General features: G+C 60.8%; 53 protein-coding genes (1 of these 53 only partly in view). 20 read left to right on the forward strand and 33 right to left on the reverse strand.

All coding sequences use genetic code 11. The features are described 5' to 3' along the window. Positions 1–1,014: 1,014 nt before the first annotated feature. The 14 genes from ABWI03_RS30975 to ABWI03_RS31040 all read right to left on the reverse strand — a co-directional run bounded on the left by ABWI03_RS30975 (position 1,015) and on the right by ABWI03_RS31040 (position 12,858). Positions 1,015–1,641, reverse strand: coding sequence for a hypothetical protein (locus tag ABWI03_RS30975; RefSeq protein WP_003944273.1), 627 nt, complete (start codon positions 1,639–1,641; stop codon positions 1,015–1,017). A gap of 11 nt (positions 1,642–1,652) precedes the next feature. After that, a complete protein-coding gene (locus ABWI03_RS30980; protein WP_003944285.1) occupies positions 1,653–2,219 on the reverse strand; it encodes a hypothetical protein in 567 nt (188 codons plus the stop codon). Then, positions 2,216–5,386, reverse strand: coding sequence for a LysM peptidoglycan-binding domain-containing protein (locus ABWI03_RS30985; protein ID WP_209922970.1), 3,171 nt, complete (start codon positions 5,384–5,386; stop codon positions 2,216–2,218). The genes ABWI03_RS30980 and ABWI03_RS30985 overlap by 4 nt, the downstream gene beginning before the upstream one ends. Continuing rightward, entirely contained in the window at positions 5,383–5,838 is a 456-nt protein-coding gene (locus ABWI03_RS30990; RefSeq protein WP_003944242.1) for a TadE/TadG family type IV pilus assembly protein, read from the reverse strand. The genes ABWI03_RS30985 and ABWI03_RS30990 overlap by 4 nt, the downstream gene beginning before the upstream one ends. Further along, positions 5,835–6,287, reverse strand: a complete 453-nt coding sequence (locus tag ABWI03_RS30995; protein ID WP_003944245.1) for a pilus assembly protein TadG-related protein — start codon at positions 6,285–6,287, stop codon at positions 5,835–5,837. The genes ABWI03_RS30990 and ABWI03_RS30995 overlap by 4 nt, the downstream gene beginning before the upstream one ends. Beyond that, positions 6,284–6,697 (reverse strand): hypothetical protein, encoded by a 414-nt coding sequence (locus ABWI03_RS31000; RefSeq protein WP_003944251.1) that lies wholly within the window; start codon positions 6,695–6,697, stop codon positions 6,284–6,286. Before ABWI03_RS31000 ends, ABWI03_RS30995 begins: the two co-directional genes overlap by 4 nt. A gap of 38 nt (positions 6,698–6,735) precedes the next feature. Then, positions 6,736–7,050, reverse strand: coding sequence for a hypothetical protein (locus ABWI03_RS31005; RefSeq protein ID WP_209922972.1), 315 nt, complete (start codon positions 7,048–7,050; stop codon positions 6,736–6,738). 37 nt (positions 7,051–7,087) lie between these two features. Continuing rightward, positions 7,088–7,384: a hypothetical protein gene (locus tag ABWI03_RS31010; protein ID WP_003944231.1), complete on the reverse strand. Its 297-nt coding sequence runs from the start codon at positions 7,382–7,384 to the stop codon at positions 7,088–7,090. Between the two features lie 171 nt (positions 7,385–7,555). Next, entirely contained in the window at positions 7,556–7,810 is a 255-nt protein-coding gene (locus ABWI03_RS31015) for a hypothetical protein (RefSeq protein WP_003944212.1), read from the reverse strand. A 116-nt stretch (positions 7,811–7,926) separates the two neighbouring features. Continuing rightward, positions 7,927–8,826: a type II secretion system F family protein gene (locus ABWI03_RS31020; protein ID WP_003944267.1), complete on the reverse strand. Its 900-nt coding sequence runs from the start codon at positions 8,824–8,826 to the stop codon at positions 7,927–7,929. After that, entirely contained in the window at positions 8,823–9,701 is an 879-nt protein-coding gene (locus tag ABWI03_RS31025; protein ID WP_037131449.1) for a type II secretion system F family protein, read from the reverse strand. Before ABWI03_RS31025 ends, ABWI03_RS31020 begins: the two co-directional genes overlap by 4 nt. A 2-nt stretch (positions 9,702–9,703) precedes the next feature. Then, positions 9,704–11,353 (reverse strand): ATPase, T2SS/T4P/T4SS family, encoded by a 1,650-nt coding sequence (locus ABWI03_RS31030; protein ID WP_209922974.1) that lies wholly within the window; start codon positions 11,351–11,353, stop codon positions 9,704–9,706. Further along, positions 11,350–12,054, reverse strand: a complete 705-nt coding sequence (locus ABWI03_RS31035; protein WP_238704744.1) for a hypothetical protein — start codon at positions 12,052–12,054, stop codon at positions 11,350–11,352. Before ABWI03_RS31035 ends, ABWI03_RS31030 begins: the two co-directional genes overlap by 4 nt. Positions 12,055–12,153: 99 nt before the next feature. Continuing rightward, positions 12,154–12,858: an SAF domain-containing protein gene (locus tag ABWI03_RS31040; protein WP_003944215.1), complete on the reverse strand. Its 705-nt coding sequence runs from the start codon at positions 12,856–12,858 to the stop codon at positions 12,154–12,156. 236 nt (positions 12,859–13,094) lie between these two features. Here ABWI03_RS31040 and ABWI03_RS31045 point away from each other — a divergent pair, with 236 nt between their 5' ends. After that, a complete protein-coding gene (locus ABWI03_RS31045; protein ID WP_003944235.1) occupies positions 13,095–13,541 on the forward strand; it encodes a helix-turn-helix transcriptional regulator in 447 nt (148 codons plus the stop codon). Positions 13,542–13,807: 266 nt separating this feature from the next. Next, positions 13,808–14,590, forward strand: coding sequence for a helix-turn-helix domain-containing protein (locus tag ABWI03_RS31050; protein WP_003944262.1), 783 nt, complete (start codon positions 13,808–13,810; stop codon positions 14,588–14,590). A gap of 12 nt (positions 14,591–14,602) precedes the next feature. Here the strand turns inward: ABWI03_RS31050 and ABWI03_RS31055 are convergent, their stop codons facing one another. The 5 genes from ABWI03_RS31055 to ABWI03_RS31075 form a co-directional block, all read right to left on the reverse strand. Then, positions 14,603–15,406 carry an alpha/beta fold hydrolase gene (locus ABWI03_RS31055; protein ID WP_209922976.1) on the reverse strand — a complete coding sequence of 268 codons (804 nt, stop codon included), beginning with the start codon at positions 15,404–15,406 and terminating at the stop codon, positions 14,603–14,605. Positions 15,407–15,594: 188 nt separating this feature from the next. Then, positions 15,595–15,942: a hypothetical protein gene (locus tag ABWI03_RS31060; RefSeq protein ID WP_037131408.1), complete on the reverse strand. Its 348-nt coding sequence runs from the start codon at positions 15,940–15,942 to the stop codon at positions 15,595–15,597. Positions 15,943–16,035: 93 nt separating this feature from the next. After that, on the reverse strand, positions 16,036–16,704 hold the full coding sequence (locus ABWI03_RS31065; protein WP_050794059.1) for a TetR family transcriptional regulator: 669 nt from the start codon (positions 16,702–16,704) through the stop codon (positions 16,036–16,038). After that, complete coding sequence (locus ABWI03_RS31070) at positions 16,697–17,335, reverse strand: hypothetical protein (RefSeq protein ID WP_003944274.1); 639 nt, start codon at positions 17,333–17,335, stop codon at positions 16,697–16,699. The genes ABWI03_RS31065 and ABWI03_RS31070 overlap by 8 nt, the downstream gene beginning before the upstream one ends. A gap of 128 nt (positions 17,336–17,463) precedes the next feature. Next, complete coding sequence (locus tag ABWI03_RS31075) at positions 17,464–18,735, reverse strand: hypothetical protein (protein ID WP_232509006.1); 1,272 nt, start codon at positions 18,733–18,735, stop codon at positions 17,464–17,466. 443 nt (positions 18,736–19,178) lie between these two features. On the opposite strand from ABWI03_RS31075, the gene ABWI03_RS31080 reads away from it, so the two are divergent. After that, positions 19,179–19,643: a helix-turn-helix domain-containing protein gene (locus tag ABWI03_RS31080; RefSeq protein WP_003944268.1), complete on the forward strand. Its 465-nt coding sequence runs from the start codon at positions 19,179–19,181 to the stop codon at positions 19,641–19,643. A 66-nt stretch (positions 19,644–19,709) separates the two neighbouring features. On the opposite strand, the gene ABWI03_RS31085 is transcribed toward ABWI03_RS31080, so the two are convergent. After that, the gene (locus tag ABWI03_RS31085) at positions 19,710–19,988 is read right to left on the reverse strand and encodes a hypothetical protein (protein ID WP_232509007.1); all 279 of its coding nucleotides are present in this window, start codon (positions 19,986–19,988) and stop codon (positions 19,710–19,712) included. 333 nt (positions 19,989–20,321) lie between these two features. Between ABWI03_RS31085 and ABWI03_RS31090 the strand changes: the two genes are divergently transcribed. After that, entirely contained in the window at positions 20,322–21,116 is a 795-nt protein-coding gene (locus tag ABWI03_RS31090; RefSeq protein WP_003944244.1) for a type IV toxin-antitoxin system AbiEi family antitoxin domain-containing protein, read from the forward strand. Positions 21,117–21,203: 87 nt separating this feature from the next. On the opposite strand, the gene ABWI03_RS31095 is transcribed toward ABWI03_RS31090, so the two are convergent. From ABWI03_RS31095 to ABWI03_RS31105, 3 genes are all read right to left on the reverse strand, one after another. Further along, the gene (locus ABWI03_RS31095) at positions 21,204–22,859 is read right to left on the reverse strand and encodes a hypothetical protein (protein ID WP_003944271.1); all 1,656 of its coding nucleotides are present in this window, start codon (positions 22,857–22,859) and stop codon (positions 21,204–21,206) included. Positions 22,860–22,998: 139 nt separating this feature from the next. Continuing rightward, entirely contained in the window at positions 22,999–23,856 is an 858-nt protein-coding gene (locus tag ABWI03_RS31100; protein ID WP_003944282.1) for a hypothetical protein, read from the reverse strand. A 462-nt stretch (positions 23,857–24,318) separates the two neighbouring features. Further along, a complete protein-coding gene (locus ABWI03_RS31105) occupies positions 24,319–26,676 on the reverse strand; it encodes an FtsK/SpoIIIE domain-containing protein (RefSeq protein WP_198402576.1) in 2,358 nt (785 codons plus the stop codon). Between the two features lie 808 nt (positions 26,677–27,484). Here ABWI03_RS31105 and ABWI03_RS31110 point away from each other — a divergent pair. Both ABWI03_RS31110 and ABWI03_RS31115 read left to right on the forward strand, forming a co-directional pair. Continuing rightward, entirely contained in the window at positions 27,485–27,853 is a 369-nt protein-coding gene (locus ABWI03_RS31110) for a hypothetical protein (protein WP_003944208.1), read from the forward strand. A 72-nt stretch (positions 27,854–27,925) separates the two neighbouring features. Next, complete coding sequence (locus tag ABWI03_RS31115) at positions 27,926–28,369, forward strand: hypothetical protein (protein WP_003944270.1); 444 nt, start codon at positions 27,926–27,928, stop codon at positions 28,367–28,369. A gap of 242 nt (positions 28,370–28,611) precedes the next feature. Here the strand turns inward: ABWI03_RS31115 and ABWI03_RS31120 are convergent, their stop codons facing one another. The 8 genes from ABWI03_RS31120 to ABWI03_RS31155 all read right to left on the reverse strand — a co-directional run bounded on the left by ABWI03_RS31120 (position 28,612) and on the right by ABWI03_RS31155 (position 38,433). Beyond that, a complete protein-coding gene (locus ABWI03_RS31120) occupies positions 28,612–29,292 on the reverse strand; it encodes a hypothetical protein (RefSeq protein ID WP_003944203.1) in 681 nt (226 codons plus the stop codon). A 12-nt stretch (positions 29,293–29,304) separates the two neighbouring features. Next, positions 29,305–31,020: a peptidoglycan DD-metalloendopeptidase family protein gene (locus tag ABWI03_RS31125; RefSeq protein ID WP_003944272.1), complete on the reverse strand. Its 1,716-nt coding sequence runs from the start codon at positions 31,018–31,020 to the stop codon at positions 29,305–29,307. Then, on the reverse strand, positions 31,020–33,368 hold the full coding sequence (locus tag ABWI03_RS31130; RefSeq protein ID WP_003944264.1) for a hypothetical protein: 2,349 nt from the start codon (positions 33,366–33,368) through the stop codon (positions 31,020–31,022). The genes ABWI03_RS31125 and ABWI03_RS31130 overlap by 1 nt, the downstream gene beginning before the upstream one ends. Continuing rightward, positions 33,365–35,860, reverse strand: coding sequence for an ATP-binding protein (locus ABWI03_RS31135; protein ID WP_232509008.1), 2,496 nt, complete (start codon positions 35,858–35,860; stop codon positions 33,365–33,367). The genes ABWI03_RS31130 and ABWI03_RS31135 overlap by 4 nt, the downstream gene beginning before the upstream one ends. A gap of 37 nt (positions 35,861–35,897) precedes the next feature. Continuing rightward, on the reverse strand, positions 35,898–36,503 hold the full coding sequence (locus tag ABWI03_RS31140) for a hypothetical protein (protein WP_003944259.1): 606 nt from the start codon (positions 36,501–36,503) through the stop codon (positions 35,898–35,900). A gap of 138 nt (positions 36,504–36,641) precedes the next feature. After that, the gene (locus tag ABWI03_RS31145; protein ID WP_209922981.1) at positions 36,642–36,962 is read right to left on the reverse strand and encodes a hypothetical protein; all 321 of its coding nucleotides are present in this window, start codon (positions 36,960–36,962) and stop codon (positions 36,642–36,644) included. A 26-nt stretch (positions 36,963–36,988) separates the two neighbouring features. Then, positions 36,989–38,182, reverse strand: coding sequence for a conjugal transfer protein (locus ABWI03_RS31150; protein ID WP_209922983.1), 1,194 nt, complete (start codon positions 38,180–38,182; stop codon positions 36,989–36,991). Further along, a complete protein-coding gene (locus tag ABWI03_RS31155; RefSeq protein ID WP_182262178.1) occupies positions 38,179–38,433 on the reverse strand; it encodes a hypothetical protein in 255 nt (84 codons plus the stop codon). The genes ABWI03_RS31150 and ABWI03_RS31155 overlap by 4 nt, the downstream gene beginning before the upstream one ends. Before the next feature lie 340 nt (positions 38,434–38,773). Here ABWI03_RS31155 and ABWI03_RS31160 point away from each other — a divergent pair, with 340 nt between their 5' ends. The 5 genes from ABWI03_RS31160 (at position 38,774) to ABWI03_RS31180 (ending at position 43,302) form a co-directional block, all read left to right on the forward strand. Beyond that, positions 38,774–39,613 carry a sigma-70 family RNA polymerase sigma factor gene (locus ABWI03_RS31160; RefSeq protein WP_209922985.1) on the forward strand — a complete coding sequence of 280 codons (840 nt, stop codon included), beginning with the start codon at positions 38,774–38,776 and terminating at the stop codon, positions 39,611–39,613. Continuing rightward, positions 39,613–39,870, forward strand: coding sequence for a hypothetical protein (locus ABWI03_RS31165; RefSeq protein ID WP_182262180.1), 258 nt, complete (start codon positions 39,613–39,615; stop codon positions 39,868–39,870). The genes ABWI03_RS31160 and ABWI03_RS31165 overlap by 1 nt, the downstream gene beginning before the upstream one ends. A gap of 23 nt (positions 39,871–39,893) precedes the next feature. After that, complete coding sequence (locus ABWI03_RS31170) at positions 39,894–41,894, forward strand: cutinase family protein (protein ID WP_209922987.1); 2,001 nt, start codon at positions 39,894–39,896, stop codon at positions 41,892–41,894. Positions 41,895–42,199: 305 nt separating this feature from the next. Then, the gene (locus ABWI03_RS31175; RefSeq protein WP_298783079.1) at positions 42,200–42,703 is read left to right on the forward strand and encodes a hypothetical protein; all 504 of its coding nucleotides are present in this window, start codon (positions 42,200–42,202) and stop codon (positions 42,701–42,703) included. A gap of 77 nt (positions 42,704–42,780) precedes the next feature. Then, positions 42,781–43,302 (forward strand): hypothetical protein, encoded by a 522-nt coding sequence (locus ABWI03_RS31180; RefSeq protein ID WP_232508943.1) that lies wholly within the window; start codon positions 42,781–42,783, stop codon positions 43,300–43,302. 261 nt (positions 43,303–43,563) lie between these two features. On the opposite strand, the gene ABWI03_RS31185 is transcribed toward ABWI03_RS31180, so the two are convergent. After that, a complete protein-coding gene (locus ABWI03_RS31185) occupies positions 43,564–43,851 on the reverse strand; it encodes a hypothetical protein (protein ID WP_003942447.1) in 288 nt (95 codons plus the stop codon). A gap of 834 nt (positions 43,852–44,685) precedes the next feature. Here ABWI03_RS31185 and ABWI03_RS31190 point away from each other — a divergent pair. From ABWI03_RS31190 to ABWI03_RS31230, 9 genes are all read left to right on the forward strand, one after another. After that, on the forward strand, positions 44,686–45,360 hold the full coding sequence (locus ABWI03_RS31190) for a hypothetical protein (protein WP_003942436.1): 675 nt from the start codon (positions 44,686–44,688) through the stop codon (positions 45,358–45,360). A gap of 696 nt (positions 45,361–46,056) precedes the next feature. Then, positions 46,057–47,022, forward strand: coding sequence for a ParA family protein (locus ABWI03_RS31195; RefSeq protein WP_003942441.1), 966 nt, complete (start codon positions 46,057–46,059; stop codon positions 47,020–47,022). Next, entirely contained in the window at positions 47,019–47,759 is a 741-nt protein-coding gene (locus ABWI03_RS31200; RefSeq protein WP_037130214.1) for a hypothetical protein, read from the forward strand. The genes ABWI03_RS31195 and ABWI03_RS31200 overlap by 4 nt, the downstream gene beginning before the upstream one ends. 537 nt (positions 47,760–48,296) lie before the next feature. Beyond that, positions 48,297–48,572: a hypothetical protein gene (locus ABWI03_RS31205; RefSeq protein ID WP_037130212.1), complete on the forward strand. Its 276-nt coding sequence runs from the start codon at positions 48,297–48,299 to the stop codon at positions 48,570–48,572. A 198-nt stretch (positions 48,573–48,770) separates the two neighbouring features. Further along, on the forward strand, positions 48,771–54,083 hold the full coding sequence (locus tag ABWI03_RS31210) for a telomere-binding protein (RefSeq protein ID WP_037130209.1): 5,313 nt from the start codon (positions 48,771–48,773) through the stop codon (positions 54,081–54,083). Beyond that, complete coding sequence (locus ABWI03_RS31215; RefSeq protein ID WP_003942446.1) at positions 54,083–54,814, forward strand: hypothetical protein; 732 nt, start codon at positions 54,083–54,085, stop codon at positions 54,812–54,814. The genes ABWI03_RS31210 and ABWI03_RS31215 overlap by 1 nt, the downstream gene beginning before the upstream one ends. A gap of 6 nt (positions 54,815–54,820) precedes the next feature. Next, complete coding sequence (locus ABWI03_RS31220) at positions 54,821–55,453, forward strand: helix-turn-helix domain-containing protein (RefSeq protein ID WP_037130206.1); 633 nt, start codon at positions 54,821–54,823, stop codon at positions 55,451–55,453. 21 nt (positions 55,454–55,474) lie between these two features. After that, positions 55,475–55,609 carry a hypothetical protein gene (locus tag ABWI03_RS31225; protein ID WP_256931494.1) on the forward strand — a complete coding sequence of 45 codons (135 nt, stop codon included), beginning with the start codon at positions 55,475–55,477 and terminating at the stop codon, positions 55,607–55,609. Then, positions 55,606–56,181: a hypothetical protein gene (locus ABWI03_RS31230; RefSeq protein ID WP_003942445.1), complete on the forward strand. Its 576-nt coding sequence runs from the start codon at positions 55,606–55,608 to the stop codon at positions 56,179–56,181. Before ABWI03_RS31225 ends, ABWI03_RS31230 begins: the two co-directional genes overlap by 4 nt. A 514-nt stretch (positions 56,182–56,695) precedes the next feature. On the opposite strand, the gene ABWI03_RS31235 is transcribed toward ABWI03_RS31230, so the two are convergent. Then, positions 56,696–56,880: part of an integrase core domain-containing protein coding region (locus tag ABWI03_RS31235; RefSeq protein ID WP_353799033.1), annotated on the reverse strand (this coding region is incomplete at its 5' end). Its footprint extends 256 nt past the window's final position; the window shows 185 of its 441 annotated nt.

Below are 56,880 nucleotides of genomic sequence, written 5' to 3' on the forward strand. Positions count from 1 at the left end.
GGGGAAAAACAACTGGCCGCCACCGGGGAGAACCCGTGGCCACCAGCGGGGAGAACTACTGGCCGCCTACGGGGAGAACTTCGTGGCCATTGACATGCAACTCGCCAATTCGCTGCTGATAGGTAGATGTCAACGGTATTGGCATCACTCCACCTGTGCCACCACCTGGAAAGACCGCCGTCCATGTCACCACGAAATTGCTTGTCACGCTGAGATTGTGGACTCCGCCAGGCTCCGTCTCTGAGCTGCGCTCAATTCGATGTCCACAAGTCGGAGAGGGCATTCCACTTGGCGGGGTCATCGGACTCGCATCGACTGCGTCGGTGTAAGGAGTAAACGGCAAGAGCGCACCCGCACAAAAGGTGGGCGCGGAACGATCGCCCCAATTTACGAGCACTCCAGAATTTACTGCGTTCGCGGTGACTGTGACGACGCCGGCGGTTGCGACCCTGTTTACGGGCCCGATTTGAGCGGGTCTCGTCGATGCTCCGTTGGGGCAGAAATAGATCCACGCCTCGCGCCCTACGAGACCGGTTCGGCCGCCAGGAGAATTTGCAGGCTCGGGTGTCATGCACATCTCAGGCTTCTCCAACTGCATCGCGGTGACAGCCATCGACACGGTATTCATGATCTCCGCCATCGACGGTGGTGTCGGAGGAACATCAATCCCTGGTGCGGCTGGCGCAGCGTCACAGTTGTTTCGGAGATTGCTGCAGCTGCGACGTTCAAGTACAGCCGGTCCATTATTCGCTGCAGCGGCGGCACCACCGCCGCTCGTCCCTGCACCACCACCGCCACCACCGGCGTTGCCCGCGCCACCAGCATTACCGGCCCCGCCACCGCCGCCCGAGGGCGCGCTGATGTAACCACCACCGACAGTGACGTTCGCGCCACCAGGCGTTACGAACACATCGGAGCCGGCCCCTCCCACACCGGGCTGGGCGAATGAGGACTGACTACCGCCCGTAACCACCACTCCGCAAACGAGTGCCGCAGTGACGAATGCTCTCATTGCTAGCCGCATGATGACACCTTCTCAACTGTTTGACTTGTAACCCGCCAGCCATTCGCGTCTGGCCACTCAGGGTTTCGGACAGTGATCGCGGTGGACTCGAACTGCCCACGGTCGGGCTTCATTGCACTGGTTCCGTCCTGGTATTTGTTCTCCCAACCCGAGATATCCGTGCAAGCTTGCACATGTACCCACGCCGGCTCGGTCCTAGGCTTTCCGTTCTCGTCAACAGGAACCTCGAGATCCGAAACCGAGGAATTGACAACAGTTATCGCTCCAGTACTGGTGATTCCTTGCGAACGCCGGAGAGTGATGTTTCCGACCTGTCCCGACAGGACCGGATCTGCAGCAACAGTGCTGATCGCATCTGTCGATGCGGCGGGATCTGCTTCTACACTCCCCAACAGCGCGTAGTAGTCGTTCACCTTGGCGAGCGCCTGGGCACGTGCTTGTTCATCTGGTGTCTTGGCTGTGGCTGTGCCGTCTGGGCCACCGAATGCGGGGTCTGCGGTGGAGGTGAGGGTGACGTTGGGGTCGTCGGTTTTGTCGGAACAGGCTGCGACGGCGGCTAGTAGGGCTGCGGCGGCGAGGGCTGCTGCTGTGGTTCGTCGGATTGTGTTGTGGGTCATGTTGTTGTCTCCTAGAAGCTTCCGGCGCTGCAGGGGGTTCCGGGTTGTGTGTAGTCGGCTGTGACTCTCCATCCTGCTGGGTCGGGCCACGCGGTGTTGGTCAGGATCGGTTTTCCGAGTTCGAGTTTGTCGACAGGTTTGCTGATGCAGACGTCCATTTGGAGGGTGGCTGTTCCTGCGGTTGGGGCGCCGTTTTCGTCGATGGGGATGTCGTGTTTGGTGATCACGTTTTTGAGTACTTTGAGATCGTTTGGTGGCGTGGGGTTTCCGTTGCGGCTGGTTGTGATCTCTTTTTTGGTTCTGTCGAGGAAGCGTCCGGCTGCGACGGTATCGAGTTCGGAGAGTGGGGCGGTGGGGTCGGAGTTCAATCGTGCGAGCACGGTGTAGTACTCGCCGATCTTCGCGAGGGCGCCTTCTCCTGCTTGTTGTTCGGGTGATTTTCCCGATCCTGGGGGGCCGGTGAAGGTGGGGCCGTTGTTGGTGTCGAGGGTGCCGGGCTCGGGGCTGAGGATGCTGCAGCTTGCGGTCAGGCATGCCGCCGCGGCGAGGGTGAAGACGGCTGCGAGGCGGCGGTTCATGATGCGGCTCCGATTCGATAGTCGGTGGTGGTGTCGAGCTGTCTGAGGAGTTCGTTGGTTTCGGGGTGTGCGTCGACTTGCAGTTCGTCGAGTTCGCTTTTGAGGGTGTCGATGAGGGTTTGGGTGGTTTCGACGTCTCCGGAGAAGTGGGTGGCGATGATGGCCGCTCGCCAGCAGCCTTCGTGGGCACTGTCGACTGTGAGGCCGGTCTGGGCTGCTTTTCCTGCTGCGTCGAGGTCCTGGGTGACTTGTTCGCCGCGGATGTAGCGGCCGGCGAGTTCTTCTGCGACGTCGGTGATTGCGGAGATCATTTCTTGCTTTGTGTGATCTGCCCATCGGTATGCGGTGGGGTCGTCGCTGGTGAAGGGTTGACCGGTTACCAGTGTGAGTGCGGCTTGGAGGCGTTCGGTTGTCGTCGTGGCTGGGTGTGCGTCGACGAGGTGGTTCCAGTAGTCCCAGTCTGTGGTTACTGAGGGGTGCAGGCGGAGTGGTGTTCGGCCGGTTTTGTCTCCGGATTTGATGAGCGCTGCGTCTCCGGTGTCGGTGTCTCCCATCCAGCTGCGTAGTCGTGTGACTGCTTGGTTGCGGCGGCTGCGGAGCCGTACCTTTGCTGTTTTCGCTTCTGCTTCAGTGCTGGCCGTGTTGACGAGTTCGACGTCGTGGGGCCACATTTTTGCGGTGAGTTCAGTTGCGGGTACGCCGTCGTCGCTGAATGCGAGTAGGGCGGCGATTTCGGTGAGGCTTCGTGAGTTTTCGCGGTCCGTTGAGCCTGGGGTGAGTGGGGTGAGGGTGGGTTCTCCGAGGACGCGGATCCAGATGTGTGGGGTTGTGGGGACGTCAGGCTCGGACGCGGTGGTCTCGGTTTCGGTGTCACCGACTGTCTCGGAGTTGTTTTCCTCGAATACGTTGTCGTCGTTGCGAACTACCGTGAACGCCGCAGGGTCGGCGCTGGTGATGAGGTTTTCGGTCGTGATGTCGAAGTCGAGACGTGCCCCCTCCCAACCGAAGTCCCCGAAGTCTGCAGCCTGGGGTTCGGCAGCTGGGGAAGGATCATGTGTGGTGGTGGCGTACAGACTGACGATGCTGTCGTAGCTGGTTTCGTCGAGTGTTGTGACAGTGAGCTGTGCTGATGCGATACCTGGGCGGACCAGTGTTGCGGTGCCGTCGTCGGCGACGTCGAGTGTCCAGTCGGAGCGAGTGTTCGAGTTCTGTGTCGTGACTGCGGCGAACGCGATCCGCGGTGCGTTCTGGGCGATTGCGGCGAGGATTTCTGTTTGTTCAGCTGTCAGCGGGTCGGAGATGAGGACGATTTCCGGAGCGGTCAGCTCGCTGGTTTCGTACACGCTCCGTGCGTGTGCGATGGATTCGATGTCGTTCTCGTCGAGGATGTCGGCGTCGCGTTCGAGGTGGCGGGCCAAGCGCGTCAACACCTCGTCGGTGTTGTCTGAGTGCGTGATTCGGCCGGTGTTCACTGCGTCTGCGAGGTCGCTGCAGTATCCGACGACGTTGAGGTGGAGGGAATCGGCTAGGGGGGATACGGCGAGCTCGACGGCCATCGCGCGCAGCACGTTTGCGGTGGCGGTGGGTGTGCCGGTGATGGAGAGGTGCCCGATTTCCTCCAGATTGAGCATGAGTTCTCGTCCGTCGTCGCTGGTTCCCATTGCGGTTAGGGCTGGGTATGGGCTGACGTCGATGTCCGGGGTGGAGCGAGGGAACGTCCGTGGGTCGACCATCCACGTGTCGTCGTCTGATTGCATCCAGGGTTGGGGCAGGGAGATTTCCTCGAGTAGTCCGAGTTCGATGGTGTCGTCGCCGATGAAGACTGCGAGCAGTCTGGGGATGGGGGTTTCGTTTGTTCGGCAGTGCTGTGCGAGGTTCCGCAGTGCGGTGTCGACGTGAGCGGTGGTCAGTGGATCGACGGCGGCGGTCAGTGCTTGTTCGGCGAGGATTGCTTCTTTGGCGGGTAGGGCGATGCGTTCGCCGCGGCGGCGGCGGTGCTGTTGTTGTCGGCGGCGTAGTGCGAGGTGGCCGGTTAGGCCGGCGGCGGCGAGCGCGGAGATGCCGAGGGCGATGTAGACGATGTCGGATGAGTTGGTGGAGTCGTCTTCTGTGTCGGCGGTGATCGCGGGTGCAGGTGCATCAGGAGTCAGATTTGCGGGCATCTGAGGTTCGGCGGGGTCGAGTTGCCAGGTCGGTGTTGCGGCAACTTCTGGGAGGGGCTGCGGTGCAGGGTCGGGTGCCTGCGTCTGGGGGGTTTGTTCGGGTGCCACCGCCGGCGCAGGTACGGCCGCCGGCTGGGGTGCTGCCTCCGCTGCCGGCGCAGGTGTTTGGGCGGACGCGGACGGAATGATCAATTGCTGTCCGACTGTGATCAGGTCTCCGGCTGGCGCCCCGTCCGCAGTGGTGATCTCAGAGAAGCGCACAGGGTCGCCGAGCTCTCGGTCGGCGATGTCCCAGAGTGTGTCTCCAGCTTGGACGGTGTAGGCGCCTTGTACGACGTCCTGGGCTGTCGCGGGGAGTTGCAGCGTCATTCCCTCTGCGAGGAATCCTGCTTCGGGCACAACGTCTTTGTTCAGTTCGAGCAGTTCGGTGAACAACCTTCCGTCGCCGAGGTGAGTGTGGGCGAGTCCCCACAGGGTGTCTCCGCGGACGGTGGTCACGGTCGGGCCGGCGGGTTGGACTGCGGGCCGTGCAGCGCGGGGGTCCATCTGAGTGTGGGCGGGGCCGCTTGGGTCTTGTTGTGCGGAGATCGGTGCGTAGGGCGCGGGTGATGCGCTGTCCGCTGGTTGCGAGAGTGCGGGTGTTGCGGTTGCGGTGCCGGCTGTCAGCAGGAGAAGTGCACCACTGACGAGGAATGTCGCCGTTTTCTGTTGCGACCCGAGTAGCCGGATCTTCGGTGCCTTGACGCCCCGGAGTGTGGCTGCGAGTTCGACGAGGATCGGGAGGGTGAATGTCGCCCAGGCGGCCCAGCCGACGAGGGGCAGGAGTGCGACGAGGAGGCTGCCGTCGTCGGGGCTGGAGAGCAGACTTTCGAAATCCGAGAAGGGGATGTCGAGAGGATTTCCGCGCAATGCCCATAGTGCTGCGGGGATCCCTGCCACGAGCAGAAGCAGGATGAGGAGGTACCCGAGTCCTGCGAGGCGGGATCGGACTGTGCGAGTACTCATGGCCGGTACACCTCCCCTGCGTTGGTGCGGTTGAGGTTCACGGTTGCGCTGCCCGTGATCACTTTCGAACCAAGGGGTAAAAGCTTGTTGTCGTAGATGATGCGGGTGGTGATCAGCAATGTTCGAGGCCCGGTGGGGATGACCTCGCCCTCTACACCGGCGTCGGCGAGGTAGCGTTTCGCGGCCGCCACTGCGCGTACGGGGTCGACAACCGTATCGATGCCTCGCGCGCTGAGTGTTCCGACGATCTGCTGTCCGGACGCGCGGGCGGCGTCTTCGGCGACGTTGTCGGCGCGTTGAGCTGCGGTGTGCATTCCGCCGCCGTCGACGATGAGTCCCCACACGAAGAATATGAGGATGGGGGCGAGTATCACGGTCATCAGGGTCACGGAACCCTTGTCGCGTTCTTCGGGGAGCCTGGAGGTGAGTCGCTTACGCAGGGCGGTGATCATCTGGTGCGCTCCCGGAATGTGTCGATGGGTGAGATTGCCGTGACCTCGATGGTTCGTCCTCCGCTGACGCCGGGCCATCCGAGGGCGTCGTAGGAGACTTCACAACTGACGGTGACTTCGACGGTGGCGGATACTCCTGGGCGAGTGCGGAATCCGGAGGTGTCCGCGCTGACGTTCATCGTCGTGCATTTGAGTCCTTGACCATCCATCGAGTCCAGGGCCGCTTGGTATGCGAGGGGGTTGGCTTGAGCGGCGGTACGTGAGAGTGATGCTGCTCGGGCGGCTTCTCCCGCGGCGTGCTCGACCTTCTGATGTGCCTGGCGGTTGATGCCGTACGCGTACATCCAACCGAGTAGGACGAGGAGGACGACGATCGCGAGGCACAACTCGATGGTTGCATCTCCTCGATCGTTTGAGCGGGCGCGATTGATCCACTGGTTCAGCTTCATCCGACACCTCCGGGATTGGTCACGCGCTCAGTGGGTTTGGTGTGGTCGACGGTGATAGCGAATTCCAGCCCCGGTACGAGGGTCGGGGACTTTCCGGTGATCGTGACGGTGCTTTCGCGGAGTGTCTTGTTCACCGACACGACCGGTGCTTGAAGGTCACCAGATCCGGATTTCGCGATGCACGCGTTCGCTGCAGCGAGCCCGAGCGCCTGGTTCCCTTGCTGGGAACGTGTGGCTTGCAATGCTTTTTCGGCGCAGGTGTTGGCGACGTCCCGTGCGTGGAAGAACAGGGCGGTTTGCAGCATTACGGAGAACATCATCAGGAAAGCGACCATCGCGATGACGGTGACGAGCGTGGTGGGCCCTCGGTCGTCGTGGCGCCACCGGTCGATCAGCTGTTCCAGTGTCATGACTGTCCGTTTCTCTGCGGTCCGGTTGGTGGGTCGGGTTAGGTGGCGAGATCTCTTTGGGCTGCGATTCTGCGTTTGGTTTCCACACGGTTGCGGACGAACACGGCAGAACATGTCACTGCGGCTACAAAGGCTATGGAGAGGGGGAATGCTGCGGCAAAGGTGCCGAAACGTGCTGCACGGGAGGTGTTTTCGTCGGTAATCAGGTCGGTTGCCAGGAACGGCAGGACGATTATCATGATTGCCGCAGCCATGGGGGCGTAAATGAACGCCATGGAGTGGTCATCGATGATGGTTTCTATCGCCAGCAAGAGAGCCATCGTGACGAGCAGTACGCCGACTGTGATGATCATCGTCGTTTCCTTCACTTTTCTGTGGGTTGGCGCGCGGTTATCTGCGCCGCTTGATGTCAAACCAAATCGCTTCGCCGACGAAGCGGAAACCGTGAAGAGCCACTACTCCGAGTGCGGCGAGACCAAGCACGGTCAGAGATGTTTGCCACCGGCCGAACAACACAGCGGTCAGAAGCAGCACGTACTGCCCCCATAGGCACCAGAGGAACATGTTCTCCATCCGCAGGACCCAGTCTTTGAAGATGAGCCGAACACCGAGTATCAGGAGGCATGCAACTGCTATACCGACAAAAATCGCTTTCGTGGTTGACAACTCAAATGACAACGCGAACATTGATGACTCCTTCCCGCAGATTGGTTGCGCGAGGGGCAGAAGAAGGGGTTTCCGACCCTCAGGGTTGCCATCGATGAGCCGAGCGCTGGAACGCTACGTTGCACTCCAGCGCCCGGCGCGATCGATAGAGCCATGTGTTTTGCTCCTCCACCCGAACTGCGTTGTGCAGTGTCAGTCGGGGATGGAGTCGGCGCGGGACTGGATCTTCTGGACGACTACGGCGCCGGCAGCGATGGCCGCGACGGCGACGATTCCGGCCATGATGACGTATTCGAGGGTGGACGGGCCGCGGTCCGAGCCCTTACCGCCTGCACGCTGCAGGAGGCTTCCTGCGAGTGCGGCGACGAACATCATCGTGAGTGTGAGGTAGGAGGTGATGGCGGCGCGGGTTGCGCGGCGGGTGGTGGTGATGGCTTTGGTGGTCATGGTGTGCTCCTTGTTGGTGTGCTGGATGTGTAGCAGTTGTCCTGGACTGGATGAGTCCGGTCGATGAGTCCTTCTTCGTTTTGCCTGTTCAGAGGGATTTCCTTTCGTGGGTTTGGTTAGCCGCTGATGACGGAAACCGCCGGGATCAGGAGTAGTGCCATGAACAGGCCGGCGAGGCCGGCAAGGGGCATGGCGAGCTTCTCCGTCGCCTCGACGGCGGCGGACTGTTCAGCGGAGGTTTGTGCGGAGCGCAGGCTGGCGGCTTTGGCTCGCAGTGAGGTGTAGACGCTGGCGCCTTTGTCACCGGTCATCGTCATGATGTCTGCGAGGTCGCCGAGTTCTGCGAGTCCGAGCTGCTGCGAGACGCGTGTGAGAGCACTCCAGGGCGCTTCGCCGGAGCGGCCCGCTTCGTAGAGTTCCTCGTCGAGTCGGAGGAACACCCAGCTGTCGCCGACTTGGGCGGCGATCTCGAGGGATTGCGTGGATCCGACTCCGCCTCGTCGGCATAGCGCGACGAGGTCGATGTAGGAGCTGAGAGCCTGTGCGAATTCGGCGCGAGCGGCAGCTGCGCGTCGACGGATGTCGATGTCGGGAATCATGAAGAGGAAGACGGCGGTCGCGAGTGAGAGGATCGCCGGCATCGACCATGCCAATCCCAGTCCGAACGCTGTCAGGACCAGGTTGAGTATCGGGAAGATCAGCAGGCCGAAGAACGCTGCGACAAGTTTTTCGCCAAGTACGTGCGCCGGATCTTTGTGCAGCAGTGAGAGGTCCGCTGTGGGGAGGGTGAGGAATCGGCTGTCTTGTAGGTAGGGGTGTACGCGCAGGCCGAGCCTGTTGGCGAGCCCGTCGACGAGTGATGTCCCTGCGGTGTTTGCCTTTTCCGGCGCGGGTCCGGACATTCTGGACATCACGTCGGTGAGGGCGGGTTGGGCTCGCAGGAAGTACAGGGCCACGAGGTAGATGCCGATTGTGCCGACGCTGGTGTAGACGATGATCGTCATGGTGATGCTCATCGCTGCGCTCCTACGAGGTCAGTGCGTTCGACGCGGTCGTTGGTTCCGATGAACCGCGGGTAGACCGGCGGCTTGGTGGCTTGTTTCATCCAGTACAGGTCCGCCGCGAAGAGCGTCAGCAGGATCAGTAGGACGATCTGCATTCCGCCTGAACGGTAGGGCTCCATGAAGTTTGTGAAGGCGAACGCTGCGGCGAGGACGGCGATGGTGATGATGGTGACCCATTTGGCTTGTGTTCGAGTCGATTTGCGGTCCGCTTCGATGCGGCGGCGGCGGGCGACGGTGTCGCCTACGTCTTCGGCGAGGCCTTCGAGGACGTTGGCCAGGCCGACACCACGCAGTTGCATGGCGAGAAGGAGGGCGCCGCAGATCTTGTCACCGACGCTGTCGTTGAGGTCGGATGCGAATCGTGTGACCGCTTCGGCGGGTGGGACATTGTTGCGGAGCCTGTTGATGAAGGCGGTGATCTCGTCTTTCAGCGTTTCTGGGATGGGGGTCGAGATGATGGTGTGTTCGATTCCGGAGCCGGCTCGCATGCTGCTCGACAAGTTGCGTGTCCATTCGTCCATCGAGGACAAGCGACTGATCTGGTGTTCGGCTTCCGGTCGACTCAGGAGGTAGGGCAGACCCACGAGAAGGGCGGGGACGAGGAAGAGCGTGAAGAGCCATCCGCTCAGGTAGTAGACGGTGGCGCCTGCGCCTATTCCGACGGCCAGGAGAAGTTGGGTGGTGCCCGATAGTTTTGCTCGTTCGCCCTTTCGGCGGCGCTGGCGAGTGGGGGCTGTGGGGTCGCGGCGGTCCCTCCACCCCACGACGAGGCAGCCGACTCCTGCGCAGAGCAGCAGGACGAGGAAGACGCCGATTTGTTGGTACATGATCATGCAGCTCCTTCGTCGTCGAACAGATCGCGTTCTTCGTCGAAACTCCGAAGAGTGCCGGGAGGGAGGTCCACTTTCTTGAATCCGCCGGCGAGGAGCTTGCGTAGCATCGGCTGCGGGATGCTGCCGAATACGCCTGTGCCGTCGGAGTATCCGCGGTAGATGTTGGAAAAGCTGGGTAGCTTGTCGGTGTCGCCAGGTTCGACGTAGACGACTTCGGAGACGTATCGGACTGCGGTTGTGGTGCCTTCGCGGCTGACCCTGACCTTCGTCGCCAGCTGAACGATCACGTCGACGTGTTCGGCGAGTTGCCGCTCGATGTATTCCGCTGACGCGTTCATCGGCGGCTCTTGGGCGAGGTTGGCGAGTCGGTCGATGACACCGCGTGCGGTGTAAGCGTGGGTGGTGAAAATTCCGCCATTGGCCGTTTGGAGGGCCTTGACCAGAGCGAGGATCTCGAGGCCTGCGATTTCACCGACTACGAGGAAGTCGAGTCCCTGGCGGACGAACTCGTAGAGAATTGCGCTCAGACTGAAGCCGCCGGCGAGTTGTCCGTCTGCGCCGCGTTCACCGCCGCCCATGATCATTTCTGCATCGACGATGAAGTCTCGACGGCCTGGGAGTTCGTCGAGGAAGAGTTCTCGTTCGGTTTCGGCGACTCCGATTCGTGTCTGGATGGGGAGTGCGTTGGCCAGGGCGCGGGCGAATGTCGTTTTGCCGTAGCCCATTCCGCCGCCGACTCCGGTCGATGCTCTTCCTCGGATGGCGCACCCGAGCATGTGTGCAAGTTCTGGGGGCATCATGAGGTGGTCGAGTGAGAGTTGTTCGAGGGTGATGTTGGTCAGGCGGTGGATGCGGATTGCGACAGAGGGCCGGATGGTGGTGTATCCGAGGACCGAAAGTCGGTGGTTGCCTTGCATGTTGAGCCGGAGGGAGGGATTGATCCTGGAGAAGGGCCTGCCGCCGTTGTCGGCTCTGGATGCGAGCAGACTCATCCATTCGAGGAGTTCGTCGCTGCTGTCGACGACGGAGTCTCTGGATTCGTAGTGTCCGTCGGGGTATTTGACGTACACGGCGTCGCCGTTGAGGTAGATATCTGTTATGTCGGGTTCTTCGACGAGGTCTTGCAGGGGTCCGAGGCGGAACTGTGCGTCGAAGATCGCCTTGATGAGGGCGTGTTCCTGGTTGAGATCGAAGGTTTCGCCTCCGGACCGGATCGTTTGTTGGACGTGGTTTTTCACCAGCCGGGTGATTGTTTCTCGCCCGTATTCGCGTTCTTCGTCTGCGGTGAAGGGAGCGACGATTTTCGTGTTCTTCGGATCGTTGAGCTCTCGGTCACGCTTGGTGCGGTGTTCGCGCAGCAGCTCGGCCGCTTCTCGCTGCAGGGTGCGGACGAGTTTTCGGTCGACTGGGATCTTCGGGGCCGCACTCCGCTGCGACTGTACGACCTCACCAGGGGCATTGTGCCGCGGCGCTGGCGGTAGGTCGTGAAGGTTGTTGGTGCGGAAGAAATCAGCGGTCTCTGCCGGCACCGGCACCACTGGTTCGGGGGCAGTCTGGGGCTGATCGGCGATTGGAAGCGTCGAGGAGAAGAACGGGAGATCGGTGATGTTCTTGTGCGTAGTCTGCGCTGTCTCGTCTGTCGTCATCGTCGGTCTCCTGTCATGGCGAGGCTGGACTTCCAGTCGGCCTGGTGGGTGGCCGCGAATTTTTCGATCTTCGGCCAGGTCGTTCGGTGCAGTGCACGCAGATACAGCGACCGACGGCGGCGCCACTTGGTCAACACCTCACCGTCGGAGAAAACCCGCGCGTCCTTCGAATCCGGGATGACCGCGATGACATCGAGTCCCGCGACCTTGGCTACTTCGTCTGCGTTGTACGGGGATTCGCCGATGAGGATCAGTCCGAGGCTTGCCGTGGACTGTGTAGCGGACAGTTGTTGACGCAATCCGTTGATCGACGCTCGCAGTGCTGCCAGTGCCGGACGAGTAGTGCGGGTGACGATGGCAATAGTCGTGGCATTGACGATCATTTCCACCGGTGAGCCGTGTTGTCCGATCCGGCCGGCGTCCACGATGACGTTGGCATCGTCGACCCCGAGTCCTGCGAGGTGGATTCCGAGTGGGCTCCAGACGGCGCGCATTGCGTCGACTTGAGCGGAATGTAGAAGGCCGGGGAGAACCGAGACCGTGGTGTCGGGGAAGGTGATCACCTCGGCGGCCAGCGCTGATTTGAGGCGTCCGTGACGGTTGGCGTCGACGAGGTTGATCAACGATTTGTCGTGGTAGCGGCCTCCGAGCAGGTATCCGGCGAGCACCGGCGAGGAGCCGATGGGGTCAGCTTCAACCAAGAGCGTGTTGCTACTCGGTGAATTCAAGGCCAGAGCTAATGCTGTCGTGGAGACCCCTGGCGCCCCGGATGCAGAGATGAGTGCGAGATACATCGATAGTCACCGCACTCGGTTGTCGAGGACGATGGACACGCGCTTCGTCGCGGCACGCGCCGCGACCCAATTCGCTTCAGCTTCCGGGACCAGCAGATTGAGAGTGGTTTCGCCCGCTTCCGCGATAACGGTCATCGAGTAGACCTGCGCCTTCGTGTTGACGGGTCCTGTGACGGGCGGATCGTCGCCCTCGCGGGGTGTGTCTACGACGCGGATCATGTCTCCGGGGACAATCGCTTCCGACGGTAGGTGTGGGTATCCCACGGTGATGCCGACCATCGTCAGGCCTTCCCCGGGTACTACCTGGTCGGTGACAGCTGCAGGCATCAATACGGATCCGGCCGGCAGACGCGTGCCGGCGCTCATGCCGATGACACGGCCGCGTTCACCTGCTGAGAGCGCACCCAGGTCCGCGTCGACGTTGACGGTCTTCACCGTGAGGTCCTTCGACTCGATGACTTGACCCTGTTGGACGTCGCGGGCGAGCACGAGGACATCCGTGGTGGCGCGCATAGCACTCACAGCGGCGAGCATCCCGATCACAGCGACGACGACAAGGGCAATGCCCACGGCCAAGTAGATCGGGCGTCGACGAACACGCGCACGGGTAGTCAGATCAGGTGGGCCATCCGGGTCTGCGCCGTTATGTGCTGGTGGTTTGTCACCGGACGAGCGGATGGAATCGATCTTTTTGGTCAGTAGGGATGCCATGTGTGGTGGTCCTTCACAGTGGACGAGTGGACGAGGTGGGCAGGTCGTACGGGGACAGTAGGACGGGACCTGGACTGGCTGGCGTCAACTGCGCTGCGGAACGGTTTGCTGCGGCTTTTCGGTGGCCGTAGGTTCGCCACAATTATTGTCAATCTTGGTGACAAATCTAAAAGCCAATCTGGGTGGCATATTAGAAGGGTTGCGGCATGGTGTCTAGCGATGGACGGACCAACCCGATGAGCCGCAACGTCCTGCGCGGCTTCGATAAAAAAGCATTCGCAGTTGCTCGCAAGGCAGCTGGCATGTCTCGTGGCGATCTCGCCCGCCTGGCTGACACGACGGCCGCGACCATCCACAATTGGGAGATCGGAGCCACGTCTCCTCAGATCGATTTCCTGGCCAGGGCTGCGAAAGTGTTGAACATCGAGATCGGCGATGTCGTCGTCACGGATCCTGAGCAGCGTTATCTGAGCGACTATCGGTGCTTGGTCGGACTTACCCAACCCCAGCTCGGCAAAGTGTGCGGGCTGACGACCACGACGATCACGCGCATCGAACGCGGTGAGATCGCCCTCACCGACAAAATCGCGGCCGCATTGACCGCAGCGTTGGGGATTTCTGAGGCGCAGGTGAAACGCGCGTATCTGAAGGCCAAGCATCGCCCGCCTGGAACGCCTGCCTGAGTCTCGCCGTACACGTGGCATGGCTATCCCCCTCTGGAGCAAACTCCGAGGTTCTCCCCGCCCCGGTGCCAGCTCGTTCTCCCTGCTGTTTCACTCTCCTGCCTGCCACGCAGCTGAGAGTCTTCTGTGAAACAGGACAGCAGGTTTGTGTGGCCGATACGAGGGTTGCCGGTACCACTAAAGAGTGTTACCTGCGAGTATTGACTTTTCGCCGCACGTTACTGATGAGTATTTGTCCCGTTACAGATGCCCGCGAAAGGTCATGCATGGACAACGTCCGCCCGCCCAACCTGGGCGATTACCTTCGCGCGTTGCGCACCAGATCCACGCCGCAGCAGCCGGGCGGTCTGACCAGGACTGAATTTGCCGCGAAACTGTACTGGAGCGTGAGCCATATCACGCAGGTCGAACGTAACGAATCTGCGCATCCTTCGGTCAAATTCCTCGAAGACGTTTCCCGAGTACTCAGCCTCGATCCGGCCCAGCGCCGACACCTGTACAACCTTGCTCGCCGCACTCAAACCGAACGGGAAACATCGACCACCCCGTGGACGATCGACCAGTACCGATCACTCGTCACACCCGAGATGCGCACGGTGATCACAGCGCTCAATCCACATTTGGTGGCCTACCTGGACGAGCGATGGAATGTCATCGAATGCAACGCTGCCTACGATCGCGCCTTTCCAGGACTTCTCGACGACGGCAATGTTTTGCGCTGGCTCTTCTCCACACCACAGTCCAAGCACGTCATGGCGGAGTGGGAAGCCGAGACAGCCTTGACGGTGAACTGGTTCCGCGCGTTGATGGGACGCTATTACAACCCTGAATGGGCAATCGAAACCCTGCAAGAACTGAGCCAGTTCCCCGCCTTTCGGCGCCTGTGGGACAAAGAGGACGTCCGATTCGGCCGGCATCAGCCATTCATGCACCTGCGCGATGCCGACACCGGCGAGGAATACCGCGTTCACGTCCAAGTACACACGGAAATGCGCGGCGACTACCCCGTCCAGATGTACTTAGGGGTACGAATCCCAGGAACGCAATAGCTGCTCGAACCTCTACAGCCAGCCGGTTTCGACCATCGTCACGAAAGCTGCGATGGTCTCGTTCACGGGCTGCGGGTGAGTCCAATTGGCCGCGTGACCTGCGCCGGGAATGGTGAGGACTGGAACTGCGAGCGGCAAATGGTCGTACAACTGTTTCGCTTTGGCCGCAGGCGCGGACATGTCGTGTTCACCGCGGACAATCAAGGCCGGCACCGCGATGGCACTCAGCCGGTCGACGACATCGTCGCGTTCGATCAAGCACTCCGCGGCCGGCCGAATCGCTCGACGATCGCTCGACGTCCACTTCTCGATCCACGGCGCCCACGACTCTCGTGAGTCTCCACCGATCAATTGCGGCGCCAGAGCTTCGACAAGCGGTTCGATCGGCGCATCGCTGCACCACTGATCGAACATGGCCCTGTATCCAGCCTTTTCGTCATCGGTGCAGGCAGATGCTTCGGTATCGAGCAGCAGCAGCGCTTGGACTCTCTCCGGAGCAAGCAAAGCAGTCCGCAGCGCGGTGTAGCCGCCCTGCGACATTCCGCCGACGATTGCTGTCTCGACTCCGAGGTCGTCGAGGACCGCGAGGGAGTCGCGAGCCAAATCCCAGTACGTGAATGCGGCACCGGGATCGGTTGTACGGCCGTGCCTGCGAGAGTCCCAGGCCACCACCCTGACCTTGCCTGCGAGGGCATCGATCTGCGGGGCGAACATCGACGAATCCATGAAGAATCCATGACCGAGCAGCAGAACGGGACCCGCTCCCCCACTGTCGGTGTAATAAATATCGGCGTCGGGCGTTCTCACGTTCGGCACGAACCTGATACTAGGGGTGACGCATTCCTTCGCCACCAGTGGCCGAGGGCGAGGACGCTGAGCGAACTGAAAGGGACACGCCCGCCTCATGCGACCGGCCCGGTGCGGCGTCCCGATGGGGAACCCGACCAGCGAGAGACGGGCTGTACCTTGAATGACCTCGTGCACCACGGGTGCGGGGCGGCTGTTTAGAAGAGATAGGGAAGCAGGAACGACGCCACGATCAGGAAGGCTCCGAGGACGACGAGAGCCGTGAGATTGCGTCTCATGCCCGCAGCCTTATCTTCGTAATACCACTTCTGGGCTAAAGCGTCGCGGCGCTCGTATTCCTCGAGTAAGTAGGAATCGCGATCGCTTGAAGGGCCTCCGCCGCTGAGAATGCGCACCAAATCGTAGCGATCGGGGCCGACGAAGCCGAGATCTTGGACTTCCCTGTCGTGGAACGATGCTGACGAGTCCGAATGTGCCATTTCAATACCTGACGCTTCCTGGTGTTCCGCAAGGCGGATTGTGACCGCGGATTCGATCCTGCTCATGTGCGAACGTGGATACGACAGTTCCTTGAGTTCCTGATGCGTACCCTAGAAATACGTTGCATTGGAACGTCTTTCGTAGGTGATGCAGTTCGGCTAGTCCGGGTTGCCGGGCAGTCCTTCAAACACGTCCGCTACCCGTGTTTGCAAATTCGGGGAGCTGACGTCAATCGACTGGATTTGGGCGCCGCCGATGAACGTCGCGCACACCTGATCGGACAATCGGTGGCTTGCGCCGCCGGCCCTTATCTCGCCAGCCTCGATGGAGCGGACAACCAATTCATCAATACTGTTACGCCACTTCCGGTATGCGCTCTTCCCCTCAGCGAGGGAGGGTTCTACAGTGAGAAGCAACCCAGCACGCAGACCAGGGTCGGCATCGATGCGGTGCGCCACCTCGCTGCAGAACCGCACCAACTGGCGGCAGGGGGAACCATCGCCAGGTTCTCCGAGAGCCGCATACTCCTCATCCACCATAGCGGACCATCGTTCGATAACCTGTTGTGCCAGTTCTTCTTTGGAGGGAAAGTGAAAGTATAGTGCACCTTTGGTGACGTTCCCGTTTTCAATGATGGCGTTGATGCTTGCCGCGGCGAATCCGCAAGCATCGAATTGGCGGGCAGCAGCGTCGACGATTTTCTCGCGAGTAATCTCCGACCGTTTTTGCCGTAGCTTTCCTTTGCCCGCGCGCCCGACGTCGGACGGGCTGGGCGAATGAATATGACCTGGACTCAACGGCTCTGATTGGACGATGGTTTCACGCATTCCCTCTCACTTTCAGCAGTGGCTTCTCGCTGCATCCTGCAGAAACAACGGAGGCGTTGGCAATCTGCCTATTGTCAGCATTGGTGCACGATTGTGCCGATCGGAGGCCCGCCTGAGCTGACTCTGTCCTCGTAACCCATTCTCCGATTGCAGTCAAAATCCAACTTTTGGACACCTCGCGGTCGACGTCCACTGCCGATGTCAGTGCCTCGAATGCCAGCGTGACGGCGACAGAGAAATCGGGGTGCGAAGTGTCCGTCGCTTCCAGCGCGATGTCGTTGACGGCAGAAAGTGCGAGGTGCAGCGCGTCCGCTGAGACCACCGCCGGGTCTTCTACCAGCACTGCAGTGGATTGGTATGCCGATATCCAACCCTGGGGGTCTAACGGATGCTGAGCGGAGGCGCGGCACATGCGGGCAACCTGCTCCAGTTCGGAGATGATCTGCTCGGTCAGGATCGGGCCGAGTCTGCCGGTCAGCCCCCACTGCGAGTCGAGGAGGTCCGCGAACCATTGCCAGCGCATCGATTCCGGTGCGTCATCGAGAGCGAGCTCGACTGTTCCGGCAGCAAGACACATCACGGCGTCGCCGGGTGTCATGGTGTTGAGTGCGGAGGCGAATGTCGTGTTCATGAGCAAGGTCCCGTCTGGGCTCTCAGGTCGAGACCGGAGATACCTGTATATGTAAGGAACGATCTATTCGTAATGCACTGTCCTGGCATGCTTTTCAGTTTTCAACGGAAATATTGCCGAGAATCGCTTCAGCCGCTATCAGCGATGTCGATCGGGCGCACGTATCCCTGCGGTTGATTCCCTCCGTCCGCCTTTCGCTGCGGCGGACCGCCAGCGTGGCCGTGAACGAATTCCTTCGTGCCGGTCCCTGAAAGGGGTCGACCGCGCAGCCGCGATGCCTGTGCGGGCGAAGGCGACAGCGACTGCGAGCACTGCTTTGCATCGTTGAAATGTTGATCAACTCCGAACAATCGACCAGTAATATTGGGGCGCAACATGTCTCGAGTGGGTTGATGGCGAATGATTCGACCACCAGTTCCTACTCCGGGGCGCCGCTTACTCAGAGTGCGCGGCAGATGGCACGCAGGCCGGATCGGTGTCGCTCCATTCTTATGCCCTGACAGAGAATCAGGCAACAGAACTCGGCCGTTCCTCACGTCGAGCACGACCGTCGCGCGAGCGCTCGATGTCGCCTCTTCCGGCGATTCTTCGTCGAGCAAGATCGGCTCCAGCTGCTGGCCCGAGTGGGCCTCGACAGGAGGCAGTTCGTCAGATTCGTCACGAACAGCGAGGACTTCAGCGGTCGTTTCCTGCGGGCCACTCTCTTCTGTCGATGAATCGCTGTCGGCAGCTGCATCGCGCGCCAGTGCGCGCCGGTAGCGGCTCAATTCGGTGACTGCCGAGTCATATTTGATGGAAAGCGTTGCAGCGAGCTCGGCAGGAGACCAACCTTTCTCGAACGCAATGCGCACGATCTCGCGTCGCTCGCAGAAGCGCAGTGGCATCTGTTCTCCACCGAGCCGGCGAATCACGACTGCCTCGTCAACGGGAACAGCTCCCGCTCCCTGGCGTGGTTGAACTCGTTCCTGACTCCGTGCCTTGGGGTTGTCGATTTCGTCGTCATCCCATCCGAGTGGCGGTACGACGCCGGCGGCGCGGGATTGTTCACGAATTTCGGCGTCCGGGCCCGGGCGCATGGACAGCTCGTCGTAGATGCTGTCGATCGCCTTCCATAGGCCACTTGGGATGAGGCTCTTGGTCGGCATCCCGGTGACGACGTTGATGTCGACGCCGAGACGCGCTGCCAAGAGTTCGTCTCCATAGCCCATTGCATTGAGTGCGCGTAGGCGCCGGTGCGCTCCCACTGCGGGGGTGAGATCGCGGCCGCGGCTGGGGTGGAAGGTGATGGAAAGTACGGCGTCGACGACACGTTGGGGTGCTGACGTCGTGGACGTCTTGCGCAACGCCCGGATGGTTGCGATGGGCAGTGTTGCGAGTTGAGCGATCAGCTCGGTTGTCATTCCCGCGCACATCAGAGCATTGAGGTGGTAGCGAACGTTTGCGAGGTCGACTGATGTATCGACGTGACGGGCAGGTGTCCAAGCCTGCCCGTCACGTCCCCCTGAACCCGATTGTCGCGATGTCTGGAACCACCCGTCGTCGCGACTGGGTGTAGTAGACCGGGCGGGGATTCCGGCTGTTTTCAGTCTAGCTACCGACGCTTGGCGTGCAGGGGAGCGGCAGTCGCGTCGGCTGCTGGGAATTTCGGACGTGCGCTGTGGTGCGGCGGTGCTGGTGGTCATCGAAGACTCTTTTCCGTCTGGCGGCTGGTCAGACCGCTGGTTCGTGGGAACCGTGGTGCGCTTCGGAAATTCGCTGGTAGCACGCGAGCAATCAGGCAATGTTCGTTTATCTTGCCACAGTATGCCCGCATGCTGTGACGGTATGCAACTATGCTGATTCCATGACGACCGTGACGCGACGAATTCTCAAAGGTTTCGACCCAGCCGCGTTGATCCGAGCAAGGACGCTCCGCAAGCTCACCCGGAGCGATCTCGCGCGGATTGCATCGGTCAGCCTCAGCGCACTCGGCAACTGGGAAGCCGGGCGAGGAACACCGCAGGTCGACACTCTCGCTCGCGTCGCCGCAGCACTGGAAGTGCCCATGGAAACCCTGATCCCCATCCCCGAGAAAGATCGGACGCTTGCCGACCTTCGGAACATCGCGGGAATCACGCAGCCTCAACTGGGCAAAGCCACCGGTATCAGCACCACAGCAATCGGCGCTCTGGAGCGTGCCGAAGTGCGTCTGGCCGCCCTCGAACCGACGCGTATCGATGCACTGATTCAGTCGCTGAACACCACAAGAGCGGGATTTGAACGTGCGTATGCAAATGCGAAGAACAGACCGCCAGGAACCCCGGCGTAGTGCCGCACACGCTTCGAAAATTACTTCGAAGGTCGCCACTCTTACCGAAATATTGTGCCGCATTTGCTATTTCACCTGATCGCCCATTCGCAGCCGCTGCTGCCGTCGACGATCCACTGCCTGGCGTAGTCCGCTGATCGCCAGAGCGATCGCTACCGCAAGGACTGCGACAACGACGATGAGCCGGCGAATATCGAGGCCAGCACCTTCCGCGCCTGGAAGGGCCAGCAAGGGCGATTCCGATGCGGCGATGATCATGTTGTGTTCGAGGAGCCAGGCTGTGGCCCTGGCCGACATGGAAGGAAGGGCTCCGACGACGACACCGAAGATCAGTGGGGCTGCCATCAGCAGGGACATTTGATCCGCGTCAGAGAGTCCTGCTGAGTTCGCCGTATTCGGGGTGGTCCGCTGGGGTTCTGACTGACTGTCGAACATGACCGATCTCCTCGTGTCGCCGGAATTGGGCTTCTACGAGTAGGAAGATCCGGTGGAGGCGTCCTGTGTGACACGCGTGGGCAAACTATTTTCGGAACCTGGGTGTCGCACGTGACGGACGCGAGGCGTCGATACGTCCTGCCGCGTTTTTTGCGTTCGACTATCGGCCACACGTGCAGCAACTGTCACCAAAACTCAATGATAGGTCGTCAAAAATTACACTTAGAGCGATATTATTGATGCATGAAAGGTGATGATCGGCTCCTGGCACTGGCAGACCTCGCCCAAGAACAGTGGGGCATGTTCACCTCAGCCCAAGCCGCCGAGTCCGGCGTAAGTGCGCAACACCTCAAGCGGCTGGCAGACCGATTCATCCTCACCCGCATCAGGCATGGCGTGTACCGGCTGACAGGGACGCCGATTCACCTCACCGATCACGTACGCGCCCAATGGCTTGCACTCGACCCGACACGCTCGGCAGCAGAGCGCATCAACAGTGCCGATCCCCGCGGGGTCGCCTCTCATCGAACGGCCGCCGACTTGAGAGAACTCGGTGACATCGATGCCGACATTGCAGAATTCACCGTCCCGCGGCGGCGCAATACACGCAGCGACGGAGTCCGTTTCCACGTCGCCGCGCTGGACCCTACGGACTGGTCCCTACTCGACGGCCTGCCGGTCACGACGACAGCAAGGACGATCGTTGACCTCGCTTCCTCTCGCACAGACGGTGGACACCTCGCGGGAGTGGTGTGGGATGCACTGCGCACCGACCAGGTCTCGCGAGAACAACTGGAGTCCGAACTGCGCCCATTCGCGCACCTCTACGGCGCCCCCCTCGGCGACGGAGCGGGGTTCGTCGCCGCCCTCATCGACGACGTCGCCGCCTCGAACCTGATGGCCATACCGACCGAGGCACTGCAAGAGAAAGCCGCCACCACCGGCGAGGACGCGCACAGGCACGGTGTCCTGAATATTCTGCGTGATCCTGCTCTACCTGCCGCGATTCGTGCACTACGGAAACAAGGAATTCTATAGTGTCACAACATTATTAGACGTCAAAAGCACTTCATAGCGCGGCGCTGTCAGACCGTCGACATTGCTGCGGCACGTGGCGCGAGGAGGTTACTCGAGGAGGTCTGCCACGTGTCGCCCGTCCGTCCCACCGACGAGTTTGAGATTCAGACCTGCGCGCGACGCCAAGGATAATGCGCCGATGCCGTCGGTCAGAGCGGCGTGGGTGATGCGGTCGAGCCCCGCTCCGACAAGTGGGGCGGCCGTCCGCAATGTTGCTTGCAGTGCAACAGAGTTAGTCGAACCGCCGTGCATCAGCAGGTTTCTCTGTCGATAGAGGCGCCGCATCGCGGTGGTGATGTGTTTGGAGACGTCGTTGAGGGTGCGGCGAGGATCTTTCACGACCTGGTTCATGCGTTCCTGGGCGGCGATATCCGTCGGCCGTGTCAATGCCAGCGACCGACCAGATTTGAGGGATTCCGCTACCAATAGAGCCCTCTCCCGATTGGAGGCGGCAGAGGCAAGTGCCAGCGCAAGCCGGTCCGGTTCTTCCGGGTCATGGCGGTGAGCCAAGGAGGTCAATTCACCACGAGGCCATGAACATGCCACCAATGCGGCCATACGATCGGCAGCGACGGAGCCCCGGTCTCGGGTGTCGTCACCGTCGGCGGATGAGATCAGCAAGGCCTCGATGGCCGCCCATCCCCCGGAGATGGCAGGGCCGGGGGATCCGAAGTTCAGCGATGCGGCAAGTTCGAGTGCGTCGTCGAGAGCTGTCGGCTCAGCAACGTCGTATACCCGACGCTCGGCCTGTAGGGACAGCACGAACGCCCCACGCCCGTGTTCGCGGCGCAGTTCGATCTTTTCAGTGTCCGTGCCGCTGCTGACCCAGACTGTGCCCAGCGGCAGCGGGATCTTGTGGCCGCGGGTCCGTTTGCGGGTGTAGCCGCTACGCGCAATCAGCCGATCGACGGTCTCGGCGACAGCGTCGGCTGCGCCGAAGGTGTCTCGGGTCTCCACTGTGTAGAGGAAGCCTCCGCACGTGAGGATGCCTCCTGGAGACTTCGTCTTGTCCTGAATCCACTCGTTCACCTGCCCAGCGGTGCGCCACTGCGGCAGATCCTGCGCCAACTCCATCTTGGGCAGCGCGATGAATGGGACCATTACCTCGAACGAGTGGGCACTGCCGTGGGCCAACGCTCCCGCAGAATCGAGCAACTCGGCCAGGGAATGACCGCCGTACACATGCCCGGAGACCCAACGATGCAGAAAACCCATGCTGTATCCGCAGTCGAGGAGATGCGAGGCAACGGCCCGGGCTAACCGCTCTGGCGAGGGCCGCGAGGATCCCTGCACCGCCACAGCCCAACGCGCGATGTAACCGTCCTGCACCAGATCCGTCAGCTGAGCCAGTGTTCGGTGATGGCGGCTTCCGTGCGGAACTCCGGATCGGAGAGTGGCTCGCAACTGCGTGCGCAGTTCCTTCTCGCCGACGCCCCGATCGCGGCCGGCGAGACGTTCGATATCGTCTGCCAGCCAGGAAACCGCGCTCGTCGAAAGCACGTTCCGCTCGCGCCAACGAGACGCTTCGTCGAGTTCGCGCAATGCCAGAACCGTTCCGGTATCCCAGAGTCGGCGCTGCCAAGGCGAGGTGTCGGAAAAGAAGTCCAACAACCGCACGAAGATGTGCGCGGAATACGGATCAGCGTCCGCACCCTGCGATGCGGCGATGATATGCACGGTGACTGGATCGAGAGGTTTGCTCACCGGAATATCTTCACGTAAACTTCGAGACAAGCGAAACGCTGCAATCTTGAGCAGGGGAATAGTCCTTCGGGACTATTCCCCGCTTTTTCGTTCTCAGCATAGAACATATGTTCGAGGTTAGTTCTGTGTGTGGCAGCGGTTAGGTCACGAGTGCTGAACCAATAGCGAAGGTCCGGTCGGCCAGTTCTTGCCCGTAGACGGTTGCGATGTTGGCCGCGACCGGGGCCCACGCAGTGCGGAACCATTCCAAGCCGCGTTTGAGGCCTTTCGACATCACGGTATCGAGGTCATCGAGAACGTCCTCGACATCGCTGGGGTCGATGTTCGGATGTGCTGGGGCGGAGGCGATGTCGCTGCGAAGCGTGCGCACTAGCTCCACGGCTTCCTCGATGGTGACGCCTTCGGTGTTGTTGACGGTGACGGTGTGGTTTTGCCCGCCGACGACTTGGCTGCTGATGGTTCCGTAGTTCTCGGCCGAGTAGTTCGTGACGTGGTTCGAGACGGGCACCGGCATCGCAGCATCCTCGATCGGGAAGGAACTGCGTAAGGCTCGGTGGCCTTTCGGGGTGAGTTCGGCATAGGTGAATTCGTTATTGGCGTTGCGCTGTCCCGTGATCAGCCTGCGGTCCGCAAGGTCATCGAGAGCCAATCCGACTTCCTGATGAGTGAGAGCGCCGGTGAAGTCTTCACCGTCCGGCCCGCCGACGATGCCAGTGAAGTGTCCGGTGCGCGCGATCGAGGACAGGACCTGGCGGCGTGCGAATTCCTCGCGGTACGACTCAACAGTGTTGCGGGCCCGCATCTTACCGACAGTGGTGAGATGAAAATCGTAGCTGCCGTCGAGGGTGTAGGTGTCTTCGACCAATTCAAGATTTTCGAGTTCGTCGTACACGAAGCGGGCATCGTCATATGGGCAGACCTGTACTGGAAGGGCAACGGCTGGATCGTTGTCGGCCAACCAGCGCAATGCGCGCATAGCGCGAAAGGAGATGCTCACGTTGTGCTCCGTCGTGATCGCGTCGTGCCTGAGTTGGCGCGACGATTCGACACTATCGGCCGCATGTGACATGCATGCTGGAGCAGACGACAGAGGGCTCCGCGTGCACGGACGCCGTTGGCAGTCACAGACACTTTCCGCGATAACGACGACACCGAGAAAGCCGCACGGCCGTCGCGACCGCCCCTACATCCCAATTTCGTCGTCCCACCTGGGTGCGGCTCGATTGCGCACAGGCTGTTTACACGTTGTCTTACGGCTTCCGGTAAGCGAGAACGCGGGAATTCCGAGCGCAGTTAGTACTTGTCGAATACCAAGACCAAGTCGAGGTGGTGCGGTCACCGCTTAACAACGCAACCGCACCGCACCGCATCGCAGGGCAGGGCAGAGCCAAGCCCGCGCCCGCATCAATGCCAGCCGTTCGGCTGCACGGCAGTGGGTGCCGGCCGAGCTCGACAGAGGTCACGCCAGCTCAGGTACCTGAACAGGCTTGCGAATCGAGACGTACGAACTGTCCGGAATCGCAAGATCGCCCATCTCGTCGGTGTCGCTGCGCCAGGTCAACGAGAGCAACGAGTCTTCGATGATGTCGGGCTCGGGTTCGGTGTCGACAACGACCCACTCGTCGGTGTCCTCCATCAACATCAGATCTCCCAGTGCCACGTCAGAGGCGCGAACATCCTGGACCGGTCCGTATTGGTCCTCGTGTTCGTTTCCGCTGCCGAATGCATAGTCCGGTTCCTCGCGTGGAGCCGTATCGTCGACTGCTGCCTTGACGACGGTGAGTCTGGTTCGGGCCTGTTCGACGTTCGACGGTTCTGGTCGGGATTCGGGATCGGAGAGTTTGTCGAGAAACGCCGCCGCATCGGCGGCATCGTTTGTCGCGAACGCCGGCCGGCGGTAGGTGTCGAGGTCGACGAAGTCCGCCATCGCTTGTCGCTTCTTCGGAGTTTCGGACGCCCCCAACAGACCCAACAATGCGGTCGGCGATGCGAGCCGGGGATCGGTCTCGCCATTCATCCGTGCTCGTGTGAGTACCGGGTCGAGGTCAGGCCTGTCACTGGCAAGGACCCAGTCAGCGGCGACGTAGTCGAAATAGGTCAGGGGTGCGGGTTCTGACGTTTCGTCGGAGTCGTCGATGTCTGCCAGAGATTCCGGCGGCACGATGAGCAACCGCGGGTGTCTGGTCACCGCTGGCCGAAGTCTGTCGAGGAGTTCAGCGTCGGGAGTGCCGTCTCGCGTCTTCCGCGGGTCCGGCACGCGGTAGCACTGAATTTCGAGCGCCTGATAGGTGTCCGTGACAGTGGTACCGCGTCCTCGGCACTTGCGCGGAACGCTCGTGCCGATCGACGGCGACTGCCACATCATGACGGCAGCTTGAGGTGAGAGCCGCCCCATGGAGATGCGCATCGCGAAGTTGTCACGCATATCGCCCTTGAAATAGATCGCATCGGGGCGCTGTGTGCCGAAGACCAGATGCACTCGCGACGTACGAGCCTTGCGCGCCATCGATGCCAGCATGTTGAGTACCGGTGGTTCCCTCGGTCCGCCTTTTGGTTTGACCGAGAAGTACCAATCTTCGACATTGCCGCGGAATTCCGCCCACTCGTCGAGGAACACCAGGACCGGTTCGAAGTCCGTTTCCGTTGCCTCGCCCATTTTGATCTTGTCGTAGCGGAACTCCATCAAGTCGCGTGCCCGGTGCACCATCGCAACTTGCTGTTCGATGGACGTGGCGACCACTTGAACATTGGGCCAGTCCTGGAAGCCGAGGAATTCGACGTATTTTCCATCGAGCACCCAGATCGGCCATCCGCGGCGCGAGAAGTTGACCAACAGGTTGTGTGCCGTCACTGTCTTGCCGCTACCGGGAGGTCCGACCAGCATCAGATTCGGATCGATCGCGGGGCGCCACACCACTTCGTTGCCATCTTCGTCGACACCGTATGGGATCTCGACGGAGTCGTAGTTGGCCAACAAATCGACTTCCGGGTCGATGTCCGGGGCGGGCAACCAAATGCTGTCGGGGAACGCGGTGCGTTGCTCGAACGTGACCTCGTCCGTGTGATGGTTCCACTTTGCTCGCCAGCGTCCGGGGAACATCGCATTGATCGCGCGTTCGACACGAGTTCGATAGCCGTCCGAGACGAGCTTCGATCCGATTTCGTGCCGCACCTTCATGGAGGTGACTTCACCTGTCTTGGCATCGACATCGATCGCGGTGACCGTTGCGGTCGGTCCCAGCAGTTGCCCGACGTAGCGTTTTGCACGCGCCACCGCTTCACTGTCGGAGGGCTCTCGTTCCGGTTCCGCCGCGGGTGTGAAGATCAATCGCCGACGGTTGCGGTCGTGTTCTGCGAGGGCGAAGAATCCCCACCCTTGGTCTTCGAAAACCTCGCAGATGTCGTCGACCCATGTGTCGTCGTTGAGCGGTTGCGCCGACTGGTAATAGACAGTGAGTTTTCCCGGCACGCCCGGTGTCCCTCCGCTCCACTTCGATACCGACAACACCGCCCGCGTCGCTTCAGGGAGTCCCATGACAGGGCAGAGCCGTTCGACAACTTCGTCGACGTCGACATCTCGGAGTTGTTTTCTCTTCCCCACAACTCCGGTGTAGACCGCGCCTATCGACAGACCTGCGGCCGCCGGAATGGACAAGGCGGCATACCCGAACAGCGGGGCTGCGGCGCCGACACCCACTGCTGCGCTTCCGAGGCAGAAGCTGTCGCGAACCCAGTTATGCGACCGTGCCGGCAGCGAACTAATGCGTGGGGAACGAGCGAATCGGGCGGGGGCCTTTTCCTGCGCGGGACTCGTCATCGCCGACCCCCGATCACCTGGCGGCGATCGATTCCGGTCTGCATCTGCATGGCGCTCCTCCTGTGGTCGGTCAACCGCGCGCTCGCGCAGCTGCCTCGGATGGTCCTTCTACTCATAGGAAGATCCCGCCGACCGGACCTGAGTGACATCGCGGCGAAAAATCTTCAGAGAAAAATGTCTCTGGACTTTCACTCATGCCAGACCTTCTACCGACGCATCCGGCAGTGCCTTGTATCCGATGCATTACTGAGTGACAGGTTCATGGGAGCCATCCCATCGCCCTCCCACTGCAACTTCCCTTCGCGGAGCCCGCACAACAACTGGCGCTCACTCCAATCGCGAAATAACACCGTCACCCCTTGACACGTGGGTTACGCTCCGAACAGCGCAACGAAGTGAGCATGGATCGGAGCGACCCTCCGCGTAGGGGATAAATTCCCTCCCCGGCAACTAGATCAAATTCGCGCTGTTCAGCTGGTTACGGCCTTGGAAACGAGGGCCCGAACCGGCCCTTGTCTCCTCGTCGCACCCAGGCAGACAACCGCAAAAGTGTCTTCTCCCGATCGCCACCCACGCCCCTCCCATGAGGGAATCAACGTCGCGAGCCTGTCCCTGTCCGGCGTCTGCGATATGTTCGGTGTCGAGTCGTTTCGCGTGACTCCCACCCATGTTCGAGCAGGCGCCCGCATCGTCGTTTCGGCACAAAGTTGGGGAAGGTCCTCCGGATCCGCGGATGCTTTTCGACACTGACCCCTTGATGGGTACATGCGGGGCACCCGTCAACGCGCCCAGTGATCGGAGCACACTCATGGTCTCGAATTCGGCTCGTAAGAAAGCTGCCCGAGAACACCAGCTACTGCACGGCGGGACTTATGCATCGGCGCTCGCTGCAGTGAAGCAGATCGAAGTCTCAGTCCCAAGTCTGTCCTCGTGGACCCTGTCTCGAATGATCGACGACGGAGTACTCGGCGACGGCACCGCAGCATTTCTAGAGCATTGCGTTGCCGTGGGCCGAGTTGTCGTCATCGCCGGACCGATCGGCAGCGGGCGCAATGCCCTGTTGAACGCCTTGGCCAGAGGTATCCGTGAGGATGCACGAGTCGGCATCGTGGCTCGCGGAGGCTGGAAAGGACTCGACGAACTCGTTCCCCGCTTAGGCAATGCTGTCGTTGCCTAAGCTCCCTCAGGGCTCGCTCAATCACTGGATTGGGAGTTCTCGCTGAGTCGGCAACAACTCGAGTACCTGGTCGTGGACGAGATCATCGAGCCTGGTGATGGACATTTCTTTACTCGGTTCGTCTCCGAAAATGTGTGCGGGGCGCTGGCGACGATTCAGGGGCAGACTGCCGACGAGGCCTTATCGCGGATGGCCGCGAACTTCGCGGCACTACCAGTCACAGAGACCACTCGTGTGCGTGCCGACGGAATCGAGGACATCGAAAAGTTCATTCACGAGGTCGTCAACGTCGTCGTTGTCATGAAGCCGGGCGGAGTGCGGGCAGTTCCCACAGTTTCCGAAGTCGCTGCGGTCTCCAGTGGACGAGGGCGCAACGGTCCGACATCGACGGCTCTGCTGACCGAGTCCGATCACACGAGCGACGCAGTGAATGAAGCCGCCAACCTTCTCGGTCCAGCGCGTCGACCTTTTTGGAGGCCAACCAAGGATTGGCGATTCATGAAGAGGTGTCAGTGATCCGAATTCGATCGATGCGCGTTGTTGCCAAGCGGTCGTTCTTGCTGCTCAACGCCAGGTTCCTGCAAAGGGGATGTTGGGTCCGCGATTGTCGTGAGCGCACCTCGCCGGGACTGTGGCAATAACACCGGACGAGCGTCGTTGAGGTGTTTCGACTCCGAATCGGGCCGAATTTCTCGTGTGGCCACTCATCTGCCACGGCGCAGGCTTGTGCTGTGGCAGATGAGTCGACCACTCCTGGCTCATCGGACGGCTACGGCGCTCACACGCCAGACATCGAGTTTGATGGCACTCATGTAGACGGCGAAGGTGTTTTTGCTCAGTTCTTTTCCATCCGGTCCGGTGGCAGTCTGCGTCACTGCTAGAACGCGGGAAACTTTTTCGGGTTGATCAGCAGGGTGTTCGTCGCCGGCGATACTCGCTGTGGCAATGACGATCGCATGGTCGTCTGCCCAGTTCTGCCATTGCTTGCCGGTGATGGGTGCGAGCGCAATGAATGAGTCGGCGTTCGCGGCGTAGTACCTCTCGTCGAGGAGTGGCGCCGCCCGTTGAGCTGCCGCGGATTGGTTTACGTCCTTGCCTGGCGCGTAGGAGAGCATGGTGCGAGCGGCGGCGAGCATGACCGACTGCGCGTCGTTCTCGTTGGCTCCGGCCAGTGTGTCGGGGAGCGCTGGAGGCGGAGTGGTGGTCAGGGCTGGAGGGGCGGTCGGCGGCGACGGAACTGTCGTCGGCGCCGAGCCGGATTGGCTACTTTCAGCGAGGACGTCTGTCGAGGGGAGTGGGGGTACCGTCCACGAGCTGTCGGCTTCGGCGCTCGTTTCCACCGCATGATCTTCGGGTTCGTCGCTTCCTCCGCACGCTGTCAGTACCAATGCGGCAGATGTGAGAGCAGCAAGAGCGAGCGAGCGTTTGCGAGTAATCATGGTGAAGGTTTCCTATCCGAATCGTTTGACGTACATCTCTTCGCCGGCCCAGCCGGAGAGCGGCATGATCGAGACGCTTTTCCCCGATTCCGGGGCGTTGAGCAACATGTCCTGTCCGTTTTCGGTGCCATAGAAAATGCCGACGTGATGGGTGTCGCCGCCTGCGCCGAAGTAGATCAGGTCACCTGGACGCTTCTGGTCGAACGGAATGTCTTGGCCTCGGGAGTCGTACAGCTGGCCGGGATTGGAGTGACTTCCGGTGAAGTGAGGGAGCAAAATTTGGCCACCGGATGCTTGGTAAACCGCGTACAACGTCAAGCCTGAGCAGTCGAAGCCGACCTTGTTCGAATCGCCGTTCGCATCTCCTGCCCCGCCGCCATCACTGATGCCTTTCGTTGGGCCGTTCTGATCTCCGCCTCCCCACGCGTACGTTGTTCCGATCCATTGGGAGGCCGCAGCGATCACGTTCTCTGCGAATGGCCCCCCGGGCTTGAACTGGGGTCCACCGGGGTTCGAGGTTCCAGGCGCGCAGGCGCCGCCATCGATGATCGTTGTTGCGCCGCCACCCTTGACGATGTCTGCCAGCTCCTGCGGCGTCAGGTCTTTGCCTGAACCTTTGAACTGCGAAGCTAGTTGCCGAGCGAGCGTTTCGTCGTCGGCGTATGCCTCAGGGTGGGCCGATCCCTGCACGGTTTGGGCGGCGACGGTGACTGGCATGGTTTGCCAGCCCGAAACTTTGAGCAACGCGTCAAAGAATTTGACGTTCGCCGTGACGGGGTTCATCAACTCTTCCGCGGTGCCCCAGATGCCGACTTGCTGTTGGTATTGATTGACCGAGAGGTGATCGCTTCCGACGCCGTCGTGGGGATATTGCAGCGACTCGGGCACGTTGGAGCTGGCGAGCATTCGATAGGTCGATTCCTGGCTCATGGTGGCCAGGGCAACCACGATTCCTTGATCAGGAACGGCCATGGACTCACCTATGGCGACAGCCTGTTTCGCCAGCGCTGTTTGGCTGGCGTTGAGACCGCCCGTGCCGGCGGGGGTGGATTTCGCCACCAACTCTGCGTCGGGCTGAGCGGGGACGGAGGCTGCTGCCGGGGAGGCGGTTCCTCGTTGCTTGAGCCAGGGAACCGGGTCCACTCCACCGCCCATCGACCATTGTCCTGGGTAGATACCGAAGTGCAGGTGCGGGCCGCTGGACTGTCCTTCGCTGCCGACTTTGCCGATGAGTTGGCCTGCGGTGACCTTGTCGCCGGCTTTGACGAGCACTCCTGCTGCGGTCATGTGTCCGTAGAGAGATTCGACGGTCTGCCCATCGATGGTGTGCCGGATGCGGATCCAGTGTCCGTAGCCCGAGGCCGGTCCGGCGACGACGACTTCGCCGTCGCCTGCGGCGTAGAAGGGGGTATCCAATGGGGCGGCGTAATCCTGTCCGTCATGCATTCCGCCTTCTCGCATGCCGAACGGCGAGCTGATCGTGTACGTACCTTCGGCCATCGGAACTGCCAGCGATCCAGGTTTCAGACCTACCAAGGATCCGTCTGCACGAATGTCGGTACCGGTCGGCTGTCCGCAGGTGGTGTCCTCACCGGTGAGGGACAAGATGACGAGAACCGGCGCCATCAACACGACCATGCACACGATCGGCACGGAGATGAGGATCCACCACCACTTCTTCGACGAACTTTCCGAATCAGGGGACGGTGGTGCCGCCAGGAGCGTCATCAGCGCGGCCGCCGGGTCAGCGAGCTCGGCTGCGGGGTCCTCGCGTTACCTGCTCCTGCTTGAGCTGCCGCCGCAATCAGTCCTGCGGTTCTCGAGCCGGAACCGGTGGGAATGTTGACGGCGGGAACAACTGGAGCAGCTGGCGGACGTGCAGGCGCGGCGGTTGGCTTCGGTGCCTTCGGAGCGCGGGTAGGAGTAGTAGGCAACAACAGCGGTGCGCCGGAATCGGTGGTGAATTCGCGGAAAGCCCGACCGTCTGGTGCAACGGTCTTCGATGCTGAACTGCGAACTTGTCCGCGCTCCGGAGCAAGCCCCGACGGTGCTGTGGCGATCGCCTTCTTGATGCCCGGTTTGTCTGCAACAGCCGCCTTCGAAAGTCGACTGCGTACCGCGGCCGCCGCGCTATCCGTACCGGTTCCACGGCTCGGTGAGCTCGTAGAGGACCGTGAGCCCGAGGACTGTGAACGGGCCATCGTGGCCGGGTCGGAGAGATTGTCGATCGACTTCTTGGCCTTCTTCGCTCCAGAGACTGCTTTCGTGCCCGCCCAGACTGCGGCAGCGACGCCTCCCGTTACCGCAGTCGATGTCGCTGTGCCAGCTACTGAGCCAACGGCTTTGGTTGAAGTAGTCGCCTTCTTCGCGATCTTGCCTGCACCCTGGACCGTGGCCTTGCCGCCACGGTAGATCTGTCGGCCCTGTGCAGCCATCAACGCGATATCGCGGCCCGACGTCGGGGTAGATCTGGTGATGGATGTGGGTGCGGCATCGGGGCGCTTCGCCAAAATCGACGCCAGGCTGTCCGACATCCGTTGCAGACCCTTGATCGCGCGGCGGAAGAGGAGGAGCGCGATGATCAGGAAGATGTCGACGAAGAAGACGGTGCGGATGAGGTTCGATTCGTCTGAAGCGAAAAGGTCTTGGACGACGAGCACGTATCCGACCAGGAAGACGATGGAAAACATCATCTGCAGCAGCGCCATCGCGACGTTGGCGATTGTGCGCCAAAACTGTCCACGCATCGACGGCGCGATGGCGACGACGATGCCAGGGATGGATTTGATGGCGTTGCCGATCGACACCCCGGCCGCGAGTACCAGCCTGCCCGCCAGGTAGATCGCGAAGGCCATCAGCAGGGTGCCGGCGAAGATCAAGAAGAGCAGGCCCATAGCTTGACCCGGGCCAGGGTTGTCGGCGTATTGCTTCATCGGACCGTCATCGCCGTCGCATGCCGCGATCGCGTCTTTGATGCGGTCTTCGGGCTTGTCGTCCGGGTTGATCAGGTCCAGGGCTGCCCCCGCGCCGGGAAGAATGTCACCGACCTTCTCTTGCACCTTGTCCATGACCCCGGGCCCGTCCGGGGTTGCGGCGTACGCCTCGTCGAATTCTTTGACGCACTTGCCGTTGTTGTCCGGCGCATCGAGGACGACACCGAAGTTGATCAGTTGGGTGGGTTGACGCAGGAAGGTATCTACGAGGGTCGATTTGATGGTGTCGATCTGTTGATCGGCGTTGCCGCTGGTGTTCCCACCGTTGGCCAGTCCCGACGCGACTTCGAGTCCGGCATCGCGTGCAGCGAAAACGAGGCCGTCGTTCCCGACGACACGGTCGAGCGGGTTGGCGAGGAATCCGACGGCCGCGGCCGCGATGACGCACGACATGAGCAGTTCGTAGATGCCGGTGGAGAAGCGGCCGCGTACGAACCACACGGCCACGCTGAATCCGGCGATCGTCAACATCAGTGGGGTGAGCGCGAATTGGTCGGTGATCGAAGTGACGGAGTCTGCGATGGTGCGGATCGGCGTGAGAATCATTTCGATCCAGTCGAAGGACAACGCGTAGGTGATGAACCAGATCGCGGTCGCCATCAGGAATCGGAAGATCTCGTATTCGAGGGTGATGATGTAGGCCCAGATCATTCTCCAGCCGCCGCCCATCGAGGCGTTGCCCTTGTCGATCGAGAGGAAGTAGCTCCAGGCGTCGATTCCGTGCGTGTCCTTGAGTGCCATCCACGCGAAGAACGGTGATGCACCTCCTCCTCCGCTGGGGTCTGCGGCCGCGGGCGTTGCGAAAATCAGCAATAGCGCACCAAGGGCGTGCCATCCGGCGGCCGCCCGAATGAGCAGGCGGCTCCACCAGCGTGACCACAGCCAGCGAGAGATCGGTTTGCTCGCGTACATGATGACGACCAACCAGGATTCGGGAATCCAGGCTTTGGCGAGCCTGCCGGCGAAGTGCAGGAGCCAGCGCAGTGAGTGTGTGACCGCGGCGCGGACGCTGAAGTACTCGCGGGCTTCGGGACGGCCCTCGACAACGTCCTGGTCGAGGGGGTGCGCCGCGGTCGAGGTCATGCCTTCACCAGCTTCTTGTTGTCTTTCGGGGTGGTCAGTGCGGCTTCACGGCGCGATTCGGTGGCGGGGAGAAGTGTCTTGATGCGGCCGACGTTTCCCCCGCCGTCGCGCATGTAGCCCTCGCCTCGGCGATGCGGCTCGACGTAGCCGTCCTGGCCTGTGACCGGCGCTGTCTGCTCCGTGAGCTCTTTGACCAGGTCTCGGTTCTCTGGGTCCAGGCCCAGCCACTCGATCGCGCGCTTGGCGAGGCCTTCGTCAGTGTGGCGATGAACAAATCGGGTTTTGATGAGGCCACGAAGTTTCGGTGTTCCGAAGGCGCAGTCCTGATCACCTAATCCCACTGCTGCAGAGGACTTTCGGCCTTGAAGAACGAAATCTTCGATGATGTCGATACCGTCGTCGGCATTGAGAAGGTGATGGGCTTCGTCGACGAGGAATAGCGCCATCTGATCGGAGTCGGCGAAGCACTGCCCGCGGGCGATCTTCGCGATGAGTGTGTAGACGGCGTGACCGAATCGTTTCTCGAGCGGCAGATTGTCGTACAGGTGCTGCTTCTCTGTCTGCAGCTGGGTGGGGAGCTCGACGCGGTGGGTTCGGAAGATGATCGCGGGTGCGGTGATCGGCAACGCCGGCAGATCCTTCGCGAAGAGCGCTGCGGCATAGCTCAATCGGGCGTAGACGTTCATCTCTTCGCCGAGGTCGTGGGCGCCGGCGATCAGGCAGTCGTCGGAGAGGAGGTGCTCGGTGAGCTCGCCCAGCCCTGCGTAGGGGTGACTGGTGCGATAGGACGGTTCGAGCACCTTGGCCAGCGCCTTGCCGTGTGTTGATGTCGGCTGGATTCGCAGCAAGGCCAGCATCACCGATTGCGTCATCTCCGCCGCGATGTTGGGCGGGAAGATCCGCAGTGGGTCGGTGCTGTAATCGGGTTCGACCAGATCGACGATGACCGCATCAGTGACCGCCCGAGCCCAGTTGGCGTATTCGCCGAGGTCACTTTGATCGATGCCGATGACCTGGCCGCCGCAGTCGACGACGTGACCGGCGATCACCTTCATGGTGACGGACTTTCCGGATCCGAGCTCCCCGGTGACAGCCCACGAAGAGGACTGGTCCCGGAGGGACTTACCGAGTATGTCGTTGAAAACCGCACCGATCCGGGCTGCCGTGATGTTGAGTGCCAGCAGGGGTCCGGAACTGTCGCCCAGATCGTTGCGAGTGAACGGCATGTAGGCCGCGAAATGTGTCGAGGTGGTGATGTGCCCGAATTCGCGCACGATCTTCGACGTCGGAACGCCGGGAATCATTGCCCACCACAGGTCCTCTTGAAAACCGAGCGGCGCGACCAGCTTGTAGTCCTGATGTTCAAAGGACTTCTTCACTGTTTGGGCATCAGCGAGGGCCTGCTCTTCGGTCGACGCGCCTACGGCGAAAAGCGCTGTCCAGGCGACTTCGACCTCGTCACGGTTGGTTTCGAGAAGCGAGCTGTACTCGGTCAGTGCAGAGGCTGCGATATCAAGGGCGCCCTGTCCACCTGCCAGCTCGCCTTCCCGCTGCTCGTACTGTTCTTTGAGGTTTTCCAGCGCACGCTTGTTCGCGCGCATCACGTCAGCGCCTGCTGTCACCTTGAGTCGAGCAACGAAATCGACGTCGATGTCTCCGAAGTCGTCGGCCAGGGAAAAGAATTCCGAGCCGGGAAAGAGGACACCACCGGAGGGCATGTCCGCTAGCGCGAGAATTACTTGGTACGACGCGGGTCGATCATCGATGTCGTAGGGCTGATCGATCTTGAGAACTCGACTGAATGTGGGGACCTTCGGACGCCACCAAGTCGTGGGCTCATCACGATCTGATTGCGCGCCTTCGTCGAGTCGTGCTGGGGCAAGAGCCGCTCCCGATTTCGGGGAAGGCGTGGACGCGGCGCCAGGCATGTCTCGATCGACATGGAGGCCGCGGCTCATGGAGTGCTGCCAGAGCCAAACCATCTGCGCTGGCGTTGCCGGCCGAGCCCCGAAGACTGCGGGGATGTCGGCGATGATGAGATCCGCCTGACGAATTCGCGCCCGTACCTCGTCTTCGGGGACGGAAGTTCGAGGGAGTCCGATGAAGTCCGACAGCGACGACCATGCCGCGTGCGTGGCGGCTTTTGCTTGTCCGGCGAGTCCTGTCGTTGTCAAAGGGATGCTCAGATAGAACACTCGTTGGCCGGGGCGATAGAGCTCGATGGAGTCGAGGGTCGCCTCGCATTCGATCGCCCAGTCTGTGTGGACATCGAGATCAACGCCCTCGGTCATCCTCGCCACGACCGCTTCCGCACTCAGCGACGACGCGATGCCCATCAACATCGACTCGCCGGGCAGCGCGCGCACCAGCATCGTGTGCAGAGTCCGGGCGGTGCGCTTGTCGACGTTGGGTCGGTAGCCGTAGTCCATCCCGCTCAGTACGTAGTCGGCCCACACGACACCGGATTTCGTCCACCGGATATTTGCTGCCATCGACAGAGTTGGCTGTTCCATTGCGGCGAATCGCTTTCTACTCGGAGTTTCCGGCGTTGGCCAGCGCAAGGAGTTCCTTGACGCTCGAACGGCCGGGGCGCGGGGCGGGATCGTTTGGTGAGAGGGCGGGCAGTTCCTGTGGTCGCGACCGAGTGCCGACAGCGTTGTGTGCGACCGGCACAGATTCAGAAGGGGATTCGGGTTCCACAGCAGCGACGAGTTGGTCCTCGATGCGCGGATCGGCAGTGATGTAGCCGCCGGCGTGAACAAGGTGCGGTGCTCGGATATTCACGCGTTTGCCGTTGATCTTCAGCTTGGCCTCAGGCGATGCGAAGACGGCCTTTTTGACCCCTTGAGCGACAGATGCCGGGCTGCGGCCGGCCAATCGGAGCTTGCCGACGACGAACACCGTGCCGCCACAGCATGCAACGAAAAATCCGACGTTCCACGTGATGCTGTCGCCGAGCCACAACGGATGCAGGAGCCACAGGATTGCTCCGACAGCGGCGCCACTGACGGCTTGAGGGACTGTGTAGGGGCCGAAAGGAAGCTTCTTACCGTCGGGTGTGCGGCCGATCAGCTGAGGAATACTTCGAGCTGTTGTGAAGTCCTTGATGACTTCGACGTTGTTGTCGTCGTTCATGCGTGCACCGACTCGCGTGAGGAGTTCTGTCGGTGTGCTCGTGTGGTCGCGTCCGTTGCCGCGGTGGTTACCACGGACATCTGCAGTCCTCCTTGTCAGGGTCGGTGAAGGGCGATTCGACTGGTCTCCGGTCGCCGTTTACACCGGCAGATCCAGACTCGGGTCCGGCGCTTCTACGACCTGCACGACAGAGATGGCCAGGTCCTCTCCGGTTCGGTCCTTGAGGGAGTCCATGTTGAAGACAACCCAGAGCGCTGCAGCACCGATGAGGGCGGAGACGACCAGCCGGGCGATCGTGAAGGACTGCATCAAGTTCCGGAGAAGGAAGTACAGGACCAGGCAGCTGGCTGCAGATTGGAGGGCGACCTTTCCGTTGTTGGTCAGCTCTCCGATCTTGTCGAAGACACCGGCGGCGACGATCGCGGTGTTGGGGTCAGCGGCGGCGAGTGCGATGAACATGATGGGTCACCTTTCGGTTCGAGGAGTCAATTTCCTGAAGGGGAAAACAGTGGGACTTCGCCGACAGCTGGAAGCGACGATCCGGGTGTTTGGCTTGGCGCGGGAGCCTGAGCCGGCGCTACGGATGTCGATGCGGAAGTCGACGGAGCGCTCTTCGGAGTCGACGGGGACGGGGCGCTCGTGGTCGACGAATTGACTCCGCTGCGAGGAGCAGTAGCGGCAAAGAGCGGCGTTGAATCGATGGCGCTGACTTCCCAGCGACCGCCGCGGGAAGTCATCGTCAGCGCGTACTGACCGTTGACAGATTCGGCGTCGGTGATCTTCAAAGATGCAGTGATCAACAAGCGCACAACGTCGCCATCTGAACGCGGTGCCGCCGAGTTCGACGCACTGAGATCGACCGAGGAGAGCACATCGGTGAGTGCGATGCTGCGGTACGGCGCCGGGACGATCGGCGCGATGGAAACCCCCGGCGTCAGGTAGCGAGCAACCTCGCCGTTGCCTGTCAGAAGTGCGGCGAGGAACTGGTTGGCCGACGTTCCGATCGGGTGATTCGCGACGCGGAACTTATATCCGAGTTGAAGGTCTACAGCTGTCGACGGCTGCGCAACTTCGGAAGGAAGTGTGGCGGCGCGCGCACCGGATTCGGTCACAACAACAGGAACTTGGAAGTAGCGCCGAACGATTGTTGCGGAGGCATCGTTGGCGGGGCGTACCGAGACCGATACCGTCACGGCGTAGGTTCGTGCGTCGCGATCGAAGACAATTGATGCGATGGCGGGGTCCGTCGCAACGTAGAGCGCAGATGCCGGAATATTCGGTGGCGTGGCAACGAACCGTTCGATCTCACGCTCGTTTCCTCGGCTTCCTTGAAGCCACGCCACGACCAGTTGACGGGCTACATCTTCGGCTTGGGCTTGTGCTGCGGTGTCAATGCTTTGCGCTTCGTTGTCAGTTGCTTTGACGACTGCCGGAGTTGACGACGAGCCGAATACGACGAGCAGCAGTGAGACAATTCCTGCGACGAGAGCGGCGATGATCGCACCGCGAATTGCGCGTGTAGTCCACTGCTGACGAAGGCCCCACTGGACTCGCTCTGCGCGCACACGCTCCTCTACTTCATCGACGATCGTCTCGGTGGAATCGGCGGTTGCGGAACCATCCTGCTTCGGTTTCGGAGTGCGCCCGAAGTTGTTGATCTTCTTCCAATCAATGTTCATCGGATACCTGCCTCGGACGGCTGCTCTGACGAGTCGAGTTCTGATTCGCCATCCGGGATGTCGGCGCTCATTGCCCGCGCAAGCGCTGCACGAGCGGCCGGCACCTCTGCGAATACCAACAACGAGAGCGCGGCGCTGGCATCTTCGTCGAATGGGTTTCGTGTGAGAGCCGCAGCGACTCGACGGATCTCCTCAGCAATGGCATGGGCGTAGCCGAGATCGTGCAGTAGCGCTTGCATCGAGTCGTGCATCCGGTCCTCCTGGCGACTGGCGAGTGTGAAAGCCGCACCGAATTTGTGGGCTTCTACTTGTAGGAAGATCCGGGCGCGAAGACCTGAGTGACAGAGCTCGCCAAACTTTTTTCAAAGTTTTTTCCGAGCGCGGCCAGGTGCTTGTTGCCAGAGGTTCAAACGTGCACGTCGATGCCTTCGATGCACGCGCATCCACTCACGGCAAAGCGCGCGGCAACAACATCTCCGGCAACAACAAACACTCCCCTGGCAACAACAAACATGCAGGTCAGAGGCAATATAGGGCTGCTCTACTGGGCGCGAGACCAACCTCGCACGCGCACAGAGGAGACCCGTGGAAATGTCCACCCACGCAGCAACCGCACCCAGCCATTCGTCGTCCGCCCTGCCGTCCCACGACGCGACTCGAGGCGACCTCTACAGCCGCCTGAACACCGAATGGATGCAGCTGTGCGCACGACCCTCAGCAGCGGCAGAGGTGCTCACATGGTCGGTCAATCAGCCGGCCTTGAAGCAGGTGCAAGAACTCAACGACTTGGCTGGCGCCCATCGCCTCGATCGCGACGCCGTACTGCTGGCACTGTTGACCCTCCACCAGGAGGGCAGCGTTCTCGCGGGGCGAGCGCTGTTGCAGCTGATGCTCGGGAAGTTGATCTCGTTGACCCGTCACGCGCGGGTGGCCGGCTTCGATTCCTACCACGCTTACGACGAGCGTGCGGCCACCACAATCGCCACTTTCATGTCATTGATAGCCGAGTATCGCCCGTCCGGCGAGAACATTTATGCAGCTCTCTTTTTGCGGACTTTGAAGAAGATCGCACACGAGAACACCTTTGCCGGTGAGATCCCCGCGTCGGATCTGATGGATCGTTCCGATGCTCCTGAGGCGGAAACCGAGAACCCATTTCTCGCCCAGGACTTGCTCGCTTGGGCTGTTCGGAACGGAGTCATCACCGGCACCGACCGAGCTTTGATTCAGCGCGCATATCTCGACCAGACCGACACCGATCTGACATCGATCGCGGCTGAGATCGGCATGACCTCGGCCGCACTTCGTCAGCGGCTCTATCGCGCTGTGTCGAAGATTCGGAACAGCGTAGGAACTTCGAATCAGACGTCGGATCATGCGCGCTTCGCCCGTGCATCGCGCAGCGCCCGGCCGATCGAACAGGCTTTGTGATGACTCGAACTCTCGACGCAGTTTCGTTGCTGGTGTGCTTCCTGATCGCTGGCTTCGTGATGAAGGAATCGTCCCTTCTTTTCGAGACTGCTGGAAGTTTCGACGCAGCGCTACGTATCCCTTCCGTGAGTCATCCCGAACTTTTGGGACAGCTGATGTCGCTCGCTCACCGCGCCGTCTTCACGGTCGTCGACCTTCTGCCGAACACCGTGACCGCACATTCGGGCAGCGGTCTTTCCACTTTGCCCTCGCTGTAATCGATGACGAAAAGAGATCTGTCATGACGACCATCGCTTCCCCATCTACCGACTACCGACGCGCCCGTTCGGTAGGTTCGGCGGCCCTTCTTACAGCAGCCGTGGCGTCAACTCTGCTCACGATCTCAACGCCGGGGACCGCTCATGCCGCACCGGCTTCTGCAGGCTGCCCCACTGCGGAGGTGGTCATGATGACGGGGACGTTCGAGACAGATTCGGGAGCAGATTCTTCGGTGGCGACGGGCCTTCTCAAGCAAGTGACTGATCCGCTTGTTCAGCAGTTCGGAAGCTCCATCAAAGTCACTTACCCTGCCTACGAAGCATCCGCGTTCAACAAGGGCAAGACTTACGGAACGAGTAAGGCCACCGGAATAGAGGCTGCCGCGAAAGTCATGCAGACCCGGGCAACGGAGTGCCCTAGTACTGTTTTCGCTCTCGGTGGTTACAGCCAAGGGGCGGATGTCGCGGGCGATCTGACGTGGCTGATCGGGCACGACAAGGGTCCGATTCCCGCGGAGAAGCTGATCGCGGTCGGCTTGGTTGCCGATCCCCGACAGAGTCCGAGCGAGGACAACACTCTCGTCGGTCCAGCTGTCGACGGAGTCGGTATTGCGGGGGCGCGGCCAGGCGGATTCGGAAAGACAGCCTCGGTAACGCGGTCGTACTGCGCACCTGACGACCTCTACTGCTCGACGAACAGCAACAAGGACGGGTTACTTGCCGGTCTCGGCCGAGTACTTTCACAGCCCCCTACTGCATCCGGTCCACAGCAGAGTGATGGCTCTCAGCCCAACACAGCGACCCTGCAGAACGCCCTGGTTTCGGACTACTCGAAGGTTGATCTCCCGGGCCTTGCCGGCAACGTCGACACTCTGCAGAAGCAGCTCCAGTCTGGTTCTCCCGACCTCGCCAGCGTGAGCGCAGCGGCATCCGACATTGCAAACACTCTGGTCCCTGTAGCGGATACGACCAAGTGGGTGACTCAGAATCCCGCCGTCGAACAATCACTCAAGTCAGCGGACGCATCGACGCCCGAGTTCACGGCCGGCAAGATCGTCGAGACGGTCAAGGGTATCGATGTGGCCGGCGCATTGAAGGCCGCCGATTCGATAACGAAGGCAGTCCAGGGAGCCACAGGCGCGGCGCAGGTGCCGCAGTTGCAGGCTTCCGTCGATGCTCTCGCCAATCAGGTTTCACCTTTGACGTCCACCCCGGCGGATGGGCTCTCCGTTGCCGCGAACGCGCTCTCGATCATCAAGCCGAGTGTCCTGATCGATCAGGTCACCCACATCGGGACGAATGCCTTCGCATTGGCCAACAACATTCCAGCTGTCGCCGACATCTTCACGACTCGGATCCCGCAGATCGTTCTCGATCCCGCGCTCGATCCCATGGCGAAGGTCAAGGCGGTGCACGCCGAGTTCGACCGAATCAATGTTCTCTTCGAACCACTCGTCAAGCTCGCTGCAGGACTGGACTACAAGACCGCAGCATCACTCATCGCGATGATCCCCGACCCGTCCGGTACCGCTCAGATCGTGTCGATGATCGTCGGACTCGTCGGCAACCTCGATATCATCGGTTTGGCCAACTCCGCCGGCGAACTGCAGAAGCAGCTCTGGCACGCGATCGAAACCGGCGATGTCATCGGAGCCGGTCTGGGTGCACTCCCCCACATCCTCGACTTCGCGAAGATCGCGGTAGGCACGCTCGGGGGTGGACAGAAGACTGATCCGGCCAAACTCGGAGCAGCGTCCGCATCGTCGGCGACCGGCCAGCAGCTAACTCAGCAGTCCCAGACAGGGGACCTTGGTGGGCTCGCTTCGAATCTCACCGCGCTGGCAGGTTCTGACGGCGCCGATGCACTGGCACAGATCGGGACTGAAGGACTGAAGTTCGCTTCGTTCATCGGTTCCGGAGCTCACCAGAGCTACGGAGAAATGGTCATCGACTCCGCTGGAACGACCGCCCTCCAGGATCTGACCAACCACTTCCGCGACGCGATTGCGAAAGTGACCGCCTGACTCCCCTGACCTCAACTCTGCACAAGGTCAGCAGTCAAACAATGAACCGCACGGCCAGGGAAGGGTCTCACCGTCCAAAGGTGGGGCCCTTTTCGCTTTCCCATTTTCTACATATCCACTCGTCACGTGCGAGAGAATTAGGGATGAGCAGACCGAGTGACGACGTTCGCCTGTTGACGATCTCAAACACTGTTTCGGATCGCCTCAAGTCACTCCCCGCAGACTATGAGGCCGCTTCAGCACTGATTGCCTCAGCTGCCTTTCAAGTGGGGTTCACTCGCATAGCTGCGGGACTGGCGCAAGAGATGGCTGGCCCCAAGGGTGACACGTACATCCATGAACGCTTCGCACCCGAGCAATTCGATGTCCTACAACTAGCCCCGATCGATTTTGCCTCGCGCACGGCCCTGACTTGCCTCGATCTTTGCGCAGCTGCTGCGTATCGACTGCGACGAGCAGGGCGGTTCGATCCCCATGGCGAGTCTGACCTGGAACACCTGAGGGAGGCGATCAGGAAGAACGGTGTGCAGCTCCACGAAGGCCAGGAACGGTGGCGCCAGGCCTTAATGGGCGATAACAAGTTCAGACTCCTCAAACTGGTGCGGGACCAGGTCACTCATCGAGCGCTGGAGAGACACACCACTATTGGCGAGGGCCCGCCGAAAACAACAATCACGATCGAGGGCAAGCCATACGACGGGACGGTCGCTACTCTTTTCGCCGACTTCGCGGAGTCCCAGTATCAGGCGTTCACCACCGCAGTCCTCGCCGATTATCCTGATCGTCGGTCCCCTACACAGAACAACTGATTTCGACACTTCAGATCGACAATGCCGCATCGGCAAGGATCGCAATCCAGTCCATGCTGGCAGCTACCCTCCACGCCATGGCAACTCCTTCACCGTTCGGCAACAGCGGTCGCGATCTGTTTGTTGTTCACGTCAATACCGCAGCGACCGACAACGGCGAGCGCCCGGTACGGGAAATTGCGGCAATAGACACAGGCAGCGGGCGATCGTGGGAGATCTCGCTGGCCAGTGGAGGCGCCTTGGTCGACGACGCGGCGGCCCTCCCGCTCGCAACGCTGGCCCGCAGCATTGAGGGACATATCGCGGGCGGCTTCCATCCGGAGGAACACACAGGGCTACTCAGGCACCTGTTCTCACAACTGGATCTGTTCCCAAAATGGCACCAGAACTCTGATACACGGCAGCTGACAGCCGGCGCATTGGGAATCCCACCTACCCATATGCCCACCACTGAACAGACCTGCAATCTATGGGGTGTTTCTGTACGGGCGCGCGGAAGGGCCGTCCAAATGGCTGAAGCGGCGGCAGCGTGCTTTGACGCGCTTGCCTACTTTTCTGCCAGCGACCGACTCCGCATGGTCGATATCCAACTGAATTGAGCCAGCTATGCCAAACCGAATGTCGAGACTGAAACTGCCTGTGGGACTGAACCTGTTCTTGCGGCGGTTGCGCTGGCGCCACGTCGCGTTCCTGTGGCTCGTCGCAGCCCTTCTACTGACTTGGATCAACAGGGAGGTGGAGACAGGGACAGTGACGCATTGGGTACTCGCCGTCCCTGTCGCCTTCTCCCCCGTGCTTGTTCTTTTCCTTTGGGTACTCGCAAACAAGAAGCGCTGAAGGCGCCCTCGTCGCTCCCCTCGTCATATTGCGGGCTCGTCGTCTTTGAAGAAATATCCGGTCAGCGCCGCCGCGATCAGATGCGAGCGGGATTTTGCGCCCAGTTCCGCCACAAGGTGGTCAATCACGTCGAAGTCGGCATGAAATAGTCGGTAAGTTACCTGCGTCTCACTATCGTCACGTGACGTTTTGGCGCGAATGCCGCGGGCTGCGAATAATCCCCCACCGATTCGACCGCCAGGGTAGAGCAGTTCCGGCAGTCGATCATGAGTCTCCTCGATCGCGACGATGAAAATCTGACCGTTCGTCATCCCCGTGCTCGCCCGCATCTCCTCGAGCTTCGCATGGCACCTTGCCGGCACCCGAACACTTGACGACTTCCCTCCCCCATCCAGGTCAGAGGAACGGTCGATTGACTCCCGATCTTGTTGGCTTCCAGCAGGTTCAGTCTCGGCGGGGCGATCCACATGCGCGGGTACTTCCGACCCTTGTTCAATTTCGTCGTTGTCACCCTCGATGTACGCGGAAGCGATGCTCTCGACCGATCGGGCCGCGGCCGAACGGAAGGTCCCGGCAAGTGGTCGGTGCCCGCCAGCCGACTGAGACGGGCCTTGGTTATGCGTGCTACTCACGTCAATCTCCGATACTGAACAGGGAACGAGACACGCTCGCTCAAAACCTAAAGTGATCTTGCTGAGAGTTATACAGCCCTCCCTGGACAGCTCGGGTGCGACGAGACACCTCACCCAAGACCCGCGAATCTTGCACCCAAGTCATATCCACAGCCGTTAGAGAAACCTATCGGATCATTTCGATACGACCAAGACGTAAGCGCCTAATTGCCTACATATGCGGAAGTGGCAAGCTCGATTCCATCACACGACCATATGCATGGCGTCCAACAAGCGTCCCAACCTCACATCAAATCCAATTCGACTGGCACATTATGCGACATTGGGACGCTTCTGGGACGCCTTTGAAAGTGAGTGGCAATGTTTGCGAAGCCGCTTGGCTGGTATGTCGGTATGACTGGCATGCGACCGTTGGAATGCCTTCAAGTTCCAAACAAGGCGATAAGCATGATTTGTCGGGACGCAACTAGTACTACTGATGACACACCACCGGTGTGGTGTCATCATTGTTCTATGACCGTTCCTGGCAGCGAGATGGGCCTCAAGCTCAACTCGGCATGGATCGACGATCTCCGCTGGCACCGCGACCAATACAGGCAGTCTCGATTTCAATGGACGAGCAGCGACGCCCTGTTGGCTGCGACCGAGTTCACTCGCGGACGCCAAAGCTTCACCACCCTGTCTGAACTGCGCGAACTAAGCCAAGCGCGACGTTCAGCCGCCGCATACGCCACAGTGTGCCAACGGGCATTCGGCGAGGCCGCCAGACATGCGCGCAGAGGCCTCGAAACGACCACATCCTGGTCCGCAGTTGCTCGCGAACTGGACACGACTGTGGTCACCTGCTCGGCGAGTTCCCACTTTTCGATCTGGTCGCAGGCGCACGAACGCACAAATCCCCAGGTAGCCCGGGTGCAAAAGATCGTCGACGGGCTCTATTTCTCTAATCCCCTGATCCGCGCGTGGGAGCTCAAGCAGCTCTGGGACCTATATGCGGCTGCCGAGGACATCCTCGAAGACACTTTGGTCGATCTAGCCGTCGAACTCGACGGATTTCGCCGGGCTGACGCCATCGCTCAGGCCGCAGATGTCCGCACCGTCGCCGGCCTCGGACATCGCATCAAGGCACAGCGTGCACAGCGTGGCGCCATCGGCGATCCACGACGAACCCCACATCAGTACAGCTAAACGGCTATTTCACGCACACCTTCACGCAAAGCAAGCCATGTTGAATCACGCAGAGTGAGTAGTGAGTCCGGGGCTCTAGAATTCTGATCACGCACCCGGTCACCCTCGCCTACAAGCAGGCGGATCCGTACGCCAATTGGCAACTGATTCCGCCTGTGGCACAGCATGTAGACCCGCACCACATGCCGTACGAGAACCCTTAGTACCACCCCGCACGCAAGCCCATCCTTCTGCACGCACATCATCCTGCGAGCGGTCACGCAAAACATCACGGATGTACACCCGCACATCAAACCGCTGTGCACTCCGCACCTGATCATGCGGAGTCTCACGCATAGAACCACGTTTCATCTCCCGTATCACCCCAGGCAGTCCAACACGCAGAAGACCACGTTTCTTTACACGCCATTTCATCCGCGTGTGTTCACGCATCATTATCCGCATTTCTTCACGCGTGATTCCCTGCAGCGACTCACGCGTGTTTACATACGTGTTCACATACGTGTTCACATACGTGTTCACCTGCGATTACATCGGCATGCAAACACGCGGCATTACACGCGGCGCCGCTTGCCGACCCACATGCCTGAACACATACGGCCCCACACGCGTGGCATACCGCGAGTTGTCCAGGACCCCTGCTAACTTTCCTTACAGACCACTCGTCAGAAACCAACGTCCATTGGGAGAACCACCATGTCTGTAGATGCCGTTCCAACGACACCCACTCATCAGCAACTGCCTGCCTGCTTCGGATTCTTCAACGGCAAAGGGGGAGTGGGCAAGACCTCACTCTGCGCGAACACCGGAGGCTTACTCGCTGCCGGCGGCTACCGGGTTCTCTTGCTTGACTTCGACCCCCAGGCCAACTTGTGCCGCGACCTAGGGTTTGTGAAGGAGGACGGCGTGCCCTTGTTCTCAGCCCTCTTGAGCGGGTCGGCACCGCCGATCATCCAGAACGTCGGTGGTCGCGAGAATCTCGACATCGTTCCAGGCGGCCCGGCAATGTTCGACCTTGCCGCAGTCATGGTGTCCAGGCAGCAACGCCAGGGAGGCAAACGACTAGGACAGCTTCTACTGGCCATGTTGCTGCAAGTGGCCGCAGACTACGACGTCATTATCTTCGATACCCCTCCGACGGATCTCACGATCATCGAAGCAGTGATGGAAGTAGTCCACGCTGTGGTCATTCCAATCCGCGCAGATGATGCCAGCCTCGACGGCATGGAAACGATCGCCGGCCAGTTCTCGGCAGCACGAGACGGAGATCCGGAACGAAACCTTCCTGCCGTGAACCCCCAGCTCCAACTCGGCGGGATCTGCCTCTTCGGCGTCAGCTCACGCGCAACCAAACTTGACGCAACGATTCGGGAAGCAGTCGAGGAGATGATCGGCGATTCGGCCCCGACTTTCGAATCTCGGATCCGCACGATGGAAACCACCGCCTTCGACGCGCGACGCCAAGGACTTCTGGTGCATGAGCTCGAGGAACGATCGGCCGGGGAAACCGCATCACGGATCGCAGCGCTGAGGAAAGGCACGAAACCAAAGGATCTGATGCTCTCGCGAAACGCCTCTGGCCTGGCCGAGGACTACTCGAACCTCACCCGCGAGATCCTCGTACGGATGTCGACCATCACCGCTGAGAGGGCTTCGGCATGAGTGAAAATAGGGTCCGCAACCGCAAGAGCATTGCCAAGTCTTTCGCCCCGAAGCCCAACCGAGCAGAGGGACTCGCTGGTCTCTTGCCCCCGGCCGGCGGGCTGCAGCCTCGCCGCACTACGAGCCCACAGACACCGGACACGGCTCAACCCCAGATCGACTCCACAGCTCCTCACCCGCCGACTCCCAAACGAGTCACCGACGCCCCTCAACCCGCCGTCTCGGCGCCTGAATCTCCAGTGCGGGTGCAGCCGATGGAACCCGAAGCTGTCACCGTTCCAGTCGCACCACCCCACGCGCCTCCTGTTGTCGTCGAGTCTCCACCCGCAGTCACCGAAGCGCCCCCAGCCCAGATTCTGGAAGAAGGAAATCCGCCGGCTGCAGATACCTCGAAGGTGACTGTCACGGCCTACCTGGATCGCACCACTCGCGACGCCTTGGTGAATCGTGCAGCCGAACGGCGATGCGATCACGCCGATGTTGCCATCGAGGCATTCGACGCAGTAGGCATCGAGCGACTGCGAGCCCTCTTTCAACCCGTCGCGGGCAGATCGTCCTCAGGGATTCCAGTCCATCAAGAGCCGTTCACGGTCAAAGGACCCGTCGAGACCTGGTTCCGCTTCACCACCGCTCAACGTGACTGGCTTGACGAGCAAGTGAAGGTCGTCGGTTCCAAATCGCGCAGCCGATTGCTCGCGGGCGTCTTGTCGTTGCACCTGCGGTCGCCCGCACGATAGTGGGGGACGACCTTCGAGGAGCAAAAAGTAAGCCTCGGAGGTCGTCTCTGCTTCCAGGCCCACATGAACGGCAGTCGAAGGTGGCATCGAATCGCCTGCCTTCGTAGCCTAAAAACAGATCGTAGATCCGGGCGAGCGCAAACGGCCGATTCGTGTCTTTGAAGCCGCTCCCCACCCCACTCCCCACCCCGCTCCCCACCTACGTGGGGAGCGGTTTTTGCCGCCTGAACTGCTGTTTCTTTCCACTCCCCCCACTCCCCACCAACTTCGCAGATAGGTCACACGTAGTAGTGGGAAAGTGCATGCCTCGCTAACCTGACTCCGCTTCGACTCGGCCCGTCCAGGTCTCGCGACATGATGCGCACGAAGATTTGTTGACCCCATCTGTCACACGGCGCGGGGCACGCGGATCTTCCTCTAATCAGAGGCATTCATTGCGAGGGTTGAGGGGATTTCAGACATGAGCAGCGCCGGGCACGACACGCTGACACAACCAGCATCACCGTTTCTGAATCAGAATCGATTTACGCTCATCCCATGGGACGACCAAGTAAAGGCGCGCGCCGGTGCCTCTCCGTGCGCGCACCCCTCAACCAGGCCAAGGTCTACGAACGTCGGGCAGACGAACTCGGGATCGATCTCGGGGACTACTGGGTGCTCGTCATGGCGCGCGCCTCGAACCTCGACATTCCTGATTACATCCTCAAGAAGTTGGATCCGGAGCGACTCCGCATCCACGACGCCCGCTATGCAGTTGATCGAACCCAGGCTGCTCGCGAAGCGACCGACGGCGAACTTTCGGTTCCAGCATGAGTTGGCCCTAGACAGCGAAAAACCCCCACTGCTTTGCCGGCCGGAGGGGGTTCTTCGATTCGATTTCAGTCCCGGGAAGCGACTTGCGAGGTCACTTTCCGAACTTCACTTACTCAAGTCCAGAGGACTTATGGCCATTCTAACCAAATTCCGAGCACACTCGCCATCCTTGGCGACGAGTGTCGCTGAGGCAATCGCATGACGGCGGCTGCATCGAGCGGCGCAGCGACGGGTCCTATGTCGTCGTTCGACCGCGTACGCATCGCGGTCGAGTCCAGTGGTGGGGTCCAACACCGAGGCCCTCACGAGTTGATGGCCTTATGCCCTGTCCACGCGGACCGACATGCGTCCTTGTCAGTGAGCTGGGTCAACGGTCACCGCGGCGGCATGGTGCTTTTGCATTGCCACGGCTGCAACGCCTCTGCTTTGGAAATTGCCGAAGGCCTTGGCCTGACCATGGTCGAGCTGTTCGACGAACCTCTTCCCGAGCGCGATGCACTCACTCGGGTCGGCCGTTCGGCTCAACAACGGAGTGCGGGTCGACGACGTCCTAAAGGCGGGCGGTTGCCGGCTCGAATCGCCGTAGCTGCACCAGACCCCAAGATTGAGCACAGTTGGGTTCGAGTCAGGGTCTACCCATACGTGTCGGCGGACGGCACCGTCGTCCAAGAAGTCATCCGCGAGGAATGCAGTTCCTGTGACGGCGCACGTCACAAGCAGTTCCGGCAGTTGTTTGTCAGTGCCAACGGCACCCGTCTCAAGCGCAAGCCCGACGGTTTTGATTCTGTCCTTTATCAGCTTCCCGCCCTCTTGTCCGCCCTGTCTGAGCGGTCACCGGTCTGGTTGCTCGAAGGCGAGAAGGACGTCGAGACCGCTGAGATATTGGGGTTGGTCGCGACCACCAATGCGCAGGGTGGGCTGAGCTTTCCAGTTACCTCCGCTGAGCTCTTCGAGGGTGCAGAGGTCCGCGTCGTCCTCGATAGAGATGGCGCTGGATGGAAGCGCGGCATAGAACTTGCGTCATTGCTAGGTGGAGTTGGCGCACAGGTTCAGTTGTTGCTCCCTGCGATAGTCACCCCGAAGTCTGATTTCACCGACCACGTCGAGGCTGGGCTGTGGTCGGACGAGGACGAATGGGGTGGGTTTACTCCGGTCCGTCCTGGAGAAGTCGCAGCACATAGCTTCGCTGCTGACGTGGTCGAAAAGCAGGCCCTTGTCGAGGTCGCGCTCGCTGAGGCTGTAGCGCGTATCGATCTAGCTGACACGCAGGTCGAGTCCGATGAAGAGTTGGTGCGCGCTCAGCGCTGGGCTTTGGAGGCTGAGCGCCGTTTTGAGCATCTGAGCGAGCTCGTGGACAAAGTCGTTCAGCAGGCAGCCGAGGAGGGGACCGAGTGGGCTGGCGAAGCCGTCGAGTCCGCGACGATTGCTTGGAATGCGTCTCGGGTGGCGGCGCGAGCTGCTCATGAGGTCGCCGGCGTCGCGATCCCTCCGCTGCTGCAGGATCCGGAGCTCGAACCCGCGCCAGTCACTGAAGCTAACGCGGACGAGGCCACCGCGGCGAACGGTCCGTCTGCGACATCGGTCGTGGTTCGCAATGGCATCCGCGGAACCAATTTCATCGCCCCTGTCTATCGAATCATCGAAGGGAACCTCGTCGAGATCGTCACCAGGAAAGACGGCGATCAGCAGGCAAAGTTGGTGCTGGATATCGATGCTCGCATCGTCGAGATGGAATATCTCGAAGTCACCGACGATGGGGTGGACGTCGACGAGCCTGATTTGATGGGCCGCGAAGCGATGGCCGGTCAGAGTGAAATTAACCCTGCCTCGCCGCAAGAGCTGACTGCGGTGATCATCGGATACACGCATCCGGACAGCCGTGAGTTTCTGCGGGTCCGGATCCCGGCAAAGGAGTATCGGGACTGCGCGTGGGTGGAAACACTGCCAGGCCCTCCTGCTTACGACAGCCGTCCAAGCGGCGTTGCAAAGCTTCGTGATGCACTCAAAGGAGCTGGCGGACGCGAGATTCGACGCGTTGTACGGTATCGATCCACCGGATGGCGACGGGACGCGCAAGGAAAATATTTCTTCGTACACGCCGGCGGTGCTATCGACGAGAACGGCGGACGGGTAGCACCTGTGCTGTTGACCGGCCCATTGAGAATGTTCGACTTACCTGCGCCCAGTTCGGATCCTGCGCGGATCCGGGCCGCGTTTCTTTGCGACTCGGCATCGATGCTCGAACGCACGCCTACCCGGGTCTCGGCAGCACTACTCGGGCATGTATTCAGGTCCGCGCTAGGCCCAAACCCGTGGGTGATGGCACTTGTCGGGTCTCCAGGGAGCTACAAAACCTCGCTTGCCTCGTTGGCGATGCATCACTGGGGCGAGAAATGGGACCGTCGACGTCCTGCTTCATCGATGTCAGGTAACGGTGACACGTTGAATGCACTGCGCATCAAATTGAATGCTTCTAAAGATGCCCTTTATTGGGCCGATGACGTCGCTCCCACGCGTGACTTCGCCACCGCCCAGAAAGCTCTCGAAGAGTTCGCTCGTCTGGTTCACAATGGTGAAGAGCGGTCACGGAGCACCCGGGACGGTCTCGGAATCCTTGACGGGACACCACCCCGCGCTTCTGCCCTGATTACGTCGGAGATCATGCCGAGGCCAGGGTCAGCAGCTCAAAGAATGCTCGTCATCCCTCTCCAGGCGTCAGAGATCGATCTGAATGTTCTGAAAGAATTGGATGGCCCTGAATCCCGCCACGGACGTGCCCTGGTAATGGCCACTTATTTGCAGTGGCTGTGCCCCCGCTTGGATGAAGTTCGTTCCGCCGCTTTTGCAGCAGGCGAACAGTACGCCAATCAGCTGAGAAAGGGCGGCGAAAGCGTACGTCAAGCCGACGCTTTGGGCTCATTGTGGGCCGGCTGGCATGCCATGTCACGCTTCCTTGTCGAATTGGGCGCGTTGACGGAAAACGAAGTCGCACATATGGGAGACCTCGTAGCTGTCGGTCTAACCGATGCCGCGTCCGCGGCGGTCGATCCTGACCTCCCGATGCGACCGGGCGCCCGGGTACGTGAGCTTTTGATACACGCATTGAGGAATGGGCAAGCATACGTCGACGACGTCGAAACTGGTGAGGCGCCAAGTGACTGGTCGTTGGCCAAGCGACTTGGCTGGCGGCGCAGCGTTGTCGGGGAAACATCTGATGGCACCGCTCGGTGGAGAGAGGAGGGTCGAGGAATCCGTCTGGGTTATGTCGTCGCCAACCCACGGCCCTGCGATGGGGAACCGCAGATTCTCATTGATTTGCTGGCCCTTGAGCAGGTCCTCAAATCCGCCGGGCAGATGTTGACCGATTCCTTGCAAATTGATCGGGGCACTGCACTGCGCGCACTATACGACGAAGGTGTGCTGATCGCGGAAGAGCGGAAGGGCCGGATGCCCCGCTACACCGTGCAGCGAATGATCAAGTGCGAGAACCGTCGTCAACGAATGGTCGCACTACGCCTGCACAAGTTGTTCGGCGAATGTTCGGACGATTTTGAGGTGAGAACGGGATCTGACGATCCCCACGGTCCGGTACCGGATAGCAAGCCTGCCGACCTTCCTACAGACATCGATGGACGGGACCTTCACGATTCGCCAGATGAAGCGCGAGCGAATTCGTCCATTACCGGGTTCGCAGTATCTTCGCCAATCCCGTCCAACGAAAAAAAGGGTCTAACCAGCTCTGTCACTGACAAGGAGCCTGAAATGGCGATTGAAACCGATGCAGAGGGATTCTCCGCAGACGGGTTCCAGATCTCACCTACATCTACCTGCGCTCTCTGCCATGGCGACGAAGCTGGCTGGGAGATCGACGGACTCGTGATGCACCTCCCGTGCTGGTGGCAGAGCACCGCTGCTTCTCGGGCGATTGCAGCTGGCACAGCCGAAAATCAGGAAGAAATCGAACCTGCTACCGAACCTTCACCGCTGGTAGCGCTGGCACCGAAGGGCCCTGAGACTCGCCCGAAGGTAGTGAAGACGGCCGGCAAGGAGAAGGCGGCCGCGTTCACTGCGCCGGCTGCAGTACTCGATGTCGACGGTGTATGGCTGCCGGACGGCACTCGCCACGAGCTGGCTACTCCGATCGCGCATGTCGGAGATGTCGCCGAGTTGGTCACGACGCTGAATCTCGGGACGTGGACGTCTGACACGTGGTCTGTGCCTGGTCAGATCTGGATCACCGATGCGATGGCGCAGAAAGTTGGTATTGACACCAGTTCGTTGGGGAAACGCAACAGGAATGATCGACTCAAGGAGCTGTCGGCTGAATCTGCATTTGTGACCGATGCGCTGGCTCAGGGATGGCAGCTTGGCGGGCAGCCGGGGGACCGGCTAGGGACGTGGACTCGTGTGTGGCGAGGCGAGGCACGTGGCGTGTGGGTAGCTCTGATTTCCGGGATGAGTCAGGATCCGAAAGAGATGCCTGTACTTGGTGACTCTCCTACCGCAGCCACGTTGGCAAGGCGGCTTGCGTTGTTGGCCGGGGCGCTCCGATTCCCGTGGGCTGTGAGTCCTGCATCGACCGGGATCGACTTGATGATCGCCGCGCGCCCCAAGGAATGGAAGCGGATCTTCGCGCCGTCCGACTCGGATTTTGCGAAGAAGTTCCAGATCTTTGAAGCCGATATCGATTGGTCGCGAACCCTTTCCGATTCAGAGGCGAAATGCCGCTACGTTCATGCCTTCGATCGCGGCGGTTCCTATGCTGCCGGTATTGCTGGTCTCGAATTGCCGATCGGGGAGCCAGAGCATCACCCGGATGGGATGGTGTTCGATCGCAAGCTTCCGGGATACTGGCTGATCGAAATCCCCGACGCAGCGGACTGGCGTTACCCGAATCCCTTGAATCCGATGGGGCTGTCTGTCTCCGAACCGAAGTGGGTGACCACTCCGACTCTCGAACGCGCTGCCCAACTCGGTTACGAGCCGGAGATCTTGGAAGCATTCGTCTGGCGAGATCACGGGCGCGTTCTGGTGCCGTGGTACGAACGCATTCGCGATGCGCGAACCGCCTTGGATATCGAGGGTGACACCGATGCACTGTTGGCGCGTGAGCAGAACAAAGTGATTTACACGCACACCATTGGCATGCTCAATTCCGACATGCATTTGGCCGGGCGACCCGGTTACTCGCCCGAGCGGCACCACCATATTGTCGCTAAATCTCGCGCGAACATCATGTATAGGATCGCGAAGATCGGCGAGGACAGCGGAGTGTGGCCTGTAGCGGTCACCAAGGACACCGTCCTGTACGTCTCCGACGAGCGCGATCCACAATTGGCGTGGCCTGGAGATCAGAAGCAGTTCGGGCGGGGGTTCGGGAACTACAAGCCGGAAGGATCGGCGCTGTTGTCCGACCACCTGCAGTATTTGGACGGCAAAGGTTATCGGGGGAAGTCGGAGCTGATTGCTCCGAACGAGTGGGCAGCTAGTGCGGAGGGGAGTGATTCCTGATGGCACGCAACCCACTCAGTAGGGCGTCGTATTCGCGCATCGCAGACAGTCTTTCCGACTTCGGGTCTGTCGTGGCCGGCCGAATCAATATCTCGCGAGCAGCCAAAGAGCTTCGTGTCACTCAGACTGCCATCCGGGAAGTCTTGCGGGGGGAACGAGGAAAACTTCAGGGGGAGTTCTTCGGGAAGTTGACCGGCCGGCAAGGGGCCGACATTTCCGGACAGCCAAATGCGTCGAACCTGAAGGCTCAGCTGCTGGCCGCTTACGGACCGGGAAAGCGCAGCGAAATCAACACCGCTGCAGCGGCACGTGATTTGGGTGTCTCCAAACGAACAGTCGAGCGTTGGCTGGCTCCCGAGGGCCGACAGCGAATTGCGAAGCCACGCACCGAAACCTTGAATGCATTGGCCCGCAAAGCGAAACAGTCCGCGTCCACTCGAACCTCACGTAAAGAAGCGATGTCGAGCGTACGCAGCAGCGCACGAGGAAAAGCACTGTCGAACTTCGGCGGGAAGATCAAGATCGACGCGGTACAGGGGCCCGGCACCCGGGAGTATGCGCGGGACCGAATGATCACCTTGGCCCTGACACCCGACCAGGTTGAATCCATGTGGAGCGCCTACGAAAATGGGGGCGACAAGGGAATGATCAATTGGATGAACAGCCGAGCCCAAGACTATGTCGGCGGCTGGGAGTTCTACCAAATCAATAGCTTCGACGTGGAACGGTAAGCGGCGATGACTTCTCGGCGAGGGCCGCGGTGGACACGCAAGCGACTCGAAATGATGCTCCGGACCTGTTATGGCGAGACCGAGCGCGGGGGAGTGGACGTCGCGGTCGTCGCCGAGGCTTGCGGGGTTTCAACGCGCACCGTGCGACGGTGGCTTTCTGGCACCAACCGCCAGCTTGCGGCGATCCCTTCTCCTCGGTTGGCGCAGTTGCGTCTGCCGGCGCCGGATTCGGAGCTGCGCAGCCAGCAACAAGCCGATTACGCCCGCGACGCCATAACTTCGATCGCATTACCAAAAGGTCGAGGAGTTCTGCCAGCGTGGCGTGATCGTGGATGGCTCGATTCGCACGTGGTTGCGATCGTGGACCTCGCGGGCAAGCCGTGGAGGCAGGTTGTCATTAGTAACGGTTCAGCGCGGTCGATGAAGGAGTTCCGCCGTAGAGGCTCGATCGTTGACCTCACGACGCTGCCTACTCGTTTCCATGGTGTCGTGCTGGCCCACGAGGTCATACAGGAAGTGGAGCCATGGCGTGTTCACCCCCGACCTCAAATCCTGGCTCAGGGCCGAACGCAGGTCTGGTCCGATGACGCGCCGGCTGTCGACCTCTCGGTGTTAGCTGTGGCGAGAGAACTGAAATGAACGGCAGATAAGGACATGAACATGAATCCCACCAACAGTGCAATCGAAGCTCGCGTCAGCGCTGTGCTGTCCGAGTTCTTGATCGATGACCAGGCAGGGGCGTCGCCGGCCGGCGCGACTGATGTGTCGTGGCCGGCGGAGAGCCTTCCGTCGTGATCGAATCCGTAGGCCCACAGCCTTGGCAACGCGTCAAAGATCCACAACCCCTGCCGACGGCGTCGAAGCCGGCGCTCCTGGCGGGGCACTTGCGCGACCTCGATGACGAAGCGCTCGGCCGGTTGATCCGCGATCACCTCGTACCGCTCGACTCCGAACGCGGATATCGGGTGCGGTGGAACAGTTTCTGGGCGACCTTGGGTTTCGACCCAGTTCTACGAAACCGTGCCACCTCTATCATCAATGGGTTTCTCGACCTGGCCGAGTCTGCGCTCGCAGCAGATGATCAGGATGCCAACCAGTCCAAACGGACCGGGAAATTCTTCGACCGATGCGAAGGTGCGTTGGACCGCATTCTCAACCGCGCCGACGAACCACTGGCTTGGGCCGGCGCCGCTGCGGCATCGTTCAATCCGGCCGCAAGGATCGTGATCGACAAGCTGATCTCAGCCATCGATCAGCACCGCCGCGATGGTGACAATGAAACCCTCTGGGCGACACTAGATCACATCAAAACTGGGGATCTAGGAACGTCCGCACCGCGGCTCCGTCGCTCTCAATATCGAGAGTGACGGAGCCCCATCAGTCTGAAGAAACTCGATCCCTCGACCACTTTCGCTAAATTGCTGGTGAAATCACTCAGGATTCCGTTTTGCGTCGTACGCAGCGATTGCTCGTCGCACTCCCGCAGAGAAGTTTCCGCGGAGCATGCCAACCACTTTGTCAGTGCCATCATCAGGTGGCGACGAATTGATCGTGCTCGCCACCATCCGCGCAACCAGGGTTCCTTCGTTTGCCAACAGCCGACGCAGCAGATTTGCGCGGTCTATGTCGCCATCGACTGGCTTTTCACGGGCTATCTGACGCGCTATCACTGCGCGCACCCACGGGTCCGTGTCCCGCGACATCGCAACAAGGACGTCAAATCTGTTCGCAGATTTCTTTCCTGACACTACTTCGACTGCCGCTGCACGCTGGTATACGTTGCCGCGCATAAGGTCCCACAGTTCCTCATCCGAGATCGCGTCAGGTCGAACAGCCGCCAATGCAGCTGCCGCGGAACCTCGCACGTCCTCATCACTGAAACTAGGTGTAGGAGGAACGGACGTTGGTGACGCGGTGCCGGCGGTAAGCGGCGGGCGGTCGTCCTCCGCGTGCTGAATGCGGTCGGTGGTAATTGTAGTGAACATTCCAGACTTCGACGGCGATGCGTCGTTGCTGCTCGCTGCTGTATTCGCGGGAGTAGAGAAGTTCTTCGGCGAGGATGCGGT

The sequence above is a fragment of the Rhodococcus baikonurensis genome, assembly GCF_040489275.1.
GTDB lineage: Bacteria > Actinomycetota > Actinomycetes > Mycobacteriales > Mycobacteriaceae > Rhodococcus_F > Rhodococcus_F baikonurensis.

Excerpts from the sequence above, each read along its gene's own strand:
- ABWI03_RS30975 (WP_003944273.1), bottom strand. The coding sequence starts at position 1,641 with ATGACCCACAACACAATCCGACGAACCACAGCAGCAGCCCTCGCCGCC.
- ABWI03_RS31190 (WP_003942436.1), top strand. The coding sequence starts at position 44,686 with ATGACCGTTCCTGGCAGCGAGATGGGCCTCAAGCTCAACTCGGCATGG.
- ABWI03_RS31215 (WP_003942446.1), top strand. The coding sequence starts at position 54,083 with ATGGCACGCAACCCACTCAGTAGGGCGTCGTATTCGCGCATCGCAGAC.
- ABWI03_RS31090 (WP_003944244.1), top strand. The coding sequence starts at position 20,322 with ATGAAAGGTGATGATCGGCTCCTGGCACTGGCAGACCTCGCCCAAGAA.
- ABWI03_RS30985 (WP_209922970.1), bottom strand. The coding sequence starts at position 5,386 with ATGAGTACTCGCACAGTCCGATCCCGCCTCGCAGGACTCGGGTACCTC.
- ABWI03_RS31175 (WP_298783079.1), top strand. The coding sequence starts at position 42,200 with ATGGCTGGCCCCAAGGGTGACACGTACATCCATGAACGCTTCGCACCC.
- ABWI03_RS31155 (WP_182262178.1), bottom strand. The coding sequence starts at position 38,433 with ATGCACGACTCGATGCAAGCGCTACTGCACGATCTCGGCTACGCCCAT.
- ABWI03_RS31010 (WP_003944231.1), bottom strand. The coding sequence starts at position 7,384 with ATGTTCGCGTTGTCATTTGAGTTGTCAACCACGAAAGCGATTTTTGTC.
- ABWI03_RS31105 (WP_198402576.1), bottom strand. The coding sequence starts at position 26,676 with ATGACGAGTCCCGCGCAGGAAAAGGCCCCCGCCCGATTCGCTCGTTCC.
- ABWI03_RS31120 (WP_003944203.1), bottom strand. The coding sequence starts at position 29,292 with ATGATTACTCGCAAACGCTCGCTCGCTCTTGCTGCTCTCACATCTGCC.
- ABWI03_RS31200 (WP_037130214.1), top strand. The coding sequence starts at position 47,019 with ATGAGTGAAAATAGGGTCCGCAACCGCAAGAGCATTGCCAAGTCTTTC.
- ABWI03_RS31195 (WP_003942441.1), top strand. The coding sequence starts at position 46,057 with ATGTCTGTAGATGCCGTTCCAACGACACCCACTCATCAGCAACTGCCT.
- ABWI03_RS31225 (WP_256931494.1), top strand. The coding sequence starts at position 55,475 with ATGAATCCCACCAACAGTGCAATCGAAGCTCGCGTCAGCGCTGTGCTG.
- ABWI03_RS31015 (WP_003944212.1), bottom strand. The coding sequence starts at position 7,810 with ATGACCACCAAAGCCATCACCACCACCCGCCGCGCAACCCGCGCCGCC.
- ABWI03_RS31205 (WP_037130212.1), top strand. The coding sequence starts at position 48,297 with ATGGGACGACCAAGTAAAGGCGCGCGCCGGTGCCTCTCCGTGCGCGCA.
- ABWI03_RS31180 (WP_232508943.1), top strand. The coding sequence starts at position 42,781 with ATGGCAACTCCTTCACCGTTCGGCAACAGCGGTCGCGATCTGTTTGTT.
- ABWI03_RS31185 (WP_003942447.1), bottom strand. The coding sequence starts at position 43,851 with ATGACGAACGGTCAGATTTTCATCGTCGCGATCGAGGAGACTCATGAT.
- ABWI03_RS31140 (WP_003944259.1), bottom strand. The coding sequence starts at position 36,503 with ATGAACGACGACAACAACGTCGAAGTCATCAAGGACTTCACAACAGCT.
- ABWI03_RS31145 (WP_209922981.1), bottom strand. The coding sequence starts at position 36,962 with ATGTTCATCGCACTCGCCGCCGCTGACCCCAACACCGCGATCGTCGCC.
- ABWI03_RS31005 (WP_209922972.1), bottom strand. The coding sequence starts at position 7,050 with ATGATCATCACAGTCGGCGTACTGCTCGTCACGATGGCTCTCTTGCTG.
- ABWI03_RS31040 (WP_003944215.1), bottom strand. The coding sequence starts at position 12,858 with ATGGCATCCCTACTGACCAAAAAGATCGATTCCATCCGCTCGTCCGGT.
- ABWI03_RS31080 (WP_003944268.1), top strand. The coding sequence starts at position 19,179 with ATGACGACCGTGACGCGACGAATTCTCAAAGGTTTCGACCCAGCCGCG.
- ABWI03_RS31050 (WP_003944262.1), top strand. The coding sequence starts at position 13,808 with ATGGACAACGTCCGCCCGCCCAACCTGGGCGATTACCTTCGCGCGTTG.
- ABWI03_RS31070 (WP_003944274.1), bottom strand. The coding sequence starts at position 17,335 with ATGAACACGACATTCGCCTCCGCACTCAACACCATGACACCCGGCGAC.
- ABWI03_RS31085 (WP_232509007.1), bottom strand. The coding sequence starts at position 19,988 with ATGGCAGCCCCACTGATCTTCGGTGTCGTCGTCGGAGCCCTTCCTTCC.
- ABWI03_RS31030 (WP_209922974.1), bottom strand. The coding sequence starts at position 11,353 with ATGACGACAGACGAGACAGCGCAGACTACGCACAAGAACATCACCGAT.
- ABWI03_RS31160 (WP_209922985.1), top strand. The coding sequence starts at position 38,774 with ATGTCCACCCACGCAGCAACCGCACCCAGCCATTCGTCGTCCGCCCTG.
- ABWI03_RS31075 (WP_232509006.1), bottom strand. The coding sequence starts at position 18,735 with ATGACAACCGAGCTGATCGCTCAACTCGCAACACTGCCCATCGCAACC.
- ABWI03_RS31060 (WP_037131408.1), bottom strand. The coding sequence starts at position 15,942 with ATGAGCAGGATCGAATCCGCGGTCACAATCCGCCTTGCGGAACACCAG.
- ABWI03_RS31220 (WP_037130206.1), top strand. The coding sequence starts at position 54,821 with ATGACTTCTCGGCGAGGGCCGCGGTGGACACGCAAGCGACTCGAAATG.
- ABWI03_RS31210 (WP_037130209.1), top strand. The coding sequence starts at position 48,771 with ATGACGGCGGCTGCATCGAGCGGCGCAGCGACGGGTCCTATGTCGTCG.
- ABWI03_RS31150 (WP_209922983.1), bottom strand. The coding sequence starts at position 38,182 with ATGAACATTGATTGGAAGAAGATCAACAACTTCGGGCGCACTCCGAAA.
- ABWI03_RS31065 (WP_050794059.1), bottom strand. The coding sequence starts at position 16,704 with ATGCGTGAAACCATCGTCCAATCAGAGCCGTTGAGTCCAGGTCATATT.
- ABWI03_RS31130 (WP_003944264.1), bottom strand. The coding sequence starts at position 33,368 with ATGACCTCGACCGCGGCGCACCCCCTCGACCAGGACGTTGTCGAGGGC.
- ABWI03_RS31110 (WP_003944208.1), top strand. The coding sequence starts at position 27,485 with ATGGTCTCGAATTCGGCTCGTAAGAAAGCTGCCCGAGAACACCAGCTA.
- ABWI03_RS31135 (WP_232509008.1), bottom strand. The coding sequence starts at position 35,860 with ATGGCAGCAAATATCCGGTGGACGAAATCCGGTGTCGTGTGGGCCGAC.
- ABWI03_RS31165 (WP_182262180.1), top strand. The coding sequence starts at position 39,613 with ATGACTCGAACTCTCGACGCAGTTTCGTTGCTGGTGTGCTTCCTGATC.
- ABWI03_RS30995 (WP_003944245.1), bottom strand. The coding sequence starts at position 6,287 with ATGAAGCTGAACCAGTGGATCAATCGCGCCCGCTCAAACGATCGAGGA.
- ABWI03_RS31045 (WP_003944235.1), top strand. The coding sequence starts at position 13,095 with ATGAGCCGCAACGTCCTGCGCGGCTTCGATAAAAAAGCATTCGCAGTT.
- ABWI03_RS31170 (WP_209922987.1), top strand. The coding sequence starts at position 39,894 with ATGACGACCATCGCTTCCCCATCTACCGACTACCGACGCGCCCGTTCG.
- ABWI03_RS31125 (WP_003944272.1), bottom strand. The coding sequence starts at position 31,020 with ATGACGCTCCTGGCGGCACCACCGTCCCCTGATTCGGAAAGTTCGTCG.
- ABWI03_RS30980 (WP_003944285.1), bottom strand. The coding sequence starts at position 2,219 with ATGAACCGCCGCCTCGCAGCCGTCTTCACCCTCGCCGCGGCGGCATGC.
- ABWI03_RS31000 (WP_003944251.1), bottom strand. The coding sequence starts at position 6,697 with ATGACACTGGAACAGCTGATCGACCGGTGGCGCCACGACGACCGAGGG.
- ABWI03_RS31020 (WP_003944267.1), bottom strand. The coding sequence starts at position 8,826 with ATGAGCATCACCATGACGATCATCGTCTACACCAGCGTCGGCACAATC.
- ABWI03_RS30990 (WP_003944242.1), bottom strand. The coding sequence starts at position 5,838 with ATGATCACCGCCCTGCGTAAGCGACTCACCTCCAGGCTCCCCGAAGAA.
- ABWI03_RS31025 (WP_037131449.1), bottom strand. The coding sequence starts at position 9,701 with ATGTACCAACAAATCGGCGTCTTCCTCGTCCTGCTGCTCTGCGCAGGA.